Origin of the sequence: Ornithinibacillus californiensis (assembly GCF_001038485.1) — a bacterium.
Taxonomy (GTDB): domain Bacteria; phylum Bacillota; class Bacilli; order Bacillales; family Amphibacillaceae; genus Ornithinibacillus; species Ornithinibacillus californiensis.
This window is the reverse complement of the sequence record NZ_LDUE01000055.1, coordinates 115,344-172,724: the sequence shown is the minus strand read 5'-3', so window position 1 is coordinate 172,724 and position 57,381 is coordinate 115,344. Positions and strand designations below refer to the sequence as shown.

At 35.6% G+C, this 57,381-nt stretch carries 69 protein-coding genes and 1 riboswitch (2 of these 70 running past the window's edge); of the genes, 65 read left to right on the top strand and 4 right to left on the bottom strand.

The genetic code is table 11. The features are described from left to right. From lysA to TE34_RS13565, 4 genes are all read left to right on the top strand, one after another. Window positions 1–189, top strand: partial view of a diaminopimelate decarboxylase gene (gene lysA / locus TE34_RS13580; protein WP_047985354.1) — the 3' end only. Its footprint begins 1,119 nt before the window's first position; only the last 189 of its 1,308 coding nucleotides appear in the window; its start codon lies beyond the left edge, outside the window; its stop codon occupies window positions 187–189. 155 nt (window positions 190–344) lie between these two features. Beyond that, window positions 345–782 carry a peptidylprolyl isomerase gene (locus TE34_RS13575; protein ID WP_047985353.1) on the top strand — a complete coding sequence of 146 codons (438 nt, stop codon included), beginning with the start codon at window positions 345–347 and terminating at the stop codon, window positions 780–782. Window positions 783–803: 21 nt separating this feature from the next. Then, window positions 804–1,265: a hypothetical protein gene (locus tag TE34_RS13570; RefSeq protein WP_047985352.1), complete on the top strand. Its 462-nt coding sequence runs from the start codon at window positions 804–806 to the stop codon at window positions 1,263–1,265. 229 nt (window positions 1,266–1,494) lie between these two features. Then, the gene (locus TE34_RS13565) at window positions 1,495–1,851 is read left to right on the top strand and encodes a GNAT family N-acetyltransferase (protein WP_047985351.1); all 357 of its coding nucleotides are present in this window, start codon (window positions 1,495–1,497) and stop codon (window positions 1,849–1,851) included. Between the two features lie 107 nt (window positions 1,852–1,958). Here the strand turns inward: TE34_RS13565 and TE34_RS13560 are convergent, their stop codons facing one another. Continuing rightward, a complete protein-coding gene (locus TE34_RS13560) occupies window positions 1,959–2,048 on the bottom strand; it encodes a YjcZ family sporulation protein (protein ID WP_047985350.1) in 90 nt (29 codons plus the stop codon). Between the two features lie 158 nt (window positions 2,049–2,206). On the opposite strand from TE34_RS13560, the gene TE34_RS13555 reads away from it, so the two are divergent. The 13 genes from TE34_RS13555 (at window position 2,207) to TE34_RS13495 (ending at window position 14,309) form a co-directional block, all read left to right on the top strand. Then, window positions 2,207–2,950 (top strand): segregation/condensation protein A, encoded by a 744-nt coding sequence (locus TE34_RS13555; protein WP_047985349.1) that lies wholly within the window; start codon window positions 2,207–2,209, stop codon window positions 2,948–2,950. A gap of 1 nt (window position 2,951) precedes the next feature. Beyond that, window positions 2,952–3,536: an SMC-Scp complex subunit ScpB gene (gene scpB, locus TE34_RS13550; RefSeq protein WP_047985348.1), complete on the top strand. Its 585-nt coding sequence runs from the start codon at window positions 2,952–2,954 to the stop codon at window positions 3,534–3,536. 202 nt (window positions 3,537–3,738) lie between these two features. Next, window positions 3,739–4,839, top strand: a complete 1,101-nt coding sequence (locus tag TE34_RS13545; RefSeq protein ID WP_047985347.1) for a D-alanyl-D-alanine carboxypeptidase family protein — start codon at window positions 3,739–3,741, stop codon at window positions 4,837–4,839. 1 nt (window position 4,840) lies between these two features. Beyond that, the gene (locus TE34_RS13540) at window positions 4,841–5,425 is read left to right on the top strand and encodes a nucleoside recognition domain-containing protein (RefSeq protein ID WP_047985346.1); all 585 of its coding nucleotides are present in this window, start codon (window positions 4,841–4,843) and stop codon (window positions 5,423–5,425) included. A 1-nt stretch (window position 5,426) separates the two neighbouring features. Beyond that, window positions 5,427–5,957, top strand: coding sequence for a spore maturation protein (locus TE34_RS13535; protein ID WP_047985345.1), 531 nt, complete (start codon window positions 5,427–5,429; stop codon window positions 5,955–5,957). A gap of 97 nt (window positions 5,958–6,054) precedes the next feature. After that, window positions 6,055–6,798, top strand: coding sequence for a pseudouridine synthase (locus TE34_RS13530; protein ID WP_047985409.1), 744 nt, complete (start codon window positions 6,055–6,057; stop codon window positions 6,796–6,798). 50 nt (window positions 6,799–6,848) lie between these two features. Beyond that, the gene (gene resA / locus TE34_RS13525) at window positions 6,849–7,427 is read left to right on the top strand and encodes a thiol-disulfide oxidoreductase ResA (RefSeq protein WP_047985344.1); all 579 of its coding nucleotides are present in this window, start codon (window positions 6,849–6,851) and stop codon (window positions 7,425–7,427) included. Window positions 7,428–7,444: 17 nt separating this feature from the next. Next, window positions 7,445–9,163, top strand: coding sequence for a cytochrome c biogenesis protein ResB (resB, locus tag TE34_RS13520; protein WP_047985343.1), 1,719 nt, complete (start codon window positions 7,445–7,447; stop codon window positions 9,161–9,163). Window positions 9,164–9,183: 20 nt separating this feature from the next. After that, window positions 9,184–10,377 (top strand): c-type cytochrome biogenesis protein CcsB, encoded by a 1,194-nt coding sequence (gene ccsB / locus TE34_RS13515; protein ID WP_047985342.1) that lies wholly within the window; start codon window positions 9,184–9,186, stop codon window positions 10,375–10,377. Between the two features lie 105 nt (window positions 10,378–10,482). Then, window positions 10,483–11,199: a response regulator transcription factor gene (locus TE34_RS13510; RefSeq protein WP_047985341.1), complete on the top strand. Its 717-nt coding sequence runs from the start codon at window positions 10,483–10,485 to the stop codon at window positions 11,197–11,199. Next, on the top strand, window positions 11,199–12,968 hold the full coding sequence (locus TE34_RS13505) for an ATP-binding protein (RefSeq protein ID WP_047985340.1): 1,770 nt from the start codon (window positions 11,199–11,201) through the stop codon (window positions 12,966–12,968). Before TE34_RS13510 ends, TE34_RS13505 begins: the two co-directional genes overlap by 1 nt. Before the next feature lie 47 nt (window positions 12,969–13,015). Then, window positions 13,016–13,199: riboswitch (cobalamin riboswitch) on the top strand. Window positions 13,200–13,362: 163 nt separating this feature from the next. Then, the gene (locus tag TE34_RS13500) at window positions 13,363–13,794 is read left to right on the top strand and encodes a DUF4430 domain-containing protein (RefSeq protein ID WP_047985339.1); all 432 of its coding nucleotides are present in this window, start codon (window positions 13,363–13,365) and stop codon (window positions 13,792–13,794) included. A gap of 5 nt (window positions 13,795–13,799) precedes the next feature. Further along, window positions 13,800–14,309, top strand: coding sequence for an ECF transporter S component (locus TE34_RS13495; protein ID WP_047985338.1), 510 nt, complete (start codon window positions 13,800–13,802; stop codon window positions 14,307–14,309). Window positions 14,310–14,327: 18 nt separating this feature from the next. Here TE34_RS13495 and TE34_RS13490 read toward each other — a convergent pair whose 3' ends face one another. Continuing rightward, window positions 14,328–14,582 carry a ferredoxin gene (locus tag TE34_RS13490; protein WP_047985337.1) on the bottom strand — a complete coding sequence of 85 codons (255 nt, stop codon included), beginning with the start codon at window positions 14,580–14,582 and terminating at the stop codon, window positions 14,328–14,330. 127 nt (window positions 14,583–14,709) lie between these two features. Between TE34_RS13490 and TE34_RS13485 the strand changes: the two genes are divergently transcribed. From TE34_RS13485 to TE34_RS13450, 8 genes are all read left to right on the top strand, one after another. After that, a complete protein-coding gene (locus TE34_RS13485) occupies window positions 14,710–15,777 on the top strand; it encodes a helix-turn-helix domain-containing protein (RefSeq protein WP_047985336.1) in 1,068 nt (355 codons plus the stop codon). Further along, window positions 15,770–17,314 (top strand): RecQ family ATP-dependent DNA helicase, encoded by a 1,545-nt coding sequence (locus tag TE34_RS13480; RefSeq protein WP_047985335.1) that lies wholly within the window; start codon window positions 15,770–15,772, stop codon window positions 17,312–17,314. The genes TE34_RS13485 and TE34_RS13480 overlap by 8 nt, the downstream gene beginning before the upstream one ends. Then, window positions 17,301–17,876, top strand: a complete 576-nt coding sequence (locus tag TE34_RS13475; RefSeq protein WP_047985334.1) for a CPBP family intramembrane glutamic endopeptidase — start codon at window positions 17,301–17,303, stop codon at window positions 17,874–17,876. Before TE34_RS13480 ends, TE34_RS13475 begins: the two co-directional genes overlap by 14 nt. A gap of 1 nt (window position 17,877) precedes the next feature. After that, window positions 17,878–18,183 carry a hypothetical protein gene (locus tag TE34_RS13470; RefSeq protein WP_047985333.1) on the top strand — a complete coding sequence of 102 codons (306 nt, stop codon included), beginning with the start codon at window positions 17,878–17,880 and terminating at the stop codon, window positions 18,181–18,183. A 352-nt stretch (window positions 18,184–18,535) separates the two neighbouring features. After that, a complete protein-coding gene (locus TE34_RS13465) occupies window positions 18,536–19,114 on the top strand; it encodes a genetic competence negative regulator (RefSeq protein WP_047985332.1) in 579 nt (192 codons plus the stop codon). A 183-nt stretch (window positions 19,115–19,297) separates the two neighbouring features. Further along, window positions 19,298–20,578 (top strand): Glu/Leu/Phe/Val family dehydrogenase, encoded by a 1,281-nt coding sequence (locus tag TE34_RS13460; protein WP_047985331.1) that lies wholly within the window; start codon window positions 19,298–19,300, stop codon window positions 20,576–20,578. An 80-nt stretch (window positions 20,579–20,658) separates the two neighbouring features. After that, on the top strand, window positions 20,659–21,660 hold the full coding sequence (locus tag TE34_RS13455; protein ID WP_047985330.1) for a YpdA family putative bacillithiol disulfide reductase: 1,002 nt from the start codon (window positions 20,659–20,661) through the stop codon (window positions 21,658–21,660). Between the two features lie 171 nt (window positions 21,661–21,831). Then, complete coding sequence (locus TE34_RS13450; protein ID WP_047985329.1) at window positions 21,832–22,260, top strand: hypothetical protein; 429 nt, start codon at window positions 21,832–21,834, stop codon at window positions 22,258–22,260. 116 nt (window positions 22,261–22,376) lie between these two features. Here TE34_RS13450 and TE34_RS13445 read toward each other — a convergent pair whose 3' ends face one another. Further along, a complete protein-coding gene (locus TE34_RS13445; protein WP_047985328.1) occupies window positions 22,377–23,348 on the bottom strand; it encodes an asparaginase in 972 nt (323 codons plus the stop codon). A 93-nt stretch (window positions 23,349–23,441) separates the two neighbouring features. On the opposite strand from TE34_RS13445, the gene prsW reads away from it, so the two are divergent. The 34 genes from prsW (at window position 23,442) to TE34_RS13275 (ending at window position 51,765) form a co-directional block, all read left to right on the top strand. Beyond that, complete coding sequence (gene prsW, locus TE34_RS13440) at window positions 23,442–24,080, top strand: glutamic-type intramembrane protease PrsW (RefSeq protein WP_047985327.1); 639 nt, start codon at window positions 23,442–23,444, stop codon at window positions 24,078–24,080. A 145-nt stretch (window positions 24,081–24,225) separates the two neighbouring features. Then, window positions 24,226–25,119: a spore cortex-lytic enzyme gene (gene sleB / locus TE34_RS13435; RefSeq protein ID WP_047985326.1), complete on the top strand. Its 894-nt coding sequence runs from the start codon at window positions 24,226–24,228 to the stop codon at window positions 25,117–25,119. 13 nt (window positions 25,120–25,132) lie between these two features. Next, window positions 25,133–26,473 (top strand): germination protein YpeB, encoded by a 1,341-nt coding sequence (gene ypeB / locus TE34_RS13430; protein WP_047985325.1) that lies wholly within the window; start codon window positions 25,133–25,135, stop codon window positions 26,471–26,473. Between the two features lie 93 nt (window positions 26,474–26,566). Continuing rightward, window positions 26,567–27,229 carry a flagellar brake protein gene (locus TE34_RS13425; protein ID WP_047985324.1) on the top strand — a complete coding sequence of 221 codons (663 nt, stop codon included), beginning with the start codon at window positions 26,567–26,569 and terminating at the stop codon, window positions 27,227–27,229. Window positions 27,230–27,260: 31 nt separating this feature from the next. Beyond that, on the top strand, window positions 27,261–27,932 hold the full coding sequence (gene cmk, locus TE34_RS13420) for a (d)CMP kinase (RefSeq protein WP_047985408.1): 672 nt from the start codon (window positions 27,261–27,263) through the stop codon (window positions 27,930–27,932). A gap of 154 nt (window positions 27,933–28,086) precedes the next feature. Next, entirely contained in the window at window positions 28,087–29,211 is a 1,125-nt protein-coding gene (gene rpsA / locus TE34_RS13415) for a 30S ribosomal protein S1 (protein WP_047985323.1), read from the top strand. 98 nt (window positions 29,212–29,309) lie between these two features. Continuing rightward, complete coding sequence (locus TE34_RS13410; RefSeq protein WP_047985322.1) at window positions 29,310–29,897, top strand: YphA family membrane protein; 588 nt, start codon at window positions 29,310–29,312, stop codon at window positions 29,895–29,897. 9 nt (window positions 29,898–29,906) lie between these two features. Beyond that, window positions 29,907–30,797, top strand: coding sequence for a YIEGIA family protein (locus TE34_RS13405; protein WP_047985321.1), 891 nt, complete (start codon window positions 29,907–29,909; stop codon window positions 30,795–30,797). Window positions 30,798–30,799: 2 nt separating this feature from the next. Continuing rightward, entirely contained in the window at window positions 30,800–30,985 is a 186-nt protein-coding gene (locus TE34_RS13400) for a capping complex subunit for YIEGIA (protein ID WP_047985320.1), read from the top strand. A gap of 95 nt (window positions 30,986–31,080) precedes the next feature. Beyond that, window positions 31,081–32,391 carry a ribosome biogenesis GTPase Der gene (der, locus tag TE34_RS13395; protein WP_047985319.1) on the top strand — a complete coding sequence of 437 codons (1,311 nt, stop codon included), beginning with the start codon at window positions 31,081–31,083 and terminating at the stop codon, window positions 32,389–32,391. A 13-nt stretch (window positions 32,392–32,404) separates the two neighbouring features. Next, a complete protein-coding gene (locus TE34_RS13390) occupies window positions 32,405–33,442 on the top strand; it encodes an NAD(P)H-dependent glycerol-3-phosphate dehydrogenase (RefSeq protein WP_047985318.1) in 1,038 nt (345 codons plus the stop codon). Between the two features lie 62 nt (window positions 33,443–33,504). After that, window positions 33,505–33,765: a stage VI sporulation protein F gene (locus TE34_RS13385; protein WP_047985317.1), complete on the top strand. Its 261-nt coding sequence runs from the start codon at window positions 33,505–33,507 to the stop codon at window positions 33,763–33,765. A gap of 259 nt (window positions 33,766–34,024) precedes the next feature. Beyond that, window positions 34,025–34,222 carry a DUF2768 domain-containing protein gene (locus TE34_RS13380; RefSeq protein WP_047985316.1) on the top strand — a complete coding sequence of 66 codons (198 nt, stop codon included), beginning with the start codon at window positions 34,025–34,027 and terminating at the stop codon, window positions 34,220–34,222. 18 nt (window positions 34,223–34,240) lie between these two features. After that, window positions 34,241–34,960: a hypothetical protein gene (locus tag TE34_RS13375; RefSeq protein WP_047985315.1), complete on the top strand. Its 720-nt coding sequence runs from the start codon at window positions 34,241–34,243 to the stop codon at window positions 34,958–34,960. 355 nt (window positions 34,961–35,315) lie between these two features. Then, the gene (gene spoIVA / locus TE34_RS13370; RefSeq protein WP_047985314.1) at window positions 35,316–36,794 is read left to right on the top strand and encodes a stage IV sporulation protein A; all 1,479 of its coding nucleotides are present in this window, start codon (window positions 35,316–35,318) and stop codon (window positions 36,792–36,794) included. A 435-nt stretch (window positions 36,795–37,229) separates the two neighbouring features. Further along, window positions 37,230–37,502, top strand: a complete 273-nt coding sequence (locus tag TE34_RS13365; protein ID WP_036688170.1) for an HU family DNA-binding protein — start codon at window positions 37,230–37,232, stop codon at window positions 37,500–37,502. Window positions 37,503–37,692: 190 nt separating this feature from the next. Further along, window positions 37,693–37,908 carry a trp RNA-binding attenuation protein MtrB gene (mtrB, locus tag TE34_RS13360; RefSeq protein ID WP_047985313.1) on the top strand — a complete coding sequence of 72 codons (216 nt, stop codon included), beginning with the start codon at window positions 37,693–37,695 and terminating at the stop codon, window positions 37,906–37,908. Window positions 37,909–38,018: 110 nt separating this feature from the next. Next, window positions 38,019–38,747 (top strand): heptaprenyl diphosphate synthase component 1, encoded by a 729-nt coding sequence (locus tag TE34_RS13355; RefSeq protein WP_084710716.1) that lies wholly within the window; start codon window positions 38,019–38,021, stop codon window positions 38,745–38,747. 2 nt (window positions 38,748–38,749) lie between these two features. Beyond that, window positions 38,750–39,454 (top strand): demethylmenaquinone methyltransferase, encoded by a 705-nt coding sequence (locus TE34_RS13350; protein WP_047985312.1) that lies wholly within the window; start codon window positions 38,750–38,752, stop codon window positions 39,452–39,454. Between the two features lie 30 nt (window positions 39,455–39,484). Then, window positions 39,485–40,456, top strand: a complete 972-nt coding sequence (hepT, locus tag TE34_RS13345) for a heptaprenyl diphosphate synthase component II (protein ID WP_047985311.1) — start codon at window positions 39,485–39,487, stop codon at window positions 40,454–40,456. Between the two features lie 83 nt (window positions 40,457–40,539). Further along, window positions 40,540–40,986, top strand: coding sequence for a nucleoside-diphosphate kinase (ndk, locus tag TE34_RS13340; protein ID WP_047985310.1), 447 nt, complete (start codon window positions 40,540–40,542; stop codon window positions 40,984–40,986). 81 nt (window positions 40,987–41,067) lie between these two features. After that, the gene (locus TE34_RS13335) at window positions 41,068–41,850 is read left to right on the top strand and encodes a CheR family methyltransferase (protein ID WP_047985309.1); all 783 of its coding nucleotides are present in this window, start codon (window positions 41,068–41,070) and stop codon (window positions 41,848–41,850) included. Between the two features lie 82 nt (window positions 41,851–41,932). Further along, entirely contained in the window at window positions 41,933–43,099 is a 1,167-nt protein-coding gene (gene aroC / locus TE34_RS13330) for a chorismate synthase (RefSeq protein WP_047985308.1), read from the top strand. Then, window positions 43,100–44,179 carry a 3-dehydroquinate synthase gene (aroB, locus tag TE34_RS13325; RefSeq protein ID WP_047985307.1) on the top strand — a complete coding sequence of 360 codons (1,080 nt, stop codon included), beginning with the start codon at window positions 43,100–43,102 and terminating at the stop codon, window positions 44,177–44,179. Next, window positions 44,180–45,469 carry a 3-phosphoshikimate 1-carboxyvinyltransferase gene (gene aroA / locus TE34_RS13320; RefSeq protein WP_047985306.1) on the top strand — a complete coding sequence of 430 codons (1,290 nt, stop codon included), beginning with the start codon at window positions 44,180–44,182 and terminating at the stop codon, window positions 45,467–45,469. 36 nt (window positions 45,470–45,505) lie between these two features. Continuing rightward, the gene (locus TE34_RS13315; RefSeq protein WP_236687156.1) at window positions 45,506–46,753 is read left to right on the top strand and encodes a tetratricopeptide repeat protein; all 1,248 of its coding nucleotides are present in this window, start codon (window positions 45,506–45,508) and stop codon (window positions 46,751–46,753) included. Between the two features lie 27 nt (window positions 46,754–46,780). Further along, the gene (locus TE34_RS13310) at window positions 46,781–47,356 is read left to right on the top strand and encodes a ReoY family proteolytic degradation factor (RefSeq protein WP_047985304.1); all 576 of its coding nucleotides are present in this window, start codon (window positions 46,781–46,783) and stop codon (window positions 47,354–47,356) included. An 88-nt stretch (window positions 47,357–47,444) separates the two neighbouring features. Beyond that, window positions 47,445–47,903 carry a DUF2487 family protein gene (locus TE34_RS13305; RefSeq protein ID WP_047985303.1) on the top strand — a complete coding sequence of 153 codons (459 nt, stop codon included), beginning with the start codon at window positions 47,445–47,447 and terminating at the stop codon, window positions 47,901–47,903. Window positions 47,904–48,042: 139 nt separating this feature from the next. Next, window positions 48,043–48,555, top strand: a complete 513-nt coding sequence (locus TE34_RS13300; protein WP_047985302.1) for a QcrA and Rieske domain-containing protein — start codon at window positions 48,043–48,045, stop codon at window positions 48,553–48,555. 6 nt (window positions 48,556–48,561) lie between these two features. Next, the gene (gene qcrB, locus TE34_RS13295; protein ID WP_047985301.1) at window positions 48,562–49,236 is read left to right on the top strand and encodes a menaquinol-cytochrome c reductase cytochrome b subunit; all 675 of its coding nucleotides are present in this window, start codon (window positions 48,562–48,564) and stop codon (window positions 49,234–49,236) included. A gap of 16 nt (window positions 49,237–49,252) precedes the next feature. Further along, complete coding sequence (locus TE34_RS13290) at window positions 49,253–50,044, top strand: menaquinol-cytochrome c reductase cytochrome b/c subunit (protein ID WP_047985300.1); 792 nt, start codon at window positions 49,253–49,255, stop codon at window positions 50,042–50,044. A gap of 77 nt (window positions 50,045–50,121) precedes the next feature. After that, the gene (gene lhaT, locus TE34_RS13285; RefSeq protein WP_047985299.1) at window positions 50,122–50,703 is read left to right on the top strand and encodes a lipoprotein heptaprenylglyceryl N-acetyltransferase LhaT; all 582 of its coding nucleotides are present in this window, start codon (window positions 50,122–50,124) and stop codon (window positions 50,701–50,703) included. A 63-nt stretch (window positions 50,704–50,766) separates the two neighbouring features. Beyond that, window positions 50,767–51,024: a sporulation protein YpjB gene (locus TE34_RS13280; RefSeq protein WP_047985298.1), complete on the top strand. Its 258-nt coding sequence runs from the start codon at window positions 50,767–50,769 to the stop codon at window positions 51,022–51,024. 63 nt (window positions 51,025–51,087) lie between these two features. After that, a complete protein-coding gene (locus TE34_RS13275) occupies window positions 51,088–51,765 on the top strand; it encodes a zinc metallopeptidase (protein ID WP_047985297.1) in 678 nt (225 codons plus the stop codon). 101 nt (window positions 51,766–51,866) lie between these two features. Here TE34_RS13275 and TE34_RS13270 read toward each other — a convergent pair whose 3' ends face one another. Continuing rightward, window positions 51,867–52,739, bottom strand: coding sequence for a YitT family protein (locus TE34_RS13270; RefSeq protein WP_047985296.1), 873 nt, complete (start codon window positions 52,737–52,739; stop codon window positions 51,867–51,869). 164 nt (window positions 52,740–52,903) lie between these two features. Here TE34_RS13270 and TE34_RS13265 point away from each other — a divergent pair, with 164 nt between their 5' ends. The 6 genes in view from TE34_RS13265 to TE34_RS13240 are tightly spaced (at most 26 nt apart) and all read left to right on the top strand, a layout consistent with a single transcriptional unit that may run on beyond the window. Further along, entirely contained in the window at window positions 52,904–53,233 is a 330-nt protein-coding gene (locus TE34_RS13265; protein WP_047985295.1) for a nucleotide pyrophosphohydrolase, read from the top strand. A gap of 26 nt (window positions 53,234–53,259) precedes the next feature. Continuing rightward, window positions 53,260–54,048: a 4-hydroxy-tetrahydrodipicolinate reductase gene (gene dapB / locus TE34_RS13260; RefSeq protein WP_047985294.1), complete on the top strand. Its 789-nt coding sequence runs from the start codon at window positions 53,260–53,262 to the stop codon at window positions 54,046–54,048. 16 nt (window positions 54,049–54,064) lie between these two features. Next, on the top strand, window positions 54,065–54,472 hold the full coding sequence (locus tag TE34_RS13255; protein WP_047985293.1) for a methylglyoxal synthase: 408 nt from the start codon (window positions 54,065–54,067) through the stop codon (window positions 54,470–54,472). Between the two features lie 5 nt (window positions 54,473–54,477). After that, window positions 54,478–55,605: an N-acetyl-alpha-D-glucosaminyl L-malate synthase BshA gene (gene bshA / locus TE34_RS13250; RefSeq protein ID WP_047985292.1), complete on the top strand. Its 1,128-nt coding sequence runs from the start codon at window positions 54,478–54,480 to the stop codon at window positions 55,603–55,605. Between the two features lie 24 nt (window positions 55,606–55,629). Further along, window positions 55,630–56,832, top strand: coding sequence for a CCA tRNA nucleotidyltransferase (locus TE34_RS13245; RefSeq protein WP_047985291.1), 1,203 nt, complete (start codon window positions 55,630–55,632; stop codon window positions 56,830–56,832). Continuing rightward, on the top strand, window positions 56,808–57,381 hold the 5' portion of the coding sequence (locus TE34_RS13240) for a biotin--[acetyl-CoA-carboxylase] ligase (protein ID WP_047985290.1). The gene runs 413 nt beyond the window's last position; only the first 574 of its 987 coding nucleotides appear in the window; its start codon is at window positions 56,808–56,810; its stop codon lies beyond the right edge, outside the window. The genes TE34_RS13245 and TE34_RS13240 overlap by 25 nt, the downstream gene beginning before the upstream one ends.

Below are 57,381 nucleotides of genomic sequence, written 5' to 3'. Positions count from 1 at the left end.
ATCCCTAAAGTGACAAGTGGTGATATCCTTGCCATCCTTTCCACCGGGGCATATGGATATTCCATGGCTAGCAACTACAACAGAATACAAAGAGCTGCTGTCGTGTTCGTTGAAGATGGAATCGATAAGCTAGTAATAAGAAGAGAAACGTATGAAGATATTATAAGTCATGATTTATCTTATGAATAAACAGGACTATGATAGGGTGTTACTATTCTAGTTTTTGTATACTTTTTAAGCCAATAATATTGATACAAAAGGACCATAAACTTTAAATTGATGTGTAGAAATGTTATGATATGTAGGATATGAATTTGTTTTTGAAATGATAGGAGATGAATTAAATGGCTAAAAAAGGCTATATTCTAATGGAAAATGGGAATAAAATAGAATTTGAATTGTATCCAAATGAAGCACCAGGAACAGTGGCGAACTTTGAGAAATTAATTAACGAAGGATTTTATAATGGTTTAACATTTCACCGTGTAATTCCTGGATTTGTTAGTCAAGGTGGATGTCCAGTAGGGAATGGTACTGGTGGGCCTGGTTACACCATTAAATGTGAAACAGATAATAACCCACATAAGCATGTAGAAGGATCACTATCGATGGCCCATGCAGGTAGGGATACTGGTGGTTCTCAATTCTTTATTGTTCATGAACCTCAGCCGCATCTGAATGGCGTACATACAGTTTTCGGTCAGGTTACTTCCGGAATAGAACACGCAAAAGCAATGCGCAATGGTGATGTAATGAAAGAAGTGAAGGTTCTTTCTGAATAAGAGAATTGATGGTACAGTCAGATGAATACAGTTTTATTATTGTACCTTGTACTTTTCGTTGCACCAATTAGCAACCTATTTCATGAGTTAGGCCACATGCTTGGTGCAGTGTTTGTAAAAGCAGATAAGATAACTATATTATTAGGTAGAGGAAAAAAGGTTTATAAACTGTATTATAAGCATATAGACATTCAGATAGGGTGGTTGTTTTTTACAACTGGATTAACAGTAAGTAATCGAACCATTCCATATAGATCATCCGAAATAGTCTGTATAACATTATGGGGACCTCTCCTAAATGCAATAATTGTATTCATCTCTTACCTCATCTATCAAAGCATACCGAATGCATACACACTAGTATTCATGCTATATAATGGGTGGTTATTTGTAATAAATTGTATTCCTTTTAAGATTGGGAAGCAAGAATCGGATGGCTATATTATAATTCGTGAAATTGTTAAAAAAATGTATACTAGTTAGTAAAAATTGGCAATAATGGTAAAAGGATGAGTAATTTGAACCAACGTAAGAAAAATATCCTACTATTTATAATTTTACTCGTGCTAGGTATTATTTGGGGATTTGCCTATTGGATTCTATTTGTTTTTTAAATTGACAAATATAGATTAATAGGTCAATATATATAACGAACTCCAATTGAAATGAACAACTACTAGATCAAAAGTTATATACATAGTGAGGGGTATCTATGTTAAACCGATATAAGAAAAATTCGGAAAAGATTGCAATGGGTTTATTGTCATTCATGCCCGAAGAAAAAGATGTAAAAAAGTTACAGGCTACGATTAAAGAGTATGAGACGAATCCAAACTGGCATCTTTATCTATGGAAAGAAGATGATGACATTATTGGTGCAATCGGATTACGAGTTGATGGTGAACAAGCAATTATTCAACATATCTCCGTAAATCCTTCACACAGAAATGTTGGCATTGGTAAGAAAATGATTCAAGAAGTTGCAAGCCTTTATGAATCCAATTATGAGTTAAAACCTGTTGAGCAGGTAGAACGTTATTTTGAACATTGCATTGGGGAAGAAGACTAGGTGAAATTTCTTAGAATAGAAATGAAGAGCTTCCTAGACAAAAAAATCAGCCCTACTATTTAAATAGGGCTGATTTTTGTTAACTTTAATAGTCGTAGCTTATGCTCTTATAACCAAGCAGCACCAACGATAATTAAAAGAATGAACAATACTACGATTAGAGCAAAGCCTCCGCTGTTATTATATCCTCCACCCATTAAAATTCCTCCTTTTTTAAACTTTAATAAATGTTTTGGGGAACATTTATCTTACGTTAATAACTTATGTAAATACCCACCCCTGTGTATAGGCGTTTCAAACAAGTTCGTATAAAATTAATTTCGAGCTGTTATTTTTTCGGGAAAGGGCGACAAGTATGGAACAAGTATATCAAGTAAAATTAGATACATTTGAAGGACCACTTGATTTATTGTTACACCTGATCAATCATTACGAGATTGATATTTATGACATCCCTGTGGCCCAAATAACTGAGCAATACATGAACTATATTCATGCGATGCAACATCTTGAACTTAATATTGCTAGTGAATACCTAGTCATGGCTGCGACCCTTTTAGCAATCAAAAGTCAAATGTTACTTCCTAAACAAGAAATTGAAGAAGTCGATGAAGAATATATGGAAGACCCCCGAGAAGAATTGATGCAACGATTAATTGAATATAGAAAATTTAAGGATGCTGCAGAAACCTTTAAAGAAAAAGAAATTGAAGCACATCAAACATTTACTAGAGCCCCAGTGATATTTGACAATCTAAACATAGAAAAGACAGTTGTTCAAGGTGATATTTCTATATATGATATGCTTGGTGCATTTGGGAAAATGTTAGAAAGAAAGAAATGGAAGGAACCGCTTGACACTAGAATTCAAAAGGCTGAGATTCCTATTGAACAACGTATGGAAGAGGTATTGAATATCGTCAAACGATCAAATCGTAATGGTGTTACATTTGATGAATTGTTTACGCAACGTACTAAATCTCATATTGTTGTAACCTTTATGGCAATACTTGAGTTGATGAAAGTTAATCAGGTAACTTGTAAACAGACCAAACACTTAGATACATTATATGTATATTATGCAGGGGATGAAATATAGAATGAAAAATGTAAAAGCTATTTTAGAAGGTCTCCTATTTGCATGTGGGGATGAAGGTATTACCATAAAGGAACTTGCCAAAATAATGGAAGTCTCTGAAAAAGCGATTGAGCATTTAATTGAAGAATTAAAATATGATTATGAACACGCTAGTAGGGGAATTATGATTATGGAATCCCAAAATGTTTATCATCTTACCACTAAACCAGAGCACAGCGAATATTACAAACGATTAGTCGAAGCTCCACAATCAAGCCGTATGTCTCAGGCCGCATTAGAAACTTTGGCGATCATCGCTTATCGACAACCAATCACTCGTTCGGAGATTGATGAAATACGTGGGGTAAAGAGTGATCGTCCTGTCCAGACATTAATTGCAAGATCTTTAATTGAAGAGGTTGGTCGTAAAGAAGGAGTGGGACGACCAGTATTGTTTGGAACAAGTAAAGATTTTTTAACCTACTTCGGTTTAACTTCGTTAGAAGAGCTTCCACCGCTACCAGATAATTTCGATGTGGATGAGTTTGAAGATGAAGCGGATTTATTTTTTGATCGCTTTAATCAAATGGAAGAGCCAAATAATTAGCCAATACACAAACCAGACTAAGCTCGCTCTTATTTTTAGATCAATATATTATTCTCTTACTCTTACAGATTTCTCTGTGAGAGTTTTTTGATTTGTAAGAGATAGTTATTTTGAAGTATTAAACTTAAGCTTGTATATTTTTAATCATATCAAGTTAGTACATGCATAAAATGTATAGACATGATTTTGGGGAGGACAAACGATGCGCTTTATTGCAATAACCCTAATTACTATTATCATATTTACCTTTTCACTACCGATTGTGGGACATGCTAACCCATCTGTATCGGCAAACAACGCAGTATTGATTGAGCAGTCAACAGGTAGAATCCTATTTGACAAAAATGCACATGAGAAACAAAATATAGCAAGTATTACAAAAATCATGACAGCCATTGTTGCCATCGAATCAGGCAAGATGAATGAGTTAGCTACTGCTAGCGAGAGAGCAGTTTTTACAGAAGGATCTTCTATTTATCTAAAACAAGGGGAAAAGATGGTAGTGGAAGACCTAGTCTATGGATTAATGTTAAGGTCTGGGAATGATGCTGCTGTTACAATAGCGGAGCATGTAGGTGGTAGTGAAGAAGGGTTCGTTTATCTGATGAATGAAAAAGCGAAATGGCTTGGAATGGATAATACACATTTTGATAATCCACACGGACTTGATTCTGAAACTCATTATTCATCGGCGTATGATATGGCGTTACTTATGCGATATGCTATGCAAGATAAAGAATTTCAGAAGATAACAGGAACAAAATCTTATAAATCTGATAATAGAGAATATAGCTGGAAAAATAAAAATAAGCTACTTACGGTTTACTATAAATATTGTACAGGCGGGAAAACAGGTTTTACGAAACAAACTGGAAGAACGTTAGTATCAACAGCTACCAAAGATGGCATGGACTTAATTGCTGTTACTCTAGATGCACCAGATGATTGGCGTGACCATATGCAAATGTATGAATGGGGATTTAAAAACTTTGATATGAAACCGCTCAGTGGTCAGGGAATAATTAATATTCCAATTAGCCCTGAAGAATCAACGAAAGGCTATATTCACGATGATGCTACATACCCTTTGAAGGATGGGGAGATGGAATCTATCCGAATTGAAACACTTTCTATTGAATTATCCTTACCAGGCGAAGAGCATATAGTTGGAAAGCAGCTCGTTTATTTAAATGAACAACAAATCATGGAGGTTGCGATATTTCAAGAAGATGTACCTAATACAGAGGAGACATTCTTTTCTAATCTAATCTCAATAGTGAAACAAATATTTAAGGTGGGGTAACATGGTTAATATAATTTGGGCTTTCTTAGCTATCGTCGGGATTGTTTATGCCATGTTTAATGGAACGATGGATGAAGTAAATAAGGCTATTTTTGAAAGTGCCAATGAAGCTGTTACTCTCTCAATTGGTCTTATCTCTGTTTTGGTATTTTGGTTAGGTATCATGAAGATTGCTGAAGAAGCAGGAATTCTAAAAGGCCTTGCAAGGGCTTTTAGACCAATTGTTGTCAGACTATTTCCTGAAATACCAAAGGATCACCCTGCAATAGGATATATTTTGTCAAATATTACTGCGAATGTGTTTGGGTTAGGAAATGCAGCAACTCCCATGGGGATAAAAGCAATGGAACAAATGAAACAATTGAGTGGTTCTGACGAAGCTTCGAGGTCAATGATTACATTTCTAGCGATTAACACATCTAGTTTAACCTTAATACCAACCACTGTAATCGCTATCCGGATGCAATATGACTCTATCTCCCCGACAGAGATAGTAGGAACAACAATCATAGCAACCTTAATTTCAACTTTGAGTGCAATAATGATTGACAGGATTTTCTATTATAGAAGTACTTGGAGGAAATAAAATGATTTTCATCTCACAGGTAAGTATATGGATTATTCCATTGTTTATTATGCTCGTACTGTTAGTAGCAACATGGAGAAAAGTGCCATCATATGAATTGTTTGTCGAGGGAGGAAAAGAAGGGGTTAAAATGGCCTTTTCTTTACTTCCCTTTTTAGTGGGGATGATTGTAGCTATTGCCATTTTTAGAAGTTCTGGAGCTTTAGATGCAATTATTGGTTTGATTTCTCCAATTCTTCTATTCTTTGGAGTACCTCCAGAAATTGTTCCATTAGCTCTTGTTAAGCCAATTTCAGGATCTGCTGCCCTAGGAGTAACGACAGAATTGATTGCAACCCATGGACCAGATTCTTTTATTGGAAGATTAGCTTCAACGATGCAAGGGAGTACGGATACTACTTTGTATATTTTGACAGTTTACTTTGGTGCTGTGGGTATACGTAAGATGGGCTATGCTCTTAAGGTTGGACTTTTAGCTGATTTGATTGGTATAATAGCAGCAATAGTTATTGTTACACTGGTGTTTGGTTAATCCCTTAACGCGTATTTTGGATAAAATCGTTTATGTAGCGTTAACATAAAGTTAACGCTATTATTGTGTTAAAAAATGAAAAGAAATCGGTGATATGATGTCAAATACATATGAACGCTTACAGAAGGTAATTGCACAAAGCGGAGTTACCTCTAGAAGAAAAGCGGAGAAACTTATCCTAGAAGGTAAAGTTAAAGTAAATAATAAAGTAGTAAAGGAATTAGGTACAAAGGTTAGTCCAGATGACAAGATAGAAGTTGAGGGAATACCACTTGAAAAGGAGATACCTGTTTACTATTTACTTTATAAACCTAGAGGAGTAATATCTAGTGTTAAAGATGAAAAAGGTAGAAAAGTTGTAACTGACTTCTTCCCAGATGTTGAGGAAAGAATTTATCCAGTAGGGAGACTGGATTATGATACTTCAGGAATTCTTCTATTATCTAACGATGGTGAGTTTGCGAATAAAATCATGCACCCGAAGTTTGGTGTAGAAAAAGTATATGTCGCTAAAATCAAAGGAATCCCTTCCAAAATTGAACTAGCACAACTTCGTAAAGGTGTACGTGATAAAGGAGAAGTATTGAAGGCTATTCGTTATCGCGTAATTTCAACAGATAAGAAGAAGAATGTAAGTGTGCTTGAATTGACATTACGAGAAGGAAAAAACCGACATGTTCGTCGTATGATGGAACAATTGGGATACCCTGTTCTCAAATTAAAACGTGAACGATATGGATTATTAACGCTGGATGGCCTGCGAATCGGGGAGTATCGAAAGTTAAATCCCAAAGAAGTTAAGCAGATGCTCAATTTAGCTACGCAAATTGTTGAAGATTAGACATAATTTCAATGACGTTATAATGATATAATGGGGCGGGGAGTGATAATATGAGTGTAGAACAAGCAAAATTAAAGAAAAAAAACAAAAAGAAAAATAGATTAATCTTTAGAACCATCATACTAGCTATCTTGCTTTTGGCAGTAGTATATGCGTTAGTGACAAATATTACAGCAGACCGAACAATCTATAAAGTTGGCGATAAGGCTCCCGATTTTCAATTGACTCAAGTAAACAACTATAATGATTTGGAAACTATTCGATTAAGTGATTTTGAAGGAAAAGGTGTTATGTTGAATTTCTGGGGGACTTGGTGTGAACCTTGTGAAGCAGAAATGCCATATATGCAAAAACTTTACCCAGAGTATAAGGATAAGGGTGTTGAGATAATTGCCGTTAGTTTAGATGCGACTGAATTTGTCGTTGACAAGTTCATTGATCAATATGACCTGACGTTCCCCATTCCTCATGATACGAAAGATGTAGTAAGAGACAAGTATAAAGTCGGTCCAATTCCAAGTACCTTTTTTATCAGTCCCGAGGGGGAAATTGTTGAAATTGTTGAAGGGGCACTAACACTTGAGCGATTAGAGAGTTATCTAAAACAAATTCAACCTTCTGAATCATAAACCAGAGAGGGATTTTTATGAAACATATTAAATGCGAATGTGGCCACGTGAATCCAGAGGGGACAGTTCTCTGCGAGGCATGTGGCAAGCCGATCGAAGTAAATCAGCATATCGATGGCAATGATAAAAAGAAGTTGTTGAACATGCGCTATGAGGGTAGTGCGAGAAGATCAACTACATATAACAAAACAATCATTGATAAAATTTGGAATTTCTTTTCTTCTGTAAAGGTCGCTGTTTGGCTCATCATACTGGCATTAATTGCTTCGGGTATAGGTACCATATTGCCATTAGAACAATATATTCCAGCTGATGCAGTTTCCAGAGACCCAGCAATATTTTATCCTGAAACCTACGGGTTATTTGGACAAATCTATTTTCAATTAGGTTTTCACAAATTATACAGTTCATGGTGGTACCTTATCTTAATCTCCTTAATAGGAGTATCTTTAGTAATCTGCAGTATCGACCGATTTGTTCCGCTATATCGTGCCTTGAAACGACAGAAAGCAAAACGTCATCAATCGTTTCTTAATAGACAGCGTTTTTATAGTGAGTCAGAACTAGTTTCTCAAGAAGATATTGATGCTGTTAAAGCACAGTTAAAGAAACAACGTTATCGAATCATGGAAGAAGAAGGACATTTTGTCGCTGAAAAGGGTAGATTCTCTAGGTGGGGTCCGTACGTCAATCATATCGGATTGATAATCATTTTGATTGCAGCTTTACTACGTACAACTTCATTTTTCTATATTGATGATTATGTATGGGTTAGAGAAGGGGAACTAACTGTTGTTCCAGGAACAGAAAGCGAGTTCTACATTGAAAATAATGAATTTATTCTCGATACATATGATACAGAGGATGAAAGATTCAAGGATGCAATTGCTAAGCAAGGACAGATTATTCCAAGTAACTTCCAAACAAATGCCACTATATACACAGCAGAAAATTCTGATGTTATAGGTGCAGAAGAGAATTTGGAGGAACTTGGGGAGTATCAAATTAGTATGAACAAACCAGCTAAATTTGGTGGCTATACGCTTTATCAACAAGGTTATCAACTTAATGAGTTTTCAACAATGACTTTTAAGATTTATGAGATGAATGATTCTGAAGCGGAGTCTTTAGGTGAATTTACTATTGATTTATTTAATCTCCAAACAGAGTATGTGTTAGATAATGGGTTTAAAGTTGAAGTAGTCGAATATTATCCAGACTATTCGTTAACAGAAAACGGTGTTAGATCCAAGACGAATGAATCTAATAATCCAGCATTTGTATTTAACTTGTTCCCTCCAAATAGTGAAGCATCAGAGATTAGCTTTGTAGGTGATGTAATTGGCTCTGCGGAGGATTTAGGGATAGATACGTCGGTAGTTGATTTGCAACCAATGGCTAATGTTATTGGGGCATTTGCGCCTTCAATTGATGCAACAGGTGAAAATGAATATCGAGTCTTAATAGATTCGATAGAATTTGATCGAAAAAGTGGATTAAGTATTAAGAGGGATTATACACTTCCATTATTTGGCCTTGGTGCAATTATCTTTATGATTGGTGTAATTCAGGGAATGTATTGGCAACACCGAAGAATATGGTTACATTCTAAATCTAATGGTATACTACTAGCTGCACACACGAATAAGAATTGGTTTGGTCTGAAAAAGGATATTGAAAAAGCTATCGAAGGTACTTCCGTTCGAATGGTAGAAGATCAAAAAGAAGATGATTAGGTAGTACAAGGAGGACACTCATGGAGAGTTTACTAAATACGAGTAGTACAATGCTTTTCACAGCTTTTATATTGTACTTAGTAGCAACTTTTTTCTTCGGTTTTACGATTAAAGATAAAACCAATGAACACAGGAAATCTGGTTTTATTGGAAAGTTAGCAATCACTTTGACCATAATTGGTTTTTTTGCACAATTAATCTATTTTATTACTAGATGGATGGCTTCTGGGCATGCACCTGTTAGTAATATGTTCGAATTTGTAACATTTTTAGGTATGTGTTTAGTTTTGGCATTCATCATCATTTACTTTATTTACAGAATTAATATTCTAGGACTTTTCGCATTACCTATAGCAATGATATTCATTGCTTATGCGAGTGTGTTTCCAACAGAAATAGCACCTCTTGTTCCATCGCTTAAAAGTCACTGGTTGTACATTCACGTGACAACCGTTGCTTTAGGTTCAGGTATTTTATTTATTAGTTTTGTTGCAGGGCTGATTTACCTTATTCATGAAGTGGACCAACATGAGCGGACATTACGTACTGTATCTCTAGAGGTTATTTTATACATTATATTCTTATTACTAGGTTTTATTATCATTTCAACTATTTATAGCTCAATGAATTATAATGCAAGCTTTGAGTATGAACTAAATGGTAAACCTGTAGTAGCCAATTATACGCTACCAGCTATTGCTGCACCAAATGATGGTACTCTAGTTACAGAAGGTGTAATGGAACCATGGTTTGAAACCCCTTCTTGGATGCAGGGAGCAGATGCTGGACGGAAATTCAATAGTGTAATATGGTCATTTTTCACGGGAACTTTACTTTATTTACTAACTCGTTTAGTTTTACGTAAGCGAGTAGGCGCTGCAATTCAGCCGTTACTAAAACATGTAAAGCCTGACTTAGTAGATGAGATTAATTATCGATCTGTTGCGATTGGGTTCCCAGTATTTACCCTAGGAGGATTAATTTTTGCTGCTATTTGGGCGCAAGAGGCATGGGGTCGATTTTGGGGTTGGGATCCAAAAGAAGTATGGGCATTAATTACCTGGTTCTTTTATGCGGCGTACTTGCATCTTAGACTGTCACGAGGTTGGCATGGTGAGAAATCAGCGTGGTTAGCTGTAATTGGGTTTGGAATTATACTGTTTAACTTAATCGTTGTAAACCTAGTTTTAGCAGGTCTACACTCGTACGCATAATGCTAGCCGAAAACATGACATTTTTAGCACAAATGTCATGTTTTCTTATACAATTTAAATACATTGTTTTATACTAAATTCAAGTAGAAAAAGGGGGAACAATCAATGGGAAATAGTACCCGTGTACTTGTTGTTGATGATGAAGAAAGAATTCGCAGACTAATTCGGATGTATTTAGAACGTGAGGAATTAACTGTAGAAGAAGCTGAAAATGGTACAGAAGGATTAAGTATGGCATTGGAAAATGATTACGATGTCATTCTATTAGATATTATGATGCCTGAGATGGATGGTATTGAAGTTTGTCAGGAGTTAAGAAAAGAAAAAAACACCCCAGTAATCATGCTCACCGCTAAGGGGGAAGAAACAAATCGAGTTCAAGGATTTGAGGTTGGAACGGATGATTATATCGTAAAACCGTTTAGTCCTAGAGAAGTTGTTCTCCGTGTTAAAGCATTACTTAGAAGAACAGGAAATTCTGGTGGACAAGAAGTGAATGCGCAAACGAAAGATTTATTAGTCTTTCCACATCTAACAATAGATCATGATGCACATCGTGTGACAGCAGATGGACAAGAAGTGGCATTAACACCTAAAGAATACGAATTACTCTGTTACCTGGCAAAATCACCTGATAAAGTATTCAATCGTGAACAGCTATTGAAAGACGTATGGCAATATGAGTTTTTTGGAGATCTGAGAACTGTAGATACACATGTGAAGCGCCTTCGTGAGAAATTAAATAATGTATCCAAGAAAGCAGCTAAGATGATTGTAACGGTATGGGGAGTTGGATATAAATTTGAGGTAGATGATGAATAATGTTTTGGCGTAGTTTAGTAGGGAAACTGGCAGTAACGATACTATTGCTAGTTTCTTTTGTCTTATTTATTCTTACTATATTTCTTTTACAATTCTTTGAAGAATTTCATATTCAAGAGGCAGAAGAGGACTTATTACAAACTGCAACTAAGATTTCTGTCATGGTTGAAAATCACGAGGACAAATCTTTGATTTACGAAACAACAGAAAGAGTGAAAGACCCATCAAGTAAAGTTATCATTGTCATGCCTGATGATGAAGCTTGGAGTTCAAAAACCAATGACCCCCATTTATCCGGGATGGAGGATGAATGGTTCATTAATAATTCCAAAGTTTCGCAGATCATTTCTTCAGATGAGCCAGTAAAAGGTGAAATTGAAATTTCTAAAGAGGAACCTGGTGTTATGCTAGTTGGAATAGCTGTCCCTAATACAGATGCAGCCGTTTTGGTTTACCAGTCACTCTCTATTGTGGATAAAACGAAGTCTGAAACTACTAAGATTATTTTAGTAGCTGCTGGTGTTGCAATTATATTAACAACATTTTTCGCTTTCTTCTTATCCACTCGTATCACCTCTCCACTTATTAAAATGAGAGAGGCTGCTTTTGATTTAACTCGAGGTGAATTCAATACAAAAGTGCCAATCTTAACACATGATGAACTTGGTGAACTGGCAATGGCCTTTAATCATATGGGAAGGCAGCTTAAATTTCACATAAATGCGTTAAGACAGGAGAAAGAACAGTTATCGAGTATTGTTAATTCAATGGCAGATGGCGTAATAACACTCAGTCGAAATGGGGAAATCATTGCCACTAATCACCCAGCAGAAATGTTCATTGACGATTGGTATTTCGAGAAAAATATCACAAAAGGTGAGGGTCAGCTTAAATTACCGAAAGAATTGTATGTTTTTCTTGAACAAGTAATTGAAGGGGAAAAAGAAGTTGTTGAAGAGATAACACTTCAAGGTAGAACCTGGGTAATGATTATGACGCCACTTTATGACCAATCTTATATACGTGGTGCAGTCGCAGTTATTCGTGACATGACAGAAGAACGTAGGTTAGATAAACTACGGAAAGATTTCATAGCAAATGTGTCGCATGAGCTCAGAACTCCAATTTCTATGTTACAGGGTTATAGTGAAGCAATTGTTGACGATATAGCAGAAAGCAAAGAAGAGAAGAATGAGCTTGCTCAAATTATTTATGAGGAGTCATTGCGGTTAAGCCGCTTAGTTAATGAACTCCTTGATATGGCAAGTATGGAAGCAGGACATTTAACTTTAAATAAGGAAAAAGTACAAATAACTCCTTATATCGATCGAATATATCGTAAGTTTAAAGGGATTGCAGACGAGAATGACATTGAACTAGTACTGTCAAAGGACATCCAAGAAACGCATGCCCATTTTGATCCTGATCGCATAGAACAAGTCTTCACCAATCTGATTGATAACGCAATCCGCCATACTAATGAAAATGGCTTTGTAAAAGTAACTGTTCATAATGATGATCGTGCCTTATCAGTTTCGATTGAGGATAGTGGTAGTGGAATTCCAGAAGAGGATTTACCATTTGTATTTGAACGTTTCTATAAAGCTGATAAGTCAAGGACTAGAAATAAGCATGTAAAAGGAACAGGGCTAGGTCTCTCCATCGCTAAAAATATAGTCAAATCTCATAAAGGAACGATTACAGTTAAAAGTAAGTTAAATATAGGTACGACTTTTAATATCGTCTTACCAAGAGATGAAAATAAATAAATCTTGTATTTTTAAAATGGTGTGTTACTATATTTATTAGAATTGAATACAATATTTTTGATATTGGTGTAATATTGCTTAATAGGGAATCTAGTGAGAATCTAGAACTGTCCTCGCAACTGTAAAGTGATGATGAAATAAGCGTAAACCACTGTAGAATAATCTATGGGAAGGGCTTAGAGTAAGTTAATAGTCACAAGTCAGTAGACCTGCCAGTATCATTTGTATCAAGGATCCCGAGGATAGGACAACCTGAGACAATCTAGTACATAAAGAGGATATTTCCTATGCTTTTTTATGGTCTAATGACTGTCACAAGAGTTAACCAGTTACGGGGTTGACTCTTTTTTGTTTACCCTGTTCTCAAAATCACACAAATTTGGAGGAGAGAAACATGAAGTCACTATTATTAAAATTAGTTGTAGTATTAAGCCTATTAACGTTATTAGTAGCATGTGGAAATGAGGACTCAACTAATAATGCCCAGCAAAACCAAGAAAATAACAATACGACGAGTGAAACCAATGAACAACAAGAGGAATCTGTTATTACTGTAACCTTAACAAAGGATAAAGAATCTGAAACAATAGAAGAAAAAGAAGTTGTCATTGAGGAAGGGGACATTCTTTTAGATGTTATGAAAGAGAACTTTGACATTCAAGAAGAAGGCGGTTTTATCAGTGCTATTGAAGGAATTGTTGCTGATGAAGCTGAATCCATGTTTTGGGCGCTTTCCGTAAATGGTGAAATGTCAATGGTTGGTGCAGCTGAAGTAGAGTTGGCAGATGGAGACACTGTCAATTTTGATCTTCAATCTTGGGAATGATTTAATTGAATATCTATAAAATAACCTTACTTGCTTTATTGGCAACATTAGCTGTAGTTGGACGTATTGCTACAAATCCTATTCCAAACGTTCAACCCGTAACCTCAGTAATAATCATTGGCGGGATGTTTTTAGGCCCAGTAGCAGGTGTTATATTGGCTATATTAGTTACCTTTTTATCTAATATGATATTAGGGACAGGTATATGGACTATTTGGCAAATCATATCCTGGGGAATTATCGGGATAATAAGTGGGTTTATAGGGAAGAAGATTACAGAGATTCCCTTCTTTGTTATTGTTTCCTTTTCTATATTTAGTGGTTACCTATTCGGTTTCATTATGTCACTAACAAACTACCAAATAACTGGCCAGGGATTTCTAGCCTATTATCTACTAAGCCTTCCATTTGACACCAGCCATGCCATAGGAAATGCATTATTTATGATATTATTATATCCAGTAGTGTCCAGAGTGTTTAAAAAGTACATTAAAAATCATTTGAACACCAACTAAAATTGTTGGTGTTCTATTCTAATCTTCAAACTTCAACGGATTACCATCAAACGGCTCTTCACTAATTTTGATGGAATCACTTGGACAACCTTCATATGCGTCGAGCACGTCATCTTCTAATTCTTCTGGTACTTCTTTATTACCAGTATTGTCATCTATCGTAACAAAGGCTAGACCTTCATCATCATAATCAAATAATAGTGGACATGTAACCCCGCAAGCACCGCAAGCAATACACGTCTCCTTATCTACTATTGTATACTTCACTCTCATTTCTCTGCTTCCCCTTATTTTACATAATTAAATCGGAGTTAATCCTATTGTAAATCGTAAATAACTATTATTCAACTGATGCTATCAAGTGGTATGATAGTAATAGAAATAATGAGGAGTTAGTAGTATGTATATAGAAGGCATCACATTAAACTGCATAGCAAAGATAGGAGAAAATCGTTCTATCTTTGGAATCTACCACCTGATTACGGGTAAAAAGTCTATTCAATCCGTCCATGATGCACGAATCTTCCAAGTGGAAAAATATTATGGTATCTATCAAACTTTATCTAGGCAACAGTTTATAAGTATTATTAATAAGATGACAGATAATGAATGGATAGTAAAAGACATGAACGAAGGTTTTTATCACCTGTCATCTCATGGTAAGGAAATCCTTGAACAGTACTTTGATACTAATGTATATCATTATTTAGATGGACTCACCTATTCAGGTAAAGACAACACCTTTATAGAGAGGCTATATTTATTGGTACAAACTTATTCAAATGTACTGTCGAAGAACCCTTCATTTATACCTATTATTGATAACGATAAAACAACAAACTGGGTAAAAACTTTCTTTCGAAAAAACCGCGATCCCAAAATTGCGAAACAAATTTTTCATGAACTACATGGATTGTTAAAGATGTTAACTGATATAGAGGCAGAAATTTTTGTGGATCGGTTAAGTGGATATAATTATTATGGCCTGAGTAAAGAACAAATCGCTGCTAAACATGAGCTTTCAAAAGATGATGTTCATATAATCTTAACTGCGATAACACATAAATTAATGGGAATGATTGTTAAGAAGAGAGAGAGCTTTGAAATACTATCTCAATTAACTGAGTCGCAATACAATAATAAATTTATAACGAATACAGCAAACGAAACATATCAGTTATTAATGCATAATTACAGTATTTCAGATATAGCGATAGAAAGAAATTTAAAGATGAATACGATTTATGACCATATTGTTGAAATTGCCTTATATGATACTAGTTTTGATATTGGGTCTTTCGTTACAAAGAGAGAGCAGGAAGAAGTTATTCAAGCTGTAAAAGTAAATCAAACATTGAAATTAAAAACAATTAAAGAACATTGCGACCCTTCTATTACTTATTTTCAAATTAGACTCGTATTAACGAGACTAAATAAGCTTTTACTGGAGGGGGAATACCATGTGTAATTTAAATTCAATAGAGAAGAAGTTGGAAGAATATTTCGGATACACTGAATTCAGAACGGGGCAGAGAGAGATTATTTCTGAAGTGCTAAAAGGAAAGGATGTCCTAGGAATTTTGCCGACAGGGACAGGAAAGTCTATTTGTTATCAGCTACCAGCTCGACTGTTAAATGGAGTGACAATTGTCGTTTCTCCTTTAATATCCCTTATGATGGATCAAGTAAAGCAGTTAAAATCAACGAATTTTAAGGAAGTTATTGCTCTTAACAGCTTTCTTGATTATGAAAAAAGGAAATTAACCTATAAAAGGCTAAACCAATATAAATTAATTTACGTATCTCCTGAAATATTACAACAGAAGGAACTGCAATTTTATTTAAAAAGGCTCTCCATTTCATTATTTGTTGTTGATGAAGCACACTGTATTTCACAATGGGGGCATGAATTTAGACCAGATTATCAAAAGCTAAACAAAGTAATTAAACAATTAGGTAACCCAACCGTTTTAGCTTTGAGTGCAACAGCAACTAAGGAAGTACAAGATGATATTATTCAATCACTTGAGAGACCGTTAATGGAAAAACATATCTATCCAATGGATCGGAGTAATATCGCACTTTATATTGAAGAAGTGATGAGTAACGAGGAAAAACTTGAATTTATTATTAATGTTCTAAGTAAAACTCGAGTTCCTTCCCTAATCTACTTTTCTAGTAGAGCTTCTGCTGAGAGTATCTCTTATGTGTTGTCCCAAAGACTATCTAATCATCGAGTAGCCTATTACCATGGTGGAATGGAACAAATGGATCGGATTGCAATACAGCAACAATTTATGAATGATCAAATTGATATTATTTGTTGTACAAGCGCATTTGGAATGGGAATCAATAAAAATAATATCCGGTTTGTTTTTCATTATCATTTTCCTGGACAAATGGAATCCTTTTTACAGGAAATTGGCCGAGCTGGTAGGGATGGGAAACAGAGTATAAGTATTCTTTTATATGGGAGACAGGATGTGTTTCTACCGCAGCAAATGATTCAAAGTGAGTTACCCTCTGATGAAGACCTAGTACGCGTATCTCGAATTTTAAAGAGACTTTCTAAAGAGAATAAACAACTACCTGAGGATATAAATGGTGTACAAGGGTTATTTGAGATTAGTGAGGTACAATGGAGATTTATTGCTACACACTTAGAAAAACATGGCGCCATTCTAGAAAATGGTATAAAATATGAGCAAAGTAAATTAGAACTTATATTTCAGTATATAAAAAATATTCGTAATGAGCGACTATTTTTAAAGCAATCTAAACTACAAGAAATGATACAGTGGATGGAATCAGAGAGTTGTCTAAGAGAAGGAATTTATATTAAATTCCAGAAAAGCTATACACAATTAAATGAGCAATGTTGTAGTAATTGCGGTATTAGCCTAATGGATTTCAAACCAGAACAGACAGAAATGCAACATGTACCATCATGGGAGAAGAAACTTCAACGGCTGTTAAACAGAGGAGATAAACATGAAACAGAGTGAACTTATAAAGCAGCTCTCGGAAGAAGATTTAAGAAAAGCAGTTGTCTATTCACAAATACTATTTCTATTGATTGCTTTTATGGCAAGCTTTATTCTATTTGACAGTCTAACTACTTGGACAAGCCTATTTCAATTTGACTACAAAGAAATAGTTTACTACGGTGTGGTAACGGGAATTATTATCGTATTAATTGACCTTATACTAATTGTTTATGTCCCGGTTAAATATTACGACGATGGCGGAATTAATAAACGGATATTTACTAACCTTTCACCTATTAAAATTCTATTTCTAACATTATTAATTTCAATTGCCGAAGAGTCCTTATTTCGTGGTGTCGTTCAATCTACATTTGGATATCTAGTAGCTAGTATTATTTTTGCTATTGTTCATGTCCGCTATTTGAAAAAACCAGTGCTACTAACTTCTGTTTTAATTGTTAGTTTTATATTGGGTTATCTTTACGAGATAACCAACAATTTATTTGTAACGATAACTGCCCATTTTATAGTTGATTTTTTACTTGGCTTAGCCATTCGTTATAAGTTATGGGGGGATTAATATGAAGGATACAAAAGCTGAGAAAAAAGATCAAGAAAATGAATTGATGAATATTCTTAAAGAACTGAATCAGCACGCAAAAGATGAAGATCTTCCTGAACCAGTAAACGTTCACGTTCAGGAACTAAAAGAAAATGATGATTTAACCATTTTAAATCTACCCCCTAGAAAAGATGTGCATGGTCAAAAAAAGAATAGGACTCATTTGAAAATACGCAGGCCACTATTACGTTTAACTGTTGTCACCTTGTTATTAGTAGTGCTAGTTGTCTTGATGTTCTTTGGAGAAGAGTTAATCAAATTTTAGTTGAAAGTTAAGCTCGTAATAATTCCAGATTATTTAGATTTTTAAAACATAAACTTGTATATCGTTCAACAATTTCGAAAAAAGCATATACTAATTATAAGAATTCAGCAGTTAGTGGCCAAAGGTAAGACTAATTCTTGTTGGCAGATAGGAAAGCCTAATAACTTTTCCCGCCTGCATTAGAAAAACTAAAAAGATTTGCTCGTCGTATTAGGAGTATTTAAGTAGTAACTCTCCCGCATAACTGTATGGTACAAAAGCAAATAGTTGCTTTTCGATTAGTGGTACCGCATGAGGACGAGTGATTGAGAGTTTTTCTTAGAATTATTTGTTAATTTGAGGAGGATGCTGTGTGCGTATTGAAAGAGTGTCCAGTAGTCAATTTACAATTTTTTTAACGTTTGACGATTTGGTAGAACGGGGATTTAATAAAGAGGATTTATTTTACGATGCCAATGGCATTCAGAACCTCTTTACGGATGTTATGTATGAAGCTAGTTCTGAATTAGGATTTGAGTTAGAGGGGAAATTATATGTGCAAGTCCATTTAATGCAGGCACAAGGAATGCATGTTATTGTCACTCAAAACTGCGATAATATAGATTGGGATGAGGATTTCATTGAAATGAAAGTGACACTTGATGAAAGCAAAGAATTAATTTTTTCATTTGATGATTTCGAAAACATAATACAGGTATCTTCGTATTTAAGCACATTGTCTGTGAATGGTGGGCAGGTCTTTTATATGGGAGATAGATATTATATGTTACTAAATCGAGATGAACTAGGTGGTAATAATAAAGAAGATGTGATAGCTTTAATGTCGGAGTTCTCCAATCCAAGTATTGTGACTTCCTATAGGCTAAAAGAATATGGAAAAATTATCATTAAATCAAGCGCAATCGAAACGATTGTAAGAGCATTTAATTAGCAAAAAATAGTAACTAATCTACTAAATCTGTAAGAAAATGGTATATCACTGAAAGCGGTTACGATATTCTAAAAATAATATAAAAAAACAAGGTTTATATATTGCATATTTGTTTTTTAAGTGTATACTAATCTCTGAGAATAGCTATATTAAATATTTATATGTTCCTTAGGAGGTAAATTCATGGTAGCCGAAAAAGCAGCAGATTCTACCAAAGAGAAAAATAAGCAAATGGATGTTCTGAGTTCAACTCAAACTGTTGTAAAAACTGCACTGGAGAAATTGGGTTACCCTGATGAAGTTTATGAGTTGTTAAAAGAGCCTCTACGTATGCTGGAAGTTCGTATTCCAGTTCGTATGGATGATGGTTCAACTAAAATCTTCACTGGATATCGTGCACAACATAATGATGCAGTAGGACCTACGAAAGGTGGGATACGATTCCACCCGGATGTTACTGAAAGAGAAGTAAAGGCATTATCAATATGGATGAGCTTAAAGGCCGGTATCGTTGACCTTCCATACGGTGGTGGTAAAGGCGGTATCATCTGTGATCCACGTGAAATGTCATTCCGTGAATTAGAAGGATTAAGTCGTGGTTATGTAAGAGCAATCAGTCAAATTGTTGGTCCAACAAAAGACATACCTGCTCCTGATGTATTTACTAACTCTCAAATTATGGCATGGATGATGGATGAATATAGTAGAATTGATGAATTTAACAGCCCAGGCTTCATTACTGGTAAACCAATAGTACTAGGCGGTTCCCATGGTAGAGAATCTGCGACGGCAAAAGGTGTTACAATTTGTATTAATGAAGCAGCAAAAAAACGTGGTCTAGATGTAAAAGGTGCAAAAGTTATCGTACAAGGTTTTGGTAATGCTGGTAGCTTTTTATCAAAATTCTTACATGATGCTGGTGCGATTGTTGTTGGTATCTCGGATGCATATGGTGCATTATACGATCCAGAAGGATTAGATATCGATTACTTATTAGACCGCAGAGATAGCTTTGGTACAGTTACAAAATTATTTAATAATACACTTACAAATAAAGAATTGTTAGAAAGTGAATGTGACATACTTGTACCAGCTGCAGTAGAAAATCAAATTACGAAAGAAAATGCACATAATATTAAAGCGAGTATCGTAGTTGAGGCGGCGAACGGGCCTACAACAATGGAAGCGACAAAGATTCTTACTGACCGAGGTATATTACTCGTACCAGACGTACTAGCTTCAGCTGGTGGAGTTACAGTTTCTTACTTTGAATGGGTTCAAAATAACCAAGGGTTCTATTGGACAGAAGAAGAAATTGAACAAAAGCTGCTGGATAACATGACAAAGGCATTCAACACTATATATGATACAGCTGAAACAAGAAGAGTAGATATGCGACTAGCTGCATATATGGTTGGTGTTAGAAAGATGGCAGAAGCATCTCGCTTCCGTGGTTGGGTATAATTTAAAGAAACAAAATATAAAAAGCTCTTATCTGCAGATAAGAGTTTTTTGATTTTGCTATGAAAAGGGAAGTGCTAGTAATGAATAAGAAATTGGAAAAAGTTATTATTATAGGGGCAGGACCATGTGGGCTTGCTAGCGCGATAGCTCTAAAAGAAAAAGGGATCGATGCACTAATCATTGAAAAAGGTAATATTGTCAATTCCATCTATCATTATCCAACACACCAGACATTTTTTAGTTCCAGTGAAAAGCTAGAAATAGGTGGTGTACCATTTATTACAGAGAGGCAAAAACCTAGAAGAAATCAAGCGTTAGCGTATTATCGAAATGTTACGGAACGAATGGAATTACGTGTACACTCCTTTGAGAAGGTCACTTCATTAAAGAAAGATGGTCCGGCATTTGAGATTAAGACGGAAAAACACTTAGGTAAAGAACAACAATATGTAGCTGAACACGTAATTATTGCAACCGGTTACTATGATCAACCAAACTATATGAATATTCCTGGTGAAGACTTGCCAAAAGTAATGCATTATTTCAAAGAAGGTCACCCCTATTATAATAAGGATATTGTAATTATTGGAGGTAAGAATTCTGCAGTAGATGCAGCTTTGGAACTTCATAAAGCTGGATCTAAAGTAACAGTTCTATATCGCGGAGATAGGTACTCTAAAAGCATTAAACCATGGATATTACCTGACTTTGATTCTCTAGTACGCAAAGGAATAATTCAAATGGTGTTTAATGCTCATGTTAAAAAGATCGCAGAAGAATACGTATCGTATACGGTAAATGAACAGGATTACAAAATTGAAAATGATTTTGTTTTTGCGATGACTGGATATCGCCCTGATTTTAAATTAATAGAAGAAATTGGTGTTCAGTTTAACCAAGCAAATGGAAAGCCGATTTATAATGAAGAAACATACGAGACTAATATCAAGAATGTATTTGTTGCAGGTGTAGTAGCAGCAGGTAATAATAATAATGAAATTTTTATTGAAAATGGAAGATTTCACGGAAGTAGAATTGCAGATGTTATTTCATCCCGCATTAATAGTTATTTAGGGAATTGACCAATTGAGAAAAGAGAATAAGTAACCTATAAAGGGAAGATAGATCGCGCAGTGGAAAAACACTGTGCGATTTTAAATGAACATATATTAAAAAATTTAGAAAATAATGTTATTATAGTAGTGGAAAGAGAATGAAATCAGTTAAAATTAGCGAGATAGTGGGGGCTGGAATTGGTTTATCATGCAAAAACCCAAAGGTTAGTTCTATTAGTCTTATTCATATTGACTGTTGGATTCATGTTTCCAAACTGGGATGAACCCGAAACATTTTATTTTCTAATACCTTTTTCAATATATATTATAACGATTATCTTTATGCAATTTAACTTTAAAATAGCGGATGAAGCGTTGACTTTTCACGTATTAATCTTTTCATTAACCATTTATAGGAAAGAGGTTCACTATAATGAGATTTGCGGTATAAAGTTTAAGCGTGTTGGTTGGGGAAAGAAGTGCGCAATCGTACAAAACAAGAATGGCTTTAATTTTAGGATTATTAATTTCAATTCGGAGAAGATTTTTGAGGATCTAATTGAATTTTCTAAGTTACATCAAGTACCAATCTCAAAGACAAGTGACTACTTCATATTGGAGAAATAGCATATTTTAGGTTATAAATATAGTTAACATCATACTCACCTGATGAGAAAGACTCTAAATCTAGGCATAAAAGCAAAAGAAGCACGCATAACTAGCGTTGCTTCTTTTTATTAGAATTAAAATTCATTTTCAAATATATCTCTAATGACATGGATGTTTTTTGAGTTTTCTAAAGCAATCAGTAATTTAATCCTTGCTTTTGGTCCCGTTAGCCCATTGGTAAATATGACTCCCAATTCTTTTAGTTGCTTTCCGCCACCTTCATAGGAATAGGTTGGTTGTACCATACCTCTAAAGCTTCTAGAAACTAAAACTATAGGAATATTGTCAGATAAGATGTTTTTTATTGCGGGAAGGGTTTCCTTAGGTAGGTTCCCTTGACCTAAACCCTCTATGACTAATCCATCTGGTTTTCCTTTGTAGATTAGCTCAATAATACTACTATCCATACCGGCATAACCCTTCAATAAGGGTACATTCTTGGTGATTTGTTCTATAGGATAAGTTTTACGAGAAACGAGTTGATGATGAAATATAATGGATTCCTTCGTTATGATACCTAATGGGCCATATTGAGGACTTTGGAATGTTGCAACATTACTCGTTGAAGTCTTCGTGACATTTGTCGCACTGTGTATTTCATCATTCATAACAACTAATACACCTTTAGAATATGCAATAGGAGACAAAACGACACGAATAGAACTTAATAAATTATATAGAGCGTCTGATCCGATTTCGTTACTCGACCGCATCGCACCTGTAAGGATAACTGGTTTTTCTGTATCGAGGACCAAGTCTAAGAAATACGCTGTTTCCTCTAGTGTGTCTGTACCATGTGTTACAACTGCACCATCATAATCAGTTAGTAGCTGATTAATAATTTTAGATAATTTAAGCATATGGCTTGGTGTAATATGTGGAGATGGTAGTGAGAAAGCCATATGTTCTTCTATAACTACATCGTCACCAAATGTAAAGGGAGTATTTGATAAGGGATGAACACTAGTTGTGTTTACCTCACCAGTCTCTTTATCTTCAAGCATAGAAATCGTACCACCTGTATGAATGATGATAATTTTTTTCATTGTGTGCACCTACATTTCTAACAAAATATGTATTTTCAATCGTTTCGTTACATGGTACCATTGAATTAGTTCGCGAGGGGAAGGGTTTTACGTATGTTAGGAATAATATCTGCTGGGGTTGCTCCAGCACTTGCACTCATGTCTTTTTTTTATTTAAAGGACCGAATTACAGAACCAATTCCATTAATTATACGAACATTTATTTATGGTTGTTTGCTTGTATTTCCCATCATGTTTATCCAGTACGCTTTCGAGAGTGATCAAATAGGGAATATATTTGTTCAATCATTTTTCGTCGTTGCTTTTTTGGAAGAATTTTTTAAATGGTTTATCTTTTTATATGTAATTTACCAACACACTCAATTCGATGCACACTACGATGGTATCGTATATGCTGTTTCGATAAGCTTAGGTTTTGCTACTATTGAAAACATCCTATATCTATTTGTAAATGGAATTGAATATGCCCTTTCTCGAGCAATTTTCCCTGTTTCCTCACACGCGTTATTTGGCGTTATTATGGGATATTATTTTGGAAAAGCTAAAATGAACCAAGTAAATAAGACCGGGAATATTTTATTAGCACTTATCATTCCGATAACATTACATGGAATCTATAATTTTATTTTAATATATGTAACTGAAAATTGGGCATTATTTGTTATTCCGTTTATGACTATATTATGGTTCTTTGGCTTACATCGGATGAAGATTGCAAATGCAAGTTCATAAAGCTCTATTAAAAGAGACTATTCTAGTCTCTTTTTTTGTTTATAGTAACATTGAAACACATTAATCTAGAATCGTATGCATAAATTAGCTGTTTCAATCAAAAAATACCTATTACTAGACAAATATGAAAGTGAGAGGTATCAACATGACATTAAGAAAATACATCCTTTTAGTTATTATATGCCTATCTGCAATAGGACTTCAAGAAACATATTTTCCAAAAGAAGTAGATGCCTTTACAAATCAGGTAATCCAACGTGGTTCAACAGGTGACGATGTTATTGAACTGCAGGCAAGGTTACAATATATAGGCTATTATAACGGAAAAATAGATGGCGTGTTTGGTTGGGGGACTTACTGGGCATTGAGAAATTTTCAAAAGGATTATAGTTTAGATATTGATGGTCTAGCTGGTCTGAAAACAAGACAAAAGTTAGTTGACGTTAGTAAGTTTGATGGCAAATGGGTTCATGAGCAAATAGCAAAAGGAAATGATTTTACTTATTATGGTGGAACGGATTTAGCAAAACAAACAAAACCAAAGGCAAAAGCCGGAGGGGGTTCAACACCACCAAAACAGCAGTCAACACAAAATACTGGTAATCAAAAAAAGAGTACAAACAATACAGCAAATACTGGAAATACGGAACGAAAAACTACAGCAGTTAACGTTCCACAAGGATTTTCCCAGAACGATATTAATTTAATGGCAAATGCAGTTTATGGCGAAGCAAGAGGTGAGCCATATGAAGGGCAAGTGGCCGTTGCATCCGTAATTCTGAATCGTGTTGAAAGTTCTACATTTCCTAATACTGTTGCCGGAGTAATCTTTGAACCAAGAGCTTTTACCGCTGTTGCAGATGGTCAAATTTGGTTAACCCCTAATGATAAGGCAAGAGAAGCTGTTCTTGATGCTATAAATGGTTGGGATCCTACTGGAGAAGCTTTGTATTATTTCAATCCAGATACCGCAACATCTAGTTGGATTTGGGGTAGACCTCAAATTAAACGTATTGGGAAGCATATCTTTTGTAAATAGGAGTGTTTAAATTATGTTACGTTGGATAGCAATTATCGCACTAGCTGTAGGTGTTGCTGGGACGGCGGCTTGGGGTTATAAAGAGCATCAAGAAAAAAATGCTATTTTAATTCAAGCAGAAAATACGTATCAGCGAGCCTTTCATGAACTAACTTATAATATTGATTTGATGCATGACAAAATTGGAACTGCCATTGCGATGAACTCTAGAGAGCGATTATCTCCTGAAATGGCAGAAATTTGGCGATTAACATCTGAATCATTGGCTAATGTTGGTCAGTTACCTTTAACGTTGTTACCTTTTAACAAGACGGAAGAATTTTTATCCAATATAGGGGAATTTACGTATCGTACCGCCATTCGTGATTTAGATAAAGAACCATTGTCCGATAAAGAACTAGATACCCTAAAAAATCTATATAGCCAAGCTGGTGACATAAAGGACGAACTCCGTCAAGTGCAACATACTGCTATGGAAAATAATCTCAGATGGATGGATGTTCAATTAGCCCTTGCGACTGAAGATGAACAAGCAGATAACACCATTATTGATGGATTTAAAACAGTAGAAAAGAAAATTGAAGGTTATGCAGAAGGTAATGTCGACTCGGCAATCTCTGGTACCTCCTCTGAAAATCATAAGTATGAAAATATTCAAGGAGAAAAAATAAGCGAAGAACAAGCTTTGCAATACAGTAAAGATCTATTTAATATTAAAGAAGAAAGAGATTTAAGTATCACTGAAACAGGCGATGGAGCGGATATACCTTTATATAGCATTTCTTTCTCAGAAGAGAATAAAAGAGCATACCTTGACGTCACACAACAGGGTGGTTATCCATTGACACTACTGGTGGATAGACCTGTAGGAGAACAAAAGATCAGTTTAAATGAAGGTTTCGAAATTGCGAAACAGTATATCGAAAAACATGATTTTAAGGATATGGAAATGTTTAATAGTAGTCAATATGAAAATGTAGGAATTTACTCGTTTATTTATAATCAAGACGGTGTTCGTGTGTTTGCCGATGCTATTGAAGTAAAAGTTGCATTAGATAATGGCGATATCATAGGTCTAACGGCTAATAACTATTATTTAAACCATCATGAACGAGATATTCCAGAACCAGAACTTAGCTCAGAGGATGCAAGAGATTTCGTTAACCCTAACGTTGAAATACAAGAAGATTTCTTAGCCGTGATTACTAACGACCTTGGTGAGGAAGTTTTAGTCTACGAATTCTTAGGATTACTAGGTGATGACACCTATCGTATCTTTATTAATGCTATGGATGGTCATGAAGAAAAAGTAGAAAAATTAAATGGTAAAGAAATAAATTATGCTGGAATTTGATTTGGGAGAGGGTTTAGTCCTTTCCCTTTTTTAATTTTTTTGTGATAATAAAAGAAAGCATTATGTTTCTAAATGAGTATGTGGGGGAGTAACATGAAGATTGGCGTGTTTTTAACGATAGAAGCATATAGTCCTGAAAATAATTCTATAGAAAAGTATCGTTGTAAAATAGTTGATAAGAATAATAAATATATTTATGTTGATCATCCGGTTCACCTAAGAACAAAGAAAACTAGTGCAACGTTTCGAATAGGTACAAAATTGACTGCTGAATATTTGGGGAATGATCAGTCTGTTTACCGATTTAAAACGGAGATAAAAGATAAAATGAGAGGGACATTACTTACGTTTGCACTTGTGATACCTAAAGATGACCAGATTGAGCGTATTCAACGACGACAGTATGTACGAGTTGATACAGCAGTAGATGTAGCTGTACATAGTAAGGATAATCGTTTTACACCATTTACAACAGTGACTATGGATATTAGTGGTGGTGGACTGTCCATTATCATACCAAAAGGTCAAAGTGTAGAACAGGGAGAGAAGATTAACGTATTTCTAGTTCTTCAAATGCTTTCTGGTGAATATCATTATCTTGATTTATCAGGTGAAGTTGTACGGATGATTCGTAATGAATTTTCTGCAAATACTGCATCTGTAAAATTACCATCACTCAGTGAACAAGATAAGCAAATTATTATTCGCTACTGTTTTGAAAAACAACGAGAGGCAAGACAAAAAGAATTATTATAAGTACTATCAACGAGAGGATTGAATGAAACCTATGTTAACTAAAATTGCAGTTGCTATAGATGGACCAGCAGCAGCTGGTAAAAGTACTGTAGCTAAGATTGTGGCGAAGAAGCTTTCTTATATTTATATAGATACTGGTGCGATGTATCGTGCTATTACTTTAAAGGCATTAGAGAATAATGTAGATGTTAATGATGAACAGGCATTAGTATCGTTATTAGAATCCACTATTATCAAATTAGTACAAAGCGACGACGGACAACGTGTTTTATTAGATGAACGTGATGTTACTTTCGATATACGTACTACCGAAGTAACAAATAATGTATCCTATGTTGCACAGCATCCAAAAGTACGGGTAGATATGGTTTCTCGTCAGCAACAATTAGCTGATGAACGTGGAGTCGTGATGGATGGTCGAGATATTGGCACAAAGGTTATACCAGATGCTGAAGTTAAAATTTTCTTAATTGCTACTGTTGAAGAAAGGGCTAAACGAAGACATGTTGAGAACTTAAATAAGGGATTTTCTTCTGACATAGAACAGCTAAAAAAAGAAATAGAAAAAAGAGATTTAATTGATTCGGAACGTGAAGCATCCCCATTAGTAAAAGCAGAAGATGCAATAGAAATTGACACCACATCCTTATCTGTCGAAGAAGTAGCCGACCGCATATTAGAGGAAGTGTATAAATTTAGTTAAATTATGGAGGATATGTCAGTTATCTTCTGAATTCTATTAAAATTATATGTAATAATCACTTGACAAATAAAGGGAATTATTAGAAGTTATAAAAAGAAAGTTTTATAAGAACATAAGGTTATATATTGTCTTTTTTGGTTAAGGAGGAATTGGAATGAGTGAAGAAAATCTAAATTTACAAGTCGGGGATAAAGTTACAGGAACAGTTGTAAAAATCGAGGACAAACATGTTCTTGTTGATATTGGCTATAAAACGGAGGGGATTATTCCGATTAGTGAACTGTCCAATCTACATATTGAAACAGCAAGTGAAGTAGTAAAAGAAGGAGATACATTAACATTAACAATTAAGAAAGTTGATGATGATGAGGTAGTTCTTTCTAAGAAAGCTGTTGATCGAGAATTGGCATGGGGGGACCTAGAAGCTAAATATCAATCCGGTGAAGTGTTTGATGTACAAGTTAAGGAAGTAGTTAAAGGTGGACTCGTAGCTGATGTTGGAGTCCGAGGATTTATTCCAGCATCTTTAGTGGAAGCTCACTTTGTGGATGATTTCTCCAGCTATCAAGATCAAATCCTGTCGGTGAAAATAGTGGAGTTAGACATCGAACAAAATCGTGTTATACTATCCCATCGAGCAGTGGTAGAAGCGGAACAATCGAAGCAAAAGACTGAAATTCTCCAAACTCTCGAACCTGGTCAAATTATTGAAGGAACTGTACAACGGATTACGGATTTTGGTGTTTTTGTTGATTTAGGTGGTATTGATGGTTTAGTGCATATTTCTCAGTTATCACATGACCATGTAAGTAATGCATCTGAAATTGTTTCCGAAGGTGATAAGCTAAAAGTTGAAGTGCTTTCTGTTGACCGAGACAATGAGCGTATTGCACTATCAAGAAAGAAAATACTTCCAGGGCCATGGGCGAACATCGATGAGAAGATAAAGCCTGGACAGGTAGTTGAAGGTACGGTCAAACGTTTAGTCAATTTCGGTGCATTTGTTGAAGTTCTACCTAGTGTGGAAGGACTTGTTCATATCTCGCAAATTGCTAACCGTCATATTGGCACACCACAAGAAGTGTTAGAAGTTGGACAACAGGTTAAGGTTAAAGTATTAGATGTTAATGAGGCAGAGGAAAGAATGTCTCTGAGTATTCGAGAAGTAGAGGCAGAAGAAGAAGAAAAGGAATTTAAACAGTATCAAAAAGATGAAGATCAATCTAGTTTCCAATTTGGAGATCTGATTGGTGATAAATTAAATAAATTTAAGCAATAACCTAATCTATGATAAACTCCTTTCCATAATGGAAAGGAGTTTTTATTGTTTAAAAAGAGTTATTCAAAGAAATAATAAGGGTGGTGGGTGAACTTGTAATGGATGGATTATATTTTTATTGGTTTGGTTGGGCATTTTGGATTATCGTAACGTTTATTATGCCTAAGAATAACTATCGAACAGTGATAGCAATTTGGATACTTCTGACTATCTCAACTTCTAATATTTATCTAGGAATTGGCTTTTTTGACATATCTATTGCTTATTTGACAACTCTTATTGGAGGTTTTGCCCTTCTTTCCACACTAAAACAAAAAGGTCTACAAATCTTTTCAGCAATTACTATCATGATAGGGTATTCTAGTTTGCTTATATGGGAAGTGAATGCCCCTGTATGGATATTCATGCCCAGATTATTTATTATGCCTGTTGTTTGTGTATTGCTTGTATCTATTATCGCAAGCAAATTTGAGAACAGACTAGCTAACAGCATTATTGGCATTTGTGGTGGTGAATTACTTTACTGTTTACTACTTTCTAACTACTCGTTCACAAAAGCTATAGGTAATTTAATGTTTCTAGATACACTCTCGATCATTATTTTTTTAGTGGTAATTATTGAAGCAATACAAGTAGGTAAAAAAAGAACGTTAATATTCTTCCTTAAAAAATCAAACAGTAATTGAGGTGGCATCATGAATGAATACACAATGCCGATTGTTTTCGGTGTGGTTTTAGGAACGATAGCACGCATACTAATGCTCAGGACGGATTACAGACAGTACCCCACCTATCTACATGGAAAGATAATACATGTAGCATTAGGGTTTATCGCTGCCTCTCTCGGCGCAGTAGCAGTACCAGCTCTAATGGAGCTCAATTTCACGGCTGTAACCTTTTTAACTGTTGCAGCTACACAGTTTCGTGAAGTGAGAAATATGGAACGGAACACGTTGACTGAAATTGATAGTTACGAGCTTGTTTCCAGAGGTAAAGCGTATATTGAAGGGATTGCAATTTCCTTTGAAAGTAGAAATTATCTTGTAATATTGACTGCTTTTATTGGTACCTTATTTTATCTGATTTGGAATGTATATATGGCGTTTGTTGGTGCCATTATTTGCTTGGTAATTAGCAAAGTTCTTCAAAGTGGTAGTACAATTGGGGATATTGTAGATATAGAATATGTAGACCCTCACTTTGATGGGGCTGGATTATATGTTGATAACATTTACATTATGAATATTGGTTTACCCGAACGACAAGAAGAGATATTAAAATATGGAATGGGATTTGTATTAAAGCCGAAAAATATCAATGTCGTTAATACGATTGCACACTTAGGACAAAGACAAGCTATATTACATGATGCATCCGTCTCGCTAGGGGTGTTCAGAGATTCAGGTACACCAGCATTAGTGCCACTAATTAAAAGAGATTTAGATGATGGTAGAATTGGCGTTTTTATCTTACCTCAAATACGCGATAAAGAAAAAGCAAAAAAGATTATTGGTGCAGTACCCGTATTAGAAACTGCAATCCGAATGCCTTCGAGATCTGATGCTCAGAATAAGGAGATTAAATAAAGATGGTTATTGAAAAATCTGTACTAGCTATTATTACAACAAATAAAGAGAAGGTGAATGGGGGTGCTCCTATTTTTATTTGCCAGGATTTTGAAGAATTACAAAAGACAGCTGCTAATCTAGAGGCAATACTTGACGGAATTGCACATGCCTTAAGTGAAGAGGTTTTTATCATTGTAAAACATTAAAGATTGTTAAGATTACTTTCTTTTGCTAGAATAAATGAAGTTATGGAAACGTAAAATTTTCCTATTACATAAATAGAGAGAGGATGTTCCTTTCGATGAGGAAAGCAGTTGTAGCAATTGTCGGGAGACCGAATGTAGGTAAATCTACCATTTTTAATAGATTAGTTGGTGAAAGGATTTCGATTGTGGAGGATATTCCTGGGGTTACCAGGGATCGTATTTATTCGCAGGCGGAATGGCTAAATATTAACTTTAATTTAATTGACACTGGTGGTATTGAAATAGGAGATGAACCACTATTAAATCAGATGCGTCAACAAGCAGAAGTAGCTATTGATGAAGCAGACGTTATTATATTTATTGTTAATGCAAAAGAAGGGATAACTGCTGCAGACGAAGAAGTAGCCAAGTTATTATTTAAATCGAATAAACCAATTGTTCTTGCCGTAAATAAAGTGGATAACCCAGAAATGCGTGATGAGGTCTATGAATATTATTCTTTAGGTTTTGGGGAGCCTTTCCCTATTTCAGGAGCGCACGGGCTTGGATTAGGAGATCTTTTAGATGAAGTCGTAAAACATTTCCCGATATTTGATCAAGAAGAGGTAGATGAAGAAACCATTTACTTTAGCCTTATAGGTAGACCTAATGTGGGTAAATCTTCATTAGTGAATGCGTTACTGAATGAGGAACGGGTCATAGTAAGTGATATCGAAGGTACAACTAGGGATGCTATAGATACACATTTACATAAAGATGGACAAGACTATGTCATTATAGATACGGCAGGTATGCGAAAACGAGGTAAGGTTTACGAATCTACAGAGAAATATAGTGTGCTACGTGCCTTAAGGGCTATAGAGCGTTCAGATGTCGTCTTAGTTTTAATTGACGCAGATACGGGGATAAGGGAACAGGATAAAAAGATTGCTGGTTATGCACATGATGCAGGCAGAGGAATTGTTATTGTAGTCAATAAATGGGATACGGTTGAAACAGATGAAAAAACGATGAAAGAATATGAGGAAAAAATTAGAGCTCATTTTCAGTTTCTTGATTACGCTCCAGTTGTATTCTTATCAGCAAAAACAAAAAAACGAATCCACACGTTACTTCCAATGGTACAAGTAGCAAGCGATAATCATGCGAAACGGATTCCAACAAATGTCCTTAATGATGTAATTATGGATGCTATCGCGATGAACCCAACACCAACAGTGAAGGGACAGCGCTTGAAAGTATTATATGCAACCCAGGTTGCAGTTAAGCCACCTGCTTTCGTTGTTTTTGTTAATGATCCAGAATTAATGCACTTCTCTTATCAACGATTTTTAGAGAATAAAATTAGAGACGCATTTGGTTTTGTAGGTACACCAATAAAAATAATCGCTCGCAGAAGATCTTAGGGGAGGGATTCAGATGAAAAAAGTCGCTGTATTAGGTGCAGGAAGTTGGGGAACGGCTTTAAGTATTGTGTTGGCAGATAATAATCATGATGTTCGCTTGTGGACACATCGGAAGGAACAAGCTGATCAAATTAATTCAACACATAAAAATGAACATTACTTAGAGATTATGATACCAGAGAAAATTAAAGCCTTTCATGACTTGAAAGAGGCAACTAAGGATGTAGATGTAGTTTTAGTAGTTGTGCCAACTAAAGCGATTCGAGAAGTGTGTCGACAATTGGATACCATCCTAACGCATAATCCTATTATTGTCCATGCAACAAAAGGGATTGAACCAGGATCGCTAAAGCGAGTTTCACAGATGATTGATGAAGAAATGGGCCGAATAGACTACGAGGATATCGTAGTATTATCAGGACCAAGTCACGCAGAAGAAGTAGGACTGCGTCAGCCAACAACTGTTACGGTCGCATCCATTAATGAGGAAAATTCTAAAATTGCCCAGGATTTATTTTTTAACGAGGTTTTTCGAGTTTATACTAGTAACGACGTTATTGGAATAGAACTTGGCGGTGCCTTAAAAAACATAATTGCTCTCGGTGCTGGTATTTCAGATGGGCTAGGCTATGGAGATAATGCCAAGGCGGCACTTATAACAAGGGGACTAGCAGAAATAACTAGACTAGGTACGTATCTAGGTGCTAATCCATTAAGTTTCTTAGGGTTACCAGGTGTTGGGGATCTTATTGTTACTTGTACTAGTGTCCATAGTAGAAATTGGAGAGCGGGTAATTTGCTAGGTAAAGGAAAGAACCTGCAAGATGTATTAGAGCAAATGGGGATGGTTGTAGAAGGAGTAAGAACTGCTGAAGCAGCTTACCAATTTGCCAAAAATGAAAATATTGAAATGCCTATTACATATGGTATTTATGAAATAATTCATAATCACAAAAAGCCAAAAGAGGTTGTTGAGCAACTAATGAACCGAGATAAACGGGAAGAAATGGATGATCTAGCTACGCTGTTAAAGAACCGTTATACTCGCTAACACAAAGCCTTTTATCCCTGCATATACTATGTTGAAGTAATAGTAAGCAAGGAGGCGAGCGTGTGAGCAGCAAAGGTAATAATCCTTTTGACAAAATTCAGCAAAACGCTGGAATTAATCCTAGCGATATTTATAAGGTTGCTGATTCAGTTAAAAATGCAGATTTTTCGGATGAAAAAACCGTTCGAAGGCTCGTTCGGCAGTTAGCTAGAATGGCGAATAAACCTATATCGAGAGAGAAAGAAGACCAGATTGTAAAGTCTATTACGAACAATAAAGTTCCGACAGATTTTAACTCCCTGAGTCAATTATTTAAAAAATAACGAGACTTGGGCATGTGAGGATACAACCTCGAGTCTACTCGCATATGATAAAACGCACAAGCATTCATAGATAGAGTTGCTGTGGGTGTTATTTAGTCAAAACCAGGATGAAGAAGCCCCTCTTTATCCTGGATTTTTTGTGGTTTTGGGAGGTTTTCCAAACTTTCTTCGTTCCACGCAATATTAAATGCTCAAATTATCCCTATATGATATAATAACGTTTGCGTATAATTGGACAAACAGATATAGAGGTGAAGAAATGTCGGAATCAATGCTTAACATGTGGATTTCTTTTGCTGGTATGGGTTTCTTAATCCTAGCAGTTGGTCTGATTGTTTTAAGTAGACATAAGCTTAAAGGGTTTCTATCCATAGTCGTATCGTTTTTTGCGTATGTTAGCTTGTTTTTAGGTGGTATTATTATACTTTATATCGTATTTAGTGGACCAACAATATAAGCTAACGGAGGTTAACGTATGAAATATACATATAAACTACTTGCACTTATGCTTCTTTTATTTTTATTGAGCGGGTGCTTATACCCTAATAGTGAATTAGAAAAGAACCAAATACCGAACCAAGCACAGTTGGAAATGGTGCAATCTGCTGTTGATGATTACAGGGAGCGTACGAATGGTTTATTACCTATTCGTACAAAAGAAAATAAAACTCCTATATTTCAAAAATACATTATTGATTTCAATCTCCTAAAAGAGAAGGGAAGTATAGCTGAAGTTCCTGGTAATGCTTATGAAAATGGTGGCGTTTATCAATATGCAATCGTTAATCCAGAAACTGATCCGCAGGTGAAGTTAATTGACTTACGAATTACAGATGCATTGAGAAATATTAATGTAAAAATCAACATTTACCGTGATGAAAATCTTTATCCGCCAATCGGAGAAGTTGTTGAAGAAGGTGTGTTCACCATTGATTATGAGAAGTTAGGTTTAGAAGAAGTCCCAGTAATTTATAGCCCATATTCTGATACTGTATTACCAATCGTTATGGATACCAATGGGGAAACTTATGTTGATTATCGTATTGACTTAAACCATGCTTTGAAAGAATATGAGCATAACTATAAAGATGGCGATGATATTCGATTTTTATTAGCTGAAAATACCCCATTCTTACCAGCATATTCATTACCTTATACAATTAAGGATAATGAACCAGTATTCAAAACGGAATAAATTCTCATAAATAATCCCTTGCAGCATATATTTGTTGCAGGGGTTTTTTATTGGGTTAAAAGGAAAATACTATAAATTTCCTCACATGCTTGAGAAAAACACTGGTTTATTTTTTTAATATAAGGTGTGATGTTAGAAAATACCGAACTACGAAAATGATGTATCAACATGATGGAATAGTCATCTTGAAAAGGTAGAATTACAAATTCTTTTATGTTTGTAAGTAATCTTAATCATTTATTTTAATTCTTTTGCATATATTAAGTCATAATTTGATAGGACAACATCATAGAATTGTAATGTCAATTATTCGTAGTTTGTTCATTTAATATTGTAGTGATCGGGAGGGGATCGTTTGAAAAAGGTAGATATTTTTAAAGATATTTCGAAACGTACGAACGGCGATATATACCTAGGTATAGTTGGGGCTGTTCGAACAGGGAAATCAACTTTCATCAAGAAGTTTATGGAGTTAGTGGTACTCCCAAACATAGAAGATGAAAGTGAAAAGGTTAGAGCACAAGATGAACTACCGCAAAGTGCCGCTGGAAAAACCATCATGACAACAGAACCTAAGTTTATTCCGAATCAGGCAGTAAACGTAACAGTGGAAGAAGGTTTAGATGTAAATATTAGACTAGTAGACTGTGTAGGGTATGCGGTAGAGGGCGCAAAAGGATTTGAAGATGAAAATGGACCAAGAATGATTAACACCCCTTGGTATGAGGAACCAATTCCTTTCCATGATGCGGCAGAAATTGGTACAAGAAAAGTAATACAAGAACATTCTACAATTGGTGTTGTTGTCACCACTGATGGATCCATTGGTGATATTGAAAGAAGCGGTTATGTTGAAGCTGAATCGAAGGTAGTAGAAGAATTAAAAGAAGTAGGAAAGCCATTTATTATGGTTGTAAACTCAGTTTATCCAACTAGTAGTGAAACTGAGATGCTAAGACAAGAATTAGCCGAAAAATATGACATTCCAGTTTTAGCAATGAGTGTAGAGTCTATGACAGAACATGATGTTTACAATGTATTACGAGAAGCGCTGTATGAATTTCCAGTATTGGAGGTTAATGTTAACCTACCAAGCTGGGTAATGGTTCTGAAGGAAGACCATTGGTTGAGAGAGAGCTATCAAGAAGCAATTCAATCAACGGTGAAAAATATTAAAAGACTGCGCGATGTGGACCATATCGTAGGGAATTTTGCAGACTATGATTACATTGACAAAGCAAACTTAGCAGGAATGGAAATGGGAGAAGGCATAGCAGAGATTGATTTGCATGCTCCTGACTACCTGTATGATCAAGTACTTAAAGAAATCGTTGGTGTTGAAATTAGAGGTAAAGACCATTTGCTAGAATTAATGCAAGACTTTTCTTACGCAAAGAGACAATATGACCAAGTAGCAAGCGCTTTACAAATGGTTAAGCAAACTGGCTATGGTATTGCTGCACCAACATTAGAGGATATGGAGCTTGATGAGCCAGAAATCATACGCCAAGGTTCTAGATTCGGAGTGAGATTAAAAGCGGTTGCTCCTTCTATCCATATGATTAAAGTAGAAGTAGAGTCCGAATTTGCCCCGATTATTGGCACGGAAAAACAAAGTGAAGAATTAGTGAGATACTTAATGCAAGACTTCGAGGAAGACCCTTTATCAATTTGGGAATCCGACATATTCGGTAGATCTCTGAGCTCTATTGTAAGAGAAGGTATCCAAGCAAAGATTTCCCTAATGCCAGAAAATGCACGATATAAACTAAAAGAAACGCTGGAGAGAATCATTAATGAAGGCTCTGGTGGTTTGATTGCAATAATTCTTTAAATAAACAGCAGCTGACAGCTGCTGTTTATTTTTATTTTGCCGCTAATAAAAATACAAAAATCTTCCCTGCTTACATAAGGAATTGAAATATATTTACTAGAACGAGAGTAATAACAGGTTTTATTAATAATATTTTGAAATAGGAAGGAAAAACCAAAGTTATATCGAATATAGTTAGTAGACAAGGAATCAAAGAAATGTTTATTTTTACCAATATATGTTAATTTTATGATGGCATTCCGTGAAATATATAATAAAATATGAAAAAATAGTAATTTTTTGTTGAAATTTCAAGGAATCTCGTATAATATTAGCCTTGTCACTATTGATTATAGGGGCATTCAAGTATAAAAGTTGGTAAATTGGTTAACAAATGATGAGAGAGAATAATTTGTACCAATGTGACCCGAAATTATTTGGGAGGAGGTGAATGTCATGAATAAAACAGATTTAGTAAATGCTGTTGCTGAAAAGAGCGAACTTTCTAAAAAAGATGCTACAAAAGCTGTTGATGCAGTTTTCGAAGCTGTCATGGATTCACTTAAAAATGGTGAAAAAGTACAATTAATCGGTTTCGGTAACTTCGAAGTACGTGAGCGTTCTGCACGTAAAGGTCGTAACCCACAAACTGGAGAAGAAATCGAAATCCCTGCAAGCAAAGTTCCTGCTTTCAAACCAGGTAAAGCCCTTAAAGACAGCGTAAAGTAATACGTACATAGGGTTTAAAGGGTGCGTTCATTCGCACCCTTTTTTCTTTGCAGATGGGGAAGCAAAAATCCTTCTCTCCTGCATATGAAAGCTAACACTAGGGCTAAACAACGAGCTAATACAAGTTTTTCTAAACATATAACTTCAAAATGCGATTATACTAGTAGTAATATACTAAGGGGTGAAAAGTATGAATAACAATACAGATTTTTTCGTTATTAAAGCACTGGAGGATGGTGTTAATGTTATCGGTTTAACTCGAGGATCAGATACGAAGTTTTTCCATTCGGAAAAATTGGACAAAGATGAGATTATGATTGCTCAATTCACAGAACATACTTCAGCTGTGAAAGTAAGAGGAAAAGCCCTTATCCAAACTAGCCATGGAGAAATGAATAATAGCTGAGGGGAAAATTAACAAGTTATATACATACATATTACAACTTTTGAACTACCTGCTACTAATAAATGTGTTATAATAACTAAGGCAACAAAAAGGCTTGAAGGGCTAGGGTGATGAACTTGCACACAATGGAGAGGGAATTAAGACAACTTAAAGAATTGATTGAAGAGAAAGTACAGCATACTTTCCTCTTACAGCATCTAGAACCCCCTAAAGTTGACGAGTATAAGCTATATTTTCTTAATTATATTTTAAATCAAACGAAAATAGCCCCCAAAGTCAGAGAGCAATTAATTATTACAACGATGCTTGTACAGATTGCTCTTGATATACATGAGCAAATTCCAGACAATAAAGGGGAAACAAGACCTTCTATCAGTGTTGATAGTCAATTATCCGTTTTAGCTGGTGATTATTACAGTGGGCTTTATTACCATTTATTAGCGGAGATAGAAGAACGTGAATATATTGCATTGTTAGCTGCTGCAATTAAAGAAACTAATGAACTTAAGATGGTGCTTTATTATATAGATGAGTATTCCTATGACAACGTCTTTGAAGTTAAAAAACAAATTAACTCCATGCTAATTAAGTATGTAGCAGAACATCTTAATGTAAGTCAGGAGCTCTCAGTAATAGAAGAGCTGTTGATGATTAACTATTTGATCCAATCGAATGAGACTTTCTTTGATATAGATAAACAAACCATTTTAAAAAGACTGGTAACTAAAACAAAAGGTATGATAGATGAGCTTCCAAGTGAAGTGGAGAACTTCAAGCAAGAATCAGTCCAATTACTTCACGCTATCGCTTATCAACATACCGCTTCGGAGATGGGTTAATAATGCAAGAAAAATCAAAAGAAGAACGCGTACACCATGTGTTTGAAAAAATATATGATAAATATGATACAATGAACTCCATTATTTCATTTCAGAGGCACAAGGCTTGGCGAAAAGATGTCATGAAGCAAATGAAGGTGCCAGATGGAGCATCTGCTTTAGATGTTTGCTGCGGTACAGGAGATTGGTCTATTTCATTAGCTGAAGCTGTGGGTTCAACTGGAAACGTGGTGGGGCTCGATTTTAGTAAAAACATGCTCTCAGTTGCTCACGAAAAAAATAAGGAACTCCAATATGAACAATTAGATTTTGTTCATGGTAATGCAATGGATTTACCTTTTGAAGATAATTCGTTCGATTTTGTAACCATTGGATTCGGTCTTAGGAATGTTCCGGATTATATGACTGTTTTGAAAGAAATGTATCGGGTTGTAAAGCCTGGTGGAATAGTAGTTTGCTTAGAGACTTCGCAACCTACAACAATCGGATTCAAACAATTATATTTCTTTTATTTCCGTTATATCATGCCGTTGTTCGGAAGAGTTTTCGCAAAAAGCTATCAAGAATATGCATGGCTTAACGAATCTACTAGGAATTTTCCAAATAAACAACTATTAAAGAAAATGTTTTTAGATGCAGGATTTTCTACTGTTCACGTTAAAAGTTATACTGGTGGGGTTGCTGCTATGCATATGGGTATAAAATAAATAGTTTTCTACAAACAAAAGGTGAATTACATGAGATTACCAAAAACATATAACTACCTAAAGAAGGACCTTGATATAATTGAATCATCTTTAATGGAAGCAATTCAGGCGAATCATCCTGTTTTACGAGAGGCATCTACTCAATTGCTTAAGGCAGGAGGCAAGCGTATTCGACCTGTCTTTGTTTTGTTATCAAGTCAATTTGGTAAAGTAGATATTACTCAAGTGAAAAATGTTGCAGTTTCATTGGAGCTCATTCATATGGCAACTTTGGTTCACGATGATGTTATTGATGATGCAGAGTTAAGGCGTGGAATGCCTACGATAAAGAAGCAGTATGGTAATCGAGTTGCTATGTATACAGGAGACTATATTTTAGCTCGAGCTCTAGAAACGATTACCGAAATTGAGAACAAGGAAATACATAAAACCCTAGCTGAGACACTAGTTGAGGTTAGTCTGGGTGAAATCGAGCAAATTAAAGATAAATTCAATTGGGACCAGAATATTCGAACCTACTTTAGAAGAATAAGAAGAAAGACTGCTTTGCTTATTGCTTCTAGTTGTAAGTTAGGTGCGATGACCTCAGGTATAGCCCCCAAAGATATAAATAAACTATATAAGTATGGATATTACATCGGAATGAGTTATCAAATCATTGATGATATTCTCGATTTTACCTCTTCTTCGGAGGAATTAGGTAAACCGGCGGGAAACGATTTATATCAAGGGAATATAACGTTACCAGTTCTCTTTGCAATGCGTGACGAAGGCTTTAACCGTCTATTACGAAATACATTTGATAATTCAGCAGATGTAACAAAGGAACAGATGGATGAGATAATTTGTGCATTGCACGATACGAATGCAATTCAACAATCTTATGCCATTAGTGATCGCTACTTAAAAAAGGCTTTTGATGCACTGGAGTCATTGCCACATAATAAAGCTAGAATTACTCTAGAACAGATTGCCAAATTTATTGGAAAAAGAAAGCAATAGTTCAAGTTGTTATTTTAATTAATCTTTGATAGAATTTAAAAGGTTACATATCCTATTAGACATACTTAAAAGAGGTGTAAAACATGGAAAAAACATTTTTAATGGTTAAACCAGATGGAGTACAAAGAAATTTAGTAGGTGAAATAGTTAATCGTCTTGAGAGAAAAGGCTTTAAATTAGTTGGAGCTAAATTAATGCAAATCTCAGATGAATTAGCAAGTGAGCACTATGGCGAGCATAAAGAAAGACCTTTCTTTGGCGAACTAGTAGAATTCATCACTTCTGGACCGGTTTTTGCAATGGTTTGGGAAGGTGAAAATGTAATTAAAACTGCTCGTGAAATGATGGGTAAAACGAATCCTGCTGAAGCTGCACCAGGAACTGTAAGAGGTGACTATGGTGTAACTGTAGGAAAGAACGTTATCCATGGTTCTGATTCGCCAGAAAGTGCTGAAAGAGAAATCAACCTATTCTTTGACCAAAAAGAATTAGTTTCTTATTCTAAACAAGATAGTGCTTGGATTTATTAAGATGTAAAAATTGCCTCCGTTATTATAATGGAGGCTTTTTAATAAATTGAATTGTGATCCTATCCAAAAGAGGCGCAGACTATGTTAGATGATTATCAATTATTTACTGAAAAAGTTTATTCGTATTTCGGAATTGATTTGCAAAAATATAAAGAAGCACAGATGAAGCGTAGATTAACCTCGTTACGTGTAAAGAGAGGTTACCACGATTTTACTTCCTACTTTCAAGCAATTAATAAAGAAGTAGATTTACGTAATGAATTCATTGATAGAATCACGATTAATGTTTCTGAGTTTTATAGAAACCCGAAGCGTTGGGAAGTTTTAAAGAGTAGCGTACTACCCCAATTAATCTCAGACCAACATCAATTGACTATTTGGAGTGCAGCTTGCTCAACTGGTGAGGAGCCGTATAGTATTGCAATTCTACTTAAGGAATACTTTCCAAATGTAAATGCCAAGATTATTGCAACTGATATTGATGAGAAGGTACTGGAAAAAGCTTCTCAAGGAATCTATCAGGAGCAGGCTTTAAAAGAGTTGCCCACCAACTTAAAAGAGAAATATTTCAGTATTATTGGCGATCGGTACGAAGTAGATGCATCTATAAAACGTAAGATTAGCTTTCAAAAGCATAATTTACTAGAAGATGATTATCCGAAAAAAGTAGACTTAATCATTTGTAGAAATGTACTTATTTATTTTACTGATAAAGCAAAAGATATAATCTATCATCGTTTCTCAGAGGCACTTACTAATCAAGGAGTATTATTTGTGGGTAGTACCGAACAAATTTTTAGTCCTAATAAATATGATTTACAATTACTAGATACCTTCTTTTATCAAAAGGTACCACAACAATAAATGCTCATATCCATCGATATGGAGCATTTTTTTCTATTAGTTTATACTAGGGAAAAGGAATATGTTTTTAAGGAGGATTAACATGCGCTATTTAACAGCAGGTGAATCACATGGAAAACAACTTACAACGATTATTGAGGGAATTCCTGCTCAGATGCCCATATTAAAGGAAGATATAAATGAGTCTTTACTTCGAAGACAAAAAGGTTACGGTCGCGGGAAAAGAATGCAAATAGAGAATGATTTAGTAAATATTACTAGTGGGATTCGTCATGGCTATACGTTAGGTTCCCCTATTTCGCTAGTTATCAGTAATGATGATTATAAACATTGGACTGACATTATTGGGGAGGACCCTATAAATGAAGACACTGCATTAAGAAGAGTTGTTACCAGACCTAGACCTGGACATGCAGATCTAAACGGAGCTTTAAAATATGGTCACCGTGACATGCGCAATGTTCTAGAACGGTCATCTGCACGCGAAACTGCAGCAAGGGTCGCGGCTGGTTCCGTTGCTAAAACATTGCTACGTCATTTAGGGATTGAGATATGTGGGTATGTAAAAGAGATAGGTGGTATTCGAGCAGAAGATAGGAACTCTTTAACGATGAAGGAGAGACAAGAAGTCTCAGAAAAATCTCCTGTTAGAACATTAGATAGTAATGCAGAACAACAGATGATGGATGTCATTGATACAGCGAAAAAAAATGGAGATTCACTTGGTGGCATAACAGAGGTTTATGTGGAAGGAATGCCGGCTGGTATAGGTTCTTATGTTCATTACGACCGAAAATTAGACGGACGTATAGCAAATGCTGTAGTCAGTATTAACGCATATAAGGGTGTAGAATTCGGTGTTGGCTTTGAGGCAGCAAGGAGATACGGAAGTCAAGTACATGATGAGATTAATTGGAGTCAAGAAACGGGATATTTTCGAAATACTAATCGTTTAGGTGGATTTGAAGGTGGGATGACAACTGGGATGCCAATTGTTGTTCGCGGTGTTATGAAGCCAATACCGACTCTAATGAAACCACTTCAAAGTGTAGATATAGAGTCGAAAGAATTTTTTAAGGCAAGCGTTGAGCGGTCAGATGCTTGTGCAGTACCAGCTGCGGCTGTGGTTATGGAGCATGTTGTTGCATTTGAACTAGCCAAAGCCATACTCGAACAATTTCCTAATGATCGCTTTTCGAGCCTGAAGGAAGCTATTACACAATACCGAGAAGAAATTAGGAATTTCTAAATGAAAACACTTCATATAGAATCTAAAATTCAACCGTATAACATCTTAATTGGTTATCAACTACGTCAAGCTGTAGGTACTTACTTGCCCAAAAAATATTCTTCTATTTTACTAATTACCGACTCGAACGTAGCAGAATTATATGCGAAAGAAGTTATGCTTGCACTCACTTCTTACAATGTGCACTTAGAAATTATTGCTGCTGGAGAACAAAGTAAAAATATCGATACATTTTATCATCTTCAATCGAAAGCAATTGATTATGGGCTTGATCGACAATCTTTAATTATCGCTTTAGGTGGAGGAGTTGTCGGTGATTTGGCGGGGTTTGTCGCGGCCACGTATATGCGAGGGATTGATTACATACAAATGCCAACTACTATTTTAGCTCACGATAGTAGTATTGGCGGTAAAGTAGCTATTAATCATGAAAGAGGAAAGAATCTAATAGGATGTTTCTATCCACCGGTTCTTGTTCTATATGATACTGAAACCTTACAAACACTACCTCAGCAGGAGATTAGATCAGGCTACGCAGAACTATTAAAAGAGGCACTGCTAACTAGTGAAGTATCAACACGTAGGCATCTTTCCGTTTCGTTAGATCGTATACTAGATGAGGATATGCCAGCACTTTTGGAAGAAGGAATCAGAACTAAGGCAGAGATTGTAGAACAAGATGAAAAGGAGTTAGGTAAGCGCAAGTTTTTGAATCTAGGTCATACATTAGGGCATGCATTAGAGACAAAGCTAGGTTACGGAAATCTAACCCATGGTGAAGCAGTAGCCATAGGGCTTTTATTCTCTCTATATGTTAGTGAGAAGGAGTTACAAGTTAAATTACCTAGAGAACTAATCATGGAGTGGCTAATACAGAATAATTATCCTTTAAAAATTTCCATAGAAATGATTGATGATTTAATAGATATAATGAAACATGATAAGAAGTCAGTGTATAACCAAATTCAAATGATATTACTAAAAGAAATTGGAAAACCGGTAATCGCTACTTTAAAAGAAGATAAATTGAGAAATTACTTATCTTCTTTTATAACGACAGAATTGAAAGAAGTGTTATAGATGGAAGTTTTAGATATACATAAATCTATTCGAATTGATGGGGATATCCAAGTTCCTGGTGATAAATCAATATCCCATCGAGCAGTAATACTAGGTTCTATTGCAAATGGCATAACAAGGATAGAAAACTTTTTAGATGGTGAAGACTGCATGCGCACAGTCGAGGCATTTCGATTGCTAGGCGTCTCCATTACGAAAGAAAATAACTGTTTAGAGATACATGGTAATGGAAAAAATGCGTTACAAGAACCGTCAGAGCCAATCTACTTTGGGAATTCAGGAACTACAGCTAGATTAATGCTAGGCTTACTTGCAGGACTATCATTTTCCACAGTTGTTTATGGGGATAAATCTCTTTCTAGCCGTCCAATGGATCGAGTGTTGAAGCCACTAAAGGCTATGGGGGTACAATCGATAGGAAGAAAAGAAGCAGGCTATCTTCCATTAGCATTACGGGGGGGAGACTTACATGGGATTACTTATGAAATGCCAGTAAATAGCGCTCAAGTCAAATCAGCATTATTATTAGCGGGGCTTGGGGCTACGGGAGTCACGAAAGTTATCGAAAGGTATCGTACGAGGAATCATACAGAAAACATGTTAAAAGCTTTTGGAGCTAATATAAGCGTTAACGGTAAAGAGATAGAAATTGATTCAAGCAGAAGCCTATCTGCTACAGATGTTTTTGTTCCAGGTGACATTTCGTCTGCTGCATTTCTTCTCTCTGCTGCTGCAATTATACCCGAAAGCTCTTTAATGATAAGAAATGTAGGTATAAATGACACTCGTGCTGGATTTTTAGATGTACTAATACAAATGGGGTCTAAAATCGAAGTTACTAACAAGAAAACTATTAGCGGTGAACCAATAGGTGATATTAAAATTACAAATGCACCTCTATCAGGAATTATAATCGAAGGGGATTTAGTGCCTAGATTAATTGATGAAATTCCGATTATTGCTTTATTAGCTACACAAGCTGAGGGAAAAACTATTATTCGAGATGCTGAAGAATTACGGGTGAAGGAAACAGATCGAATTCAAGCTATTGTAGACGTACTTTCAAGACTTGGTGCTAACATTGAAGCTACTGATGATGGTATGATTATAGAAGGGAAGACATCTTTAAATGGTGGAGAGGTCAGATCTTATGACGATCATAGAATCGCAATGATGGTCGTAGTTGCTTCACTAATTTCAGAAGACCATGTGATCATAGATGACTTATCATCTATCAGCATTTCTTATCCCGGTTTTATGAACGACCTACAGACCTTAGTAGGAAAATAAAGATTTAAACCTTGATAGATGGAAGGGATTAAAGACGTGAATATTCTCGAAGAAGCAAATAAATTAATGGAAATGGACCAAGTGGACATGGCCACCAAAATAATTAACGGTCATTTGCTTGAAGCAACTGATGATGAATTATATTGGATTGCCGAGTTTTACATGAATTGGGGCTTTTTAGTTGAGGCAGAAGATATTCTAACGCAATTATTAAAAAAGTATCCAAATGAAAGTGACCTCAAACTATATTTAACAGATATTTATATAGAACAAGAAATGGACGAAAAAGCAATCGATTTACTTAACTCTATTCCTATAGAGGATGATTCTTATATCCAAGCTTTAGTAGCACTTGCCGATCTTTATCAAGCCCAAGGGTTGTTTGAAGTTGCGGAACAGAAGCTCCTACAAGCAAAAAATCGAAGTCCATCTGAACCAATTATTGATTTAGCATTAGGAGAACTATATTATTCGTTTGGTGATTTTAAGCGTGCAATTACTTTCTATGAAAAAGCCTCCAAGGCGCAAGTACCGAATATCCCGTTGCATGAACGATTGGCTGAATCCTATGCAAATGTAGGAGAATACGAGCTCGCCCTAACGTATTATGAAAAAACAAATAGTGATAATCCAGATTTGTTATTTAAATATGGTGTAACTGCATACCAAGCTGATAGAAGAGACATTGCAATTCATGTGTGGGAGAAGCTAATCGAAGAGGACCCTTATTACCATACTGCTTATATCCAATTGGCCAAAGCTTATGAGGATGAAGAGCTGATAAGAGAAGCGTACGAAACGACTTTACGAGGGCTAAAGTTAGATGAATTCAATAAAGAATTGTACTTCATGGCAGGTAGTTTGGCACACAAATGCAATTTGGATGACGAGAGTGAAAAGCACGTTCGTGAAGCAGTCAGCCTAGATACCGACTATAAAGAGGCAGTGTTATTTCTAATTGAATTATTAAAAGGAATGGATAAACAAGCAGATATTATCGAACTAATCCAACACATCCAAGAATCAGGTGGGGACGATCCCCTTTATGATTGGGAAATAGCACGAGCTTTTAATGAAATTGAATCATATAATGATGCATTAAATTACTACCGGGAAGCATATAATAGCTTACAACATGACAGTGACTTCCTAAGAGAATACGGATACTTCTTAATGGAAGAAGGGAGGACTGGGGAAGCAATTAACGTATTTACTGCATATTTAGAAAAAGAACCGCAGGATGATGAGATTGTCGAATACGTTAATCGTTTAAAGCAAATGTAAGGTAATAGGGAGGAGGTTGCCAACTCTATGCAAGCACCAGTTTCTGTGAAAGATAAAAAGAAATTTTTACAATGGTTTCTTAATAATTATCAGTTGAAAAAAAGAGAAAGTGTGTGGATTTTAAATTATTTAATTAATCATCATGAAATTTTAGAAAATGTTCATTTTGTTCATGATGCTAAATTTTGTTTAAGAAGCGTTATTATTACTAGCCAGTGTTCAAAAGAAGTTCCATTCCGTTTTTATAAAAATCATTTAGTTACAACAGATGCAGAAAAAGCATTTCATGATATCCGCTTAAACCAACATGAATCACTTTATATTCAACTAAATTTTAATAAGTCAAACCAAAATCATAAGTATGCTGCGGTATTAGAGGAAAACCCTTTTGTTCCCGATGAATATTTAATAACCCAACAAGATAAAGAAAATGCTTCGATATTACTTGAACATTCACTATTTGAATTTCAGCGAAAACGTATATTAGAGAAAATTGATCAATCCCTTGATGATCAGGATCGGGAAGAGTTTAACACCTTGGTGAGAGAGCTTAGGATCCTAGAAGCAAAGATGCTTAGTCAACCTAGCTTGCAAGAGCAATAGGTTGATTTTTTTTGTTTTCGCAAGTATATTTACTAGGGAATCATAATTTGGACATTTTGGTAAATACTAGTGAGAGGTGGCTACATTCATGCAATGGACAAAAAAGGATATGGAGTTATATCTTGGGTCTAAGGAATACTTTGACACCGCAATTATCCCAATCATCCCATTTCAACTATCACAAGAAGCAAATATTGGAAAAAGTACCTCTAAACGTGAAGTATTATCTGTTTTTGTAACGGAAATAGAAAGAGAACTTTCCGGTAGGTTATTGCTCATTCCTAATTACTATTATTTAGAATTTGGTGATAAAGATGAGGAAGCGAAGCGGTTGAATAACTGGACCGAGGAAATTTCAAAACAGCCCTTTAAGCATGTTTTTATCCTAACGTTTGATGCAGGCTGGAAACGCCATGAGAAAGACTTGGATGCTAACCTATTATGGTTGCCAGGCTTTCAGACGGATCAGTTAAACTCAACAGAAATTTTGCAAATGATAAGAGGGCAAGTTGCTGATGTAGTTGAGTTGATTCGGAGTTATTGGTAAATCTTCAAGAATTTATGAAATCTTTCGTAACAAAGAAGGATATTTATTGACCGAGCAGTTAGTTTGCGCTATCATGATAATGTCCTAGTAATCTGATTAAAATTATTGTCCGTGATTATTGTGAAGAGGGGGGAAAATCATGAGCGAAGAAAAGCAACAAGTGTCCCGTCGTCAATTTCTAAACTATACACTAACTGGTGTTGGTGGATTTATGGCTGCTGGTTTGCTTGCACCTATGCTCAGAATGGCGATTGATCCAGTTTTACAGCCACCATCTGAAGGTGAATTTGTAAACGTAGGACTTGCCGTTGAAGATATCACAACAACACCTCAACGTGTCGATTGGAAAATTAAACAAGTAGATGGCTGGTATGAGTCTGAGCCAGGTAGAACTGCCTGGGTATATAAGGATGATAACGGTGACATTATAGCACTTTCCCCAATTTGTACACACTTAGGTTGTGTAGTATCTTGGGAGGGTAGTGAAGATCACCCAAATCAGTTCTTTTGCCCATGCCATGACGGTCGCTATACCAAGGATGGTGTAAACGTTAAAGGAACACCACCATTAGCGCCACTACCAACATTTGAGCAAAAAGTAGAAAATGGAATGCTATACTTAGGTAAAGCGATACCAAGAAAGGGGGCGTAATTATTTATGCTACAGAAAATTTATGACTGGATTGATGAGCGTATTGACATTACGCCGATCTGGCGGGATATTGCAGACCATGAAGTTCCAGAACACGTAAACCCTGCACATCACTTTTCTGCATTTGTGTACTGTTTTGGTGGGTTAACATTCTTCGTGGTAGTTATTCAAATTCTATCTGGTATGTTTTTAACAATGTATTATGTGCCAGACATTGAAAACGCTTGGAAATCAGTTTATTACTTACAAACTGAAGTTGCACATGGACAAATTGTACGTGGTATGCACCACTGGGGTGCAAGTGTCGTTATTGTCATGCTTTTATTACATACTTTACGAGTGTTTTTCCAAGGAGCATATAAGAAACCAAGAGAATTAAACTGGATGGTTGGAGTATTAATCTTCTTCGTTATGCTTGGTTTAGGTTTCACAGGTTACTTATTACCTTGGGATAACAAAGCATACTTTGCAACTCAGGTTGGACTAGAAATGGCCGAACAGGTTCCTGTAATCGGAGGAGAATTAAAAGCACTACTTGCAGGTGATGAGGAGATCGTTGGTGCTCAAACGCTAACTCGTTTCTTTGCGATTCACGTATTTTTCCTGCCGGGTGCATTATTTGCTCTGATGGCTATTCACTTTGTGTTAATCCGTAGACAAGGTATCTCAGGACCACTATAAAAAGGAGGGGAAAGCTATGCATAAGGGAAAAGGAATGAAATTTGTTGGAGACTCCCGGGTTTCCGCAGAACGTAAAGCGTCACAAATACCTAAAGATTATTCTGAGTATCCTGGAAGAACAGAAGCTTTTTGGCCTAACTTTTTATTAAAAGAGTGGTTGGTAGGTGCGGTATTCCTAGTTGGGTTCTTAAGTCTTACATTAGCTCATCCATCTCCATTAGAAGGAATGGCTGATCCAACAAACGCATCATATATACCATTACCAGACTGGTACTTCTTGTTCTTGTATGAATTATTGAAATACGAATTTGCAAGTGGAAATTATATTCTATTAGGTATGATTGTTTTACCAGGACTTGCATTCGGTGCACTTCTTCTTGCGCCATTCCTAGATAATGGTCCAGGGCGTCGTCCACATCAACGACCAATCGCTGTCATTATGATGTTACTAGGTTTAACGTCAGCTATTTGGTTAACGTACACAGCTGCATCACATGTGGATTGGGAAACCCGTGCTGAAATGAATAAACCGATTCCACCAACAGCTGTAGAAATTGACAAATCACATGAAGGTTTTGCTGCGTATGAAGCAAGTTGCTTACAGTGTCACGGTGAAGCATTAGAAGGAACTGGAATGGCTCCAGCTCTACTTGGTACTGAGTATACAGCGGAAGAAATAGCTAAAATAGCTGTTGAAGGTCTTGAAGGAGACCCTGGTATGCCTCCTAATATGTTCACTGGGTCAGATGAAGAACTTGAGCAACTAGTTGATTTCATCATGACTGTGAACGAAAAGGCAGCAGAATAATCACCATATTTTATAGCACCTTTGCCACTGTGGTAAAGGTGCTTTTTAAATCAGAAATGGAGGGGAGCATCATTTATATGATAAAAGCTATACTATTAGACCGACGCTTCCTTATTGTATTATTCCTTATTAACCTATTTGGTACTATTTACGGATACTATTGGTATCGTGCACAGTTAAGACTGACACCAGATATCTTTTTAATCTTTGTACCGGATAGTCCAACCGCTAGCTTATTTTTCACTATCTTTTTACTACTTTTCATTTTTAAAAAGCATTTTCCATTAATAGAAGCTTTGGCCATAATTACCCTATTTAAATATGGCTTATGGGCTGTGGTAATGAATTTGTTAACTTTATGGGTAAATGGTGGTTTGCCTCCAGAAGGCTACATGTTAATGGCTTCTCATGCTGGTATGGCAATACAAGGTTTACTTTACGCGCCATATTACAAGATCCGTTTAATACATATTGTAATTGCCGCTGTTTGGACCTTACATAATGATGTAATCGATTATGTATTTGAAATGATGCCCATGTATTCGTCATTAACTATTTATATGAACGAAATAGGTTATTTCACTTTCTGGTTAAGTATACTCTCCATATACATTGCTTATAAGTTAACAATTCGTGTTAAAAATAAGCCAAGCCACTAAGTTATATAGTATCTAGATCGCTCATACATTTATAGAGATGATTCTACAATGAGGGTGATCTCTATGAAGACAAGGACATTGAAGGCACTACTATGGCTAATCATAGGGATATTAGTATATTTACTTATGGGACTCCTATTTGATGAGGAAGTAATTGCAATAGAACTAGGAGAAAAGGGAAACGATGAAATGTTTCCCTTTTATTGGTTGATTATTATTGTAGGTGGTCTCATTGCTTGTACATTATCTTATGTGAGCTGGAGAAAATATAAAGGGGAAAAGCAAAAGAAAGTAGAGGATAACGACAAATCAATTGACTGAGTTCCCATTTTTGACTAAAATTGACCTATAGAAATACTATTCATCATTGGAGGAATGCAACGAATGGGTGCCTATCTGATTTATATAGCCTTACTTTTAATTGTCCCGTTATGGGCTCAATCAAGGGTTAAGAGTACCTACAAGAAATATTCAAAAGTAGCAACGTCATCGATGATGACCGGTGCTCAGGTAGCAAGGAAAATACTGAATGATAATGGACTTTATGATGTAGATATCCATGAAACAAAAGGAATGCTGACAGACCATTATGATCCTAGAAAGAAAGCTGTATTCCTTTCTAGTGGGATTTATCATGGCCACTCCATGGCAGCTTCTGCTGTTGCAGCTCATGAAGTTGGACATGCTATTCAAGATGCAGAGTCTTATGCGTTTTTAAGATTTAGAAGTGCGTTAGTACCTGTTGCTAACTTTGGTTCCAATATATCGTTCTTTTTAATTCTTGCAGGCTTTCTAATGGGTTTAACCGAACTTGCAATACTTGGAGTTGTTTTCTTTGGAGCAGCTGTATTGTTCCAGTTAGTTACGTTGCCTGTTGAATTTGATGCATCGAATCGTGCAATGGCACAGCTTGTATCTAGTGGAGTTATCCGCAATAATGAAGAACGTGATACCAAGAAGGTATTGAACGCAGCAGCGATGACGTATGTAGCTGCAGCTTTAGTAGCAGTTGCAGAATTAATAAGATTTATTTTAATGATCGTTGCAAGTAACCAAGAATAAAATGGTTAAAAGGGATGAGCCACTAAGTTCATCCCTTTTTTATTTTGATACTACCAAAAAGCATTTAAGTTAAAATATAGCAGCTTCATTAAGAAGAAATATTAATCATGTATTGGGTTTTTATTTTCATCAAGCGTAAACCCTTCACCTAGTACGTCATGGACTGTTCCAACCGCTACAAATGCTTGTGGATCAATGGTGTTGATAATGCTCTTAAGCTTTACTATTTCATTCCTACCGACAACACAAAACAGCACGTCACGCTTCTCTCCAGTGAAACTCCCACGTCCATCTAAAATAGTAACACCACGATCCATGTCTTTCATGATTTTTTTGGCAATATCACCACTTCTTGAGGAGATAATTGTTGCTCCTCGTGCAGAGTAAGCACCTTCTTGAATAAAGTCGATTACCCTTGCGCCAATATATACAGCGACTAATGTATACATCCCTTGATCAAGCTCAAGAATGGTAAAAATCGAAGTCATAATAACAAGAAAATCAAACATAAACATGGTTCTCCCCATGCTCCAACCTATGTATTTATGGACTATTCTTGCTATAATATCAACACCACCAGTTGTTCCGCCATATCGGAATACGATTCCTAGTCCTACTCCAATGAAGACACCTGCAAATAGAGCCACTAGGAACATGTCTTGTTCTAGATTAATATCGTATTGATAGTTTTGAAAAATACTTAAGAATACGGACACAGATAGCGTTCCGATAATGGTGTAAAGAAAGGTATTTTTTCCAAGAAACTTCCAACCAACAAGTAGGATTGGAACATTTAATATAATATTCGTTATTGCTGGGTCCCAGTTAAATGCAAAAAATAGGATTAAGGTTATACCAGTGAATCCACCTTCACCAAGGTTGTGTTGCATATTAAAATGAACAATACCAAATGAAAAAATTGCAGCTCCTAGTAAAATAAAAAATATGTTTTTAAATTTTAAGCCAAATAACATTGGTGTACACCTCCGATAATGAAAAAACGACAACTTAATCGCACTTTTTCTATTATAATCAAATTAATAGTCAAGAACAATGTTTTCCATATGTTAAATAATTTGTCAAAAAACCTAGGATTCGCTACCATTAAAGAAACGATAGGTAAAGGAGACGAAGGACCATAAATACAAAGGTAGTAACAACAAAGGACATTCAACAAAGAGTGGATAATTATATTAGCCAATTTAAAGAGGGGTATTTTTCTCCTCTCGCACTTATGGCACGTTTAACGGAGGAAGTGGGGGAGCTTGCGCGAGAGGTTAACCATTATTATGGAGAGAAACCAAAGAAAGCAACGGAGAAAGAAAACACAATTGAAGATGAGCTTGGAGATATTCTATTTGTTATTGCTTCAATAGCAAATTCATTAGATATTGACATTGCCGATTCATTTAATCGTTCAATGACTAAGTTTGAAACTAGAGATAAAGATAGATGGACAAAAATATAATTTGCAGCAGGAGGAACAAATAATCCATGAATAAGAACATTGTAATTGCAGGTCCACGTGGTCGTATGGGTTCTGAGGCAGTAAATATGGTATTAAATGAACCTAGTTTTAATTTAGTAAGCTGTATTGACCATAAGACGGAGTTAAACCCTATTCTTGCTGAAAACAATATCCCTGTTTATCAGAATCCTGAGGAATGTTTTTATGCAAATGATGTAGATGTATTAATTGATCTTACAGTAGCTAAGGCAAGCTTTAATCATATTATTATGGCTTTGCAAAATAAGATTTCTTGTGTAGTAGGTACAACAGGTTTTACTAATGAACAATTGGAAGAAATCCAGCAAGTAGCAAAAGAGAATGAAACAGGTATTATTATTGCTCCAAACTTTGCAGTTGGTGCCATTCTCATGATGCATTTTTCAAAGATTGCTTCAAAGTATCTTGAAGATGTTGAGATTATTGAAAAGCATCATGACCAGAAAGTAGATGCCCCTTCAGGAACTGCCGTGAAAACAGCAGAAATGATTAAGTCTGTTCGTAAAAGTAAACAGCAAGGTCATCCAGATGAAATCGAAGTCCTATCAGGGGCTAGAGGAGCAACGGATGATGGAATTCATATACATAGTATACGACTCCCCGGATTAGTTGCACACCAAGAAGTGATTTTTGGAGGAGAAGGACAGACTTTAACAATAAAGCATGATTCCATGAATAGAAAGTCGTTTATGGACGGTATTAAGCTCTCGGTAAATCACGTAGTAGAGATAGACGGACTTATATATGGTTTAGAAAATGTCCTAGATTTGGATTGAAGGATGGAGGTATCTTATGAACGTTGCATTAATTGCTCATAATGAGAAGAAACCAATTATGATTAATTTTGCTCTTGCCTATCAACATGTTTTAAAAGAATATAATTTATTTGCAACTGGTACGACTGGAAAGATGATTTCCGATGAAACTGGACTAGATGTACATCGTTTTCAGTCAGGACCATATGGTGGCGACCAACAAATTGGCGCAATGATTGCAAATAATGAAATGGATATGGTTATATTCTTTAGAGATCCCTTAACCGCCCAACCGCATGAACCAGATGTTAGTGCACTAATAAGACTTTGTGATGTTCATCAAATTCCACTTGCTACGAATCTCAGTTCGGCAGAAATCTTTATCCATGGACTCGAACGAGGAGACTTGGATTGGAGAAAAATCGTTAAAGAAAAGAAGGAATAATAAGAATGAAGAAGAAAATAGGTATCACCTGTTATCCATCAGTTGGTGGATCTGGGGTAATCGCAACAGAGTTAGGAATGTTACTTGCAGAACAAGGTCATGAAATTCATTTTATTACATCAAGCCTTCCATTTCGTTTAAATCGGGTTATTCCTAATATTTATTTTCATGAGGTAGAGGTTAGTCATTACCCCGTTTTTCAGTATCCACCATATGATTTAGCTTTAGCTACGAAAATGGCCGAGGTAATTGACCGCGAGGAATTGGATATACTTCATGTCCATTACGCTATGCCTCATGCGATCTGTGCTATTTTAGCCAGGGATATGGCTAAACGTGACGTGAAGATTGTAACGACACTCCATGGAACTGACATAACAGTTCTAGGATTTGATAATACGTTCAAACGGATGATTCGATATGGGATTGAGAAATCAGATGCGGTTACAGCTGTATCTAATGACTTGGTAATTCAAACTAAAAGAATGATTGAAACAGAAAAGGAAATTTCCGTCATATATAATTTTGTTAATGAAGAAGAATATTTTAAAAGAGATCTACATCGAATTAAGTCAGAATATGGCATTAAGGAAGATGAAAAGGTCATAATTCATATCTCTAATTTTAGAAAAGTAAAAAGGCTAGAAGATACCATTAATACGTTTAAACTAATTAGAGATGAGCTACAAGCAAAGCTATTACTAGTCGGAGATGGACCAGAATATTCCACCACGTTTCAATTAGTTGAACAACTAGGAATTCAAAATGATGTGTTATTTTTAGGTAAACAAAAGAATATTAGTGACCTCTTATCTATTGCAGATTTAAATTTATTAATGTCTGAGAAAGAAAGTTTTGGTTTAGTACTATTAGAAGCGATGGCATGTGAAGTACCATGTATAGGTACGAAGGTCGGTGGAATACCAGAGGTTATTGTCCATGAAGAGACAGGTTTTATTGTGGAATTAGGTGATGTTCGCCAGGCTGCAGATTATGCTATCAAACTACTTACAAATGATCGTTTACTAAATAACTTTTCCCAAAATGCCTTGAAGCGTGTAAGCGAACATTTTCATTCATCTATTATTCTGAACCAGTATGTGGAATTATATCATAAGATTTTATCTGAATAACATATCCTAGGGGTGCTAATGTTCATGAAATTATTAACAGGGCCTTTCCAGGAGGCGATTTACATAATAGATACAATTGAGCGTGCTGGACACCAGGCTTATTTTGTCGGTGGATGTGTTCGTGATTCTCTATTAAACCGGACTATTGGGGATGTGGATATTACTACGTCCGCTAAACCACATGAGATTCAGTCCATCTTTAATGAAGTTATACCTGTTGGGATTGAACATGGAACTGTTATTGTTAGACATAACCAAGTATCGTATGAGGTAACTACTTTCCGAACGGAGGGCGATTATTCTGATCATCGTCATCCAGATTCGGTTTCTTTCATGGATAAAATCGATGAAGACCTAGCACGTAGGGACTTTACAATTAATGCATTAGCCATGGACAAAACCGGAGTATTGGTTGATTTATTTGATGGACAAGAAGACCTGAAGAAAGGCTTGATTCGAACAGTAGGGAACGGGTATGAGCGTTTTACGGAAGACCCTCTGCGCATTCTACGCGCTGTTCGCTTTTCCAGCCAACTAGGTTTTGAAATAGAAAAACATACACGTGAAGCTATAACCGCAACAAAGTCTTCAATAGAGGGACTAGCAGTTGAGCGAATAACGGTTGAATTAGAGAAATTATTTGCAGGTACTTATGTAAAAAGCGGCTTAGAATATATAAATGAGCTAGGAATTGAACAACATCTACCAGTATTGAAAAATGTTCCTATATTATCGAGAATAACGCATACCATTCAGCCATTAGAGACTATCGCGGAAGTAATCTGCCTAATTCATCATGTAGATTCTGAAGCTGGAATTCAACAAATGGTGAAGGAATGGAAATGTTCTAATCAAGTGTTGAGGAAAGCAAAAACTCTATGTCATGCCATTGAATATTATCAAGTGAGTGGATTAGACAATTGGTTAGCATACCAACTCTTACCAGGCTATCACGATGCTTTTGCACGGGTAATTGAGGTACTTTCCCCAGGGGAATTAAATAAAAACGAGTTAATATCCTTAAAAGATAATTTAGCCATTACTTCAAAAAAAGAACTTGCTATCAATGGAAATGATATAATAGATTTATTTCCTACTGTCCAAAAAGGACCATGGATTCAGTACTTATTAGTTAAACTGGAGAAATTAGTCGTTGATGGAGTCATCCATAACGAGAAATCAATTTTAAAGGATTGGATAAAATGGAATCCACCCGAAGTAAAATAATTAATTTATTATCACAAAATCCAGATATATATTTATCTGGTCAAGAGATTTCTAATCTACTTGAAATTTCACGTAGTGCCATTTGGAAACATATGAAGGAATTAGAAAAAGATGGGTATAGGATTGAAGCTGTTAGGAATAAAGGGTACCGAATACTTGAGTCGCCTAATAAAGTTAGCGAGAACACTGTGCAATGGGGATTACATACAGAATGGTTAGGGAAGACAATTATTCATAAAGAAACAGTTACATCAACCCAGCTTATTGCTCACCAACTTGCGTCTGATCATGCTGATCATGGAACGGTAGTAATTGCTGATGAACAAACAACAGGAAAAGGTAGGTTAAGCCGAGAGTGGCATAGTGCAAAAGATAAAGGAATCTGGATGAGCATTATTTTAAGACCTTCCATACTACCTTATTTAGCTCCACAATTAACCTTACTTACTGCGACTGTATTGGCTGATGTGTTAAAAAAGGAGTCACTTTTAGACCCGAAGATTAAATGGCCAAATGATATAATATTAGCTGATAAAAAGGTTTCTGGAA

Bases quoted from the DNA above. Each gene is read 5' to 3' on its own strand.
- TE34_RS13255 (WP_047985293.1), top strand. From the start codon at position 54,065: ATGAACGTTGCATTAATTGCTCATAATGAGAAGAAACCAATTATGATT.
- dapB (WP_047985294.1), top strand. From the start codon at position 53,260: ATGAATAAGAACATTGTAATTGCAGGTCCACGTGGTCGTATGGGTTCT.
- TE34_RS13570 (WP_047985352.1), top strand. From the start codon at position 804: ATGAATACAGTTTTATTATTGTACCTTGTACTTTTCGTTGCACCAATT.
- TE34_RS13555 (WP_047985349.1), top strand. From the start codon at position 2,207: ATGGAACAAGTATATCAAGTAAAATTAGATACATTTGAAGGACCACTT.
- aroA (WP_047985306.1), top strand. From the start codon at position 44,180: ATGGAAGTTTTAGATATACATAAATCTATTCGAATTGATGGGGATATC.
- ccsB (WP_047985342.1), top strand. From the start codon at position 9,184: ATGGAGAGTTTACTAAATACGAGTAGTACAATGCTTTTCACAGCTTTT.
- ypeB (WP_047985325.1), top strand. From the start codon at position 25,133: ATGTTACGTTGGATAGCAATTATCGCACTAGCTGTAGGTGTTGCTGGG.
- TE34_RS13510 (WP_047985341.1), top strand. From the start codon at position 10,483: ATGGGAAATAGTACCCGTGTACTTGTTGTTGATGATGAAGAAAGAATT.
- TE34_RS13455 (WP_047985330.1), top strand. From the start codon at position 20,659: ATGAATAAGAAATTGGAAAAAGTTATTATTATAGGGGCAGGACCATGT.
- TE34_RS13565 (WP_047985351.1), top strand. From the start codon at position 1,495: ATGTTAAACCGATATAAGAAAAATTCGGAAAAGATTGCAATGGGTTTA.
- cmk (WP_047985408.1), top strand. From the start codon at position 27,261: ATGTTAACTAAAATTGCAGTTGCTATAGATGGACCAGCAGCAGCTGGT.
- TE34_RS13530 (WP_047985409.1), top strand. From the start codon at position 6,055: ATGTCAAATACATATGAACGCTTACAGAAGGTAATTGCACAAAGCGGA.
- TE34_RS13540 (WP_047985346.1), top strand. From the start codon at position 4,841: ATGGTTAATATAATTTGGGCTTTCTTAGCTATCGTCGGGATTGTTTAT.
- TE34_RS13300 (WP_047985302.1), top strand. From the start codon at position 48,043: ATGAGCGAAGAAAAGCAACAAGTGTCCCGTCGTCAATTTCTAAACTAT.
- hepT (WP_047985311.1), top strand. From the start codon at position 39,485: ATGAGATTACCAAAAACATATAACTACCTAAAGAAGGACCTTGATATA.
- lhaT (WP_047985299.1), top strand. From the start codon at position 50,122: ATGATAAAAGCTATACTATTAGACCGACGCTTCCTTATTGTATTATTC.
- rpsA (WP_047985323.1), top strand. From the start codon at position 28,087: ATGAGTGAAGAAAATCTAAATTTACAAGTCGGGGATAAAGTTACAGGA.
- TE34_RS13310 (WP_047985304.1), top strand. From the start codon at position 46,781: ATGCAAGCACCAGTTTCTGTGAAAGATAAAAAGAAATTTTTACAATGG.
- resB (WP_047985343.1), top strand. From the start codon at position 7,445: ATGAAACATATTAAATGCGAATGTGGCCACGTGAATCCAGAGGGGACA.
- TE34_RS13470 (WP_047985333.1), top strand. From the start codon at position 17,878: ATGAAGGATACAAAAGCTGAGAAAAAAGATCAAGAAAATGAATTGATG.
- TE34_RS13480 (WP_047985335.1), top strand. From the start codon at position 15,770: ATGTGTAATTTAAATTCAATAGAGAAGAAGTTGGAAGAATATTTCGGA.
- TE34_RS13375 (WP_047985315.1), top strand. From the start codon at position 34,241: ATGAAATATACATATAAACTACTTGCACTTATGCTTCTTTTATTTTTA.
- TE34_RS13475 (WP_047985334.1), top strand. From the start codon at position 17,301: ATGAAACAGAGTGAACTTATAAAGCAGCTCTCGGAAGAAGATTTAAGA.
- scpB (WP_047985348.1), top strand. From the start codon at position 2,952: ATGAAAAATGTAAAAGCTATTTTAGAAGGTCTCCTATTTGCATGTGGG.
- TE34_RS13405 (WP_047985321.1), top strand. From the start codon at position 29,907: ATGAATGAATACACAATGCCGATTGTTTTCGGTGTGGTTTTAGGAACG.
- bshA (WP_047985292.1), top strand. From the start codon at position 54,478: ATGAAGAAGAAAATAGGTATCACCTGTTATCCATCAGTTGGTGGATCT.
- TE34_RS13290 (WP_047985300.1), top strand. From the start codon at position 49,253: ATGCATAAGGGAAAAGGAATGAAATTTGTTGGAGACTCCCGGGTTTCC.
- TE34_RS13335 (WP_047985309.1), top strand. From the start codon at position 41,068: ATGTTAGATGATTATCAATTATTTACTGAAAAAGTTTATTCGTATTTC.
- TE34_RS13485 (WP_047985336.1), top strand. From the start codon at position 14,710: ATGTATATAGAAGGCATCACATTAAACTGCATAGCAAAGATAGGAGAA.
- prsW (WP_047985327.1), top strand. From the start codon at position 23,442: ATGTTAGGAATAATATCTGCTGGGGTTGCTCCAGCACTTGCACTCATG.
- TE34_RS13380 (WP_047985316.1), top strand. From the start codon at position 34,025: ATGTCGGAATCAATGCTTAACATGTGGATTTCTTTTGCTGGTATGGGT.
- TE34_RS13500 (WP_047985339.1), top strand. From the start codon at position 13,363: ATGAAGTCACTATTATTAAAATTAGTTGTAGTATTAAGCCTATTAACG.
- TE34_RS13535 (WP_047985345.1), top strand. From the start codon at position 5,427: ATGATTTTCATCTCACAGGTAAGTATATGGATTATTCCATTGTTTATT.
- sleB (WP_047985326.1), top strand. From the start codon at position 24,226: ATGACATTAAGAAAATACATCCTTTTAGTTATTATATGCCTATCTGCA.
- aroC (WP_047985308.1), top strand. From the start codon at position 41,933: ATGCGCTATTTAACAGCAGGTGAATCACATGGAAAACAACTTACAACG.
- TE34_RS13505 (WP_047985340.1), top strand. From the start codon at position 11,199: ATGTTTTGGCGTAGTTTAGTAGGGAAACTGGCAGTAACGATACTATTG.
- TE34_RS13445 (WP_047985328.1), bottom strand. From the start codon at position 23,348: ATGAAAAAAATTATCATCATTCATACAGGTGGTACGATTTCTATGCTT.
- resA (WP_047985344.1), top strand. From the start codon at position 6,849: ATGAGTGTAGAACAAGCAAAATTAAAGAAAAAAAACAAAAAGAAAAAT.
- ndk (WP_047985310.1), top strand. From the start codon at position 40,540: ATGGAAAAAACATTTTTAATGGTTAAACCAGATGGAGTACAAAGAAAT.
- aroB (WP_047985307.1), top strand. From the start codon at position 43,100: ATGAAAACACTTCATATAGAATCTAAAATTCAACCGTATAACATCTTA.
- TE34_RS13365 (WP_036688170.1), top strand. From the start codon at position 37,230: ATGAATAAAACAGATTTAGTAAATGCTGTTGCTGAAAAGAGCGAACTT.
- TE34_RS13270 (WP_047985296.1), bottom strand. From the start codon at position 52,739: ATGTTATTTGGCTTAAAATTTAAAAACATATTTTTTATTTTACTAGGA.
- TE34_RS13460 (WP_047985331.1), top strand. From the start codon at position 19,298: ATGGTAGCCGAAAAAGCAGCAGATTCTACCAAAGAGAAAAATAAGCAA.
- TE34_RS13560 (WP_047985350.1), bottom strand. From the start codon at position 2,048: ATGGGTGGAGGATATAATAACAGCGGAGGCTTTGCTCTAATCGTAGTA.
- der (WP_047985319.1), top strand. From the start codon at position 31,081: ATGAGGAAAGCAGTTGTAGCAATTGTCGGGAGACCGAATGTAGGTAAA.
- TE34_RS13410 (WP_047985322.1), top strand. From the start codon at position 29,310: ATGGATGGATTATATTTTTATTGGTTTGGTTGGGCATTTTGGATTATC.
- TE34_RS13305 (WP_047985303.1), top strand. From the start codon at position 47,445: ATGCAATGGACAAAAAAGGATATGGAGTTATATCTTGGGTCTAAGGAA.
- TE34_RS13355 (WP_084710716.1), top strand. From the start codon at position 38,019: ATGAACTTGCACACAATGGAGAGGGAATTAAGACAACTTAAAGAATTG.
- TE34_RS13425 (WP_047985324.1), top strand. From the start codon at position 26,567: ATGAAGATTGGCGTGTTTTTAACGATAGAAGCATATAGTCCTGAAAAT.
- TE34_RS13275 (WP_047985297.1), top strand. From the start codon at position 51,088: ATGGGTGCCTATCTGATTTATATAGCCTTACTTTTAATTGTCCCGTTA.
- qcrB (WP_047985301.1), top strand. From the start codon at position 48,562: ATGCTACAGAAAATTTATGACTGGATTGATGAGCGTATTGACATTACG.
- TE34_RS13245 (WP_047985291.1), top strand. From the start codon at position 55,630: ATGAAATTATTAACAGGGCCTTTCCAGGAGGCGATTTACATAATAGAT.
- TE34_RS13490 (WP_047985337.1), bottom strand. From the start codon at position 14,582: ATGAGAGTGAAGTATACAATAGTAGATAAGGAGACGTGTATTGCTTGC.
- TE34_RS13280 (WP_047985298.1), top strand. From the start codon at position 50,767: ATGAAGACAAGGACATTGAAGGCACTACTATGGCTAATCATAGGGATA.
- TE34_RS13545 (WP_047985347.1), top strand. From the start codon at position 3,739: ATGCGCTTTATTGCAATAACCCTAATTACTATTATCATATTTACCTTT.
- mtrB (WP_047985313.1), top strand. From the start codon at position 37,693: ATGAATAACAATACAGATTTTTTCGTTATTAAAGCACTGGAGGATGGT.
- TE34_RS13390 (WP_047985318.1), top strand. From the start codon at position 32,405: ATGAAAAAAGTCGCTGTATTAGGTGCAGGAAGTTGGGGAACGGCTTTA.
- TE34_RS13350 (WP_047985312.1), top strand. From the start codon at position 38,750: ATGCAAGAAAAATCAAAAGAAGAACGCGTACACCATGTGTTTGAAAAA.
- TE34_RS13575 (WP_047985353.1), top strand. From the start codon at position 345: ATGGCTAAAAAAGGCTATATTCTAATGGAAAATGGGAATAAAATAGAA.
- TE34_RS13400 (WP_047985320.1), top strand. From the start codon at position 30,800: ATGGTTATTGAAAAATCTGTACTAGCTATTATTACAACAAATAAAGAG.